57 protein-coding genes (2 of these 57 cut by a window edge) are annotated in these 56,702 nt (G+C 63.2%); 29 read left to right on the plus strand and 28 right to left on the minus strand.

What is annotated here, in order from left to right:
• The 5 genes from ACT89O_RS17810 to leuB form a co-directional block, all read left to right on the plus strand.
• A protein-coding gene (locus ACT89O_RS17810) for a LysR family transcriptional regulator (RefSeq protein WP_487260741.1) crosses the window boundary here: on the plus strand, positions 1-53 show its 3' end. Its footprint begins 904 nt before the window's first position; 53 of the gene's 957 nt are visible here — the last part of the coding sequence; its start codon lies off the left edge, out of view; the stop codon is at positions 51-53.
• A 22-nt stretch (positions 54-75) separates the two neighbouring features.
• Entirely contained in the window at positions 76-1,497 is a 1,422-nt protein-coding gene (gene leuC, locus ACT89O_RS17815) for a 3-isopropylmalate dehydratase large subunit (RefSeq protein WP_487260742.1), read from the plus strand.
• Positions 1,498-1,508: 11 nt separating this feature from the next.
• The gene (locus tag ACT89O_RS17820; RefSeq protein WP_055399399.1) at positions 1,509-1,640 is read left to right on the plus strand and encodes an entericidin A/B family lipoprotein; all 132 of its coding nucleotides are present in this window, start codon (positions 1,509-1,511) and stop codon (positions 1,638-1,640) included.
• Positions 1,641-1,650: 10 nt separating this feature from the next.
• Positions 1,651-2,301, plus strand: coding sequence for a 3-isopropylmalate dehydratase small subunit (leuD, locus tag ACT89O_RS17825; protein ID WP_487260743.1), 651 nt, complete (start codon positions 1,651-1,653; stop codon positions 2,299-2,301).
• A 90-nt stretch (positions 2,302-2,391) separates the two neighbouring features.
• Positions 2,392-3,465, plus strand: coding sequence for a 3-isopropylmalate dehydrogenase (leuB, locus tag ACT89O_RS17830; protein ID WP_487260744.1), 1,074 nt, complete (start codon positions 2,392-2,394; stop codon positions 3,463-3,465).
• 83 nt (positions 3,466-3,548) lie between these two features.
• On the opposite strand, the gene ACT89O_RS17835 is transcribed toward leuB, so the two are convergent.
• Complete coding sequence (locus tag ACT89O_RS17835; RefSeq protein ID WP_487260745.1) at positions 3,549-4,223, minus strand: dihydrodipicolinate reductase; 675 nt, start codon at positions 4,221-4,223, stop codon at positions 3,549-3,551.
• Positions 4,224-4,470: 247 nt separating this feature from the next.
• Between ACT89O_RS17835 and ACT89O_RS17840 the strand changes: the two genes are divergently transcribed.
• Entirely contained in the window at positions 4,471-4,689 is a 219-nt protein-coding gene (locus tag ACT89O_RS17840) for a hypothetical protein (RefSeq protein ID WP_487260746.1), read from the plus strand.
• A 322-nt stretch (positions 4,690-5,011) separates the two neighbouring features.
• Here the strand turns inward: ACT89O_RS17840 and ACT89O_RS17845 are convergent, their stop codons facing one another.
• Positions 5,012-5,563 carry a hypothetical protein gene (locus ACT89O_RS17845; protein ID WP_218300566.1) on the minus strand — a complete coding sequence of 184 codons (552 nt, stop codon included), beginning with the start codon at positions 5,561-5,563 and terminating at the stop codon, positions 5,012-5,014.
• A 339-nt stretch (positions 5,564-5,902) separates the two neighbouring features.
• Between ACT89O_RS17845 and asd the strand changes: the two genes are divergently transcribed.
• From asd to accD, 7 genes are all read left to right on the plus strand, one after another.
• On the plus strand, positions 5,903-7,033 hold the full coding sequence (gene asd, locus ACT89O_RS17850; RefSeq protein ID WP_487260747.1) for an aspartate-semialdehyde dehydrogenase: 1,131 nt from the start codon (positions 5,903-5,905) through the stop codon (positions 7,031-7,033).
• Positions 7,034-7,322: 289 nt separating this feature from the next.
• Entirely contained in the window at positions 7,323-9,974 is a 2,652-nt protein-coding gene (locus tag ACT89O_RS17855) for a motility hub landmark protein FimV (RefSeq protein WP_487260748.1), read from the plus strand.
• A 52-nt stretch (positions 9,975-10,026) separates the two neighbouring features.
• Complete coding sequence (gene truA, locus ACT89O_RS17860) at positions 10,027-10,845, plus strand: tRNA pseudouridine(38-40) synthase TruA (RefSeq protein ID WP_487262881.1); 819 nt, start codon at positions 10,027-10,029, stop codon at positions 10,843-10,845.
• The gene (locus tag ACT89O_RS17865) at positions 10,842-11,594 is read left to right on the plus strand and encodes a phosphoribosylanthranilate isomerase (RefSeq protein WP_487260749.1); all 753 of its coding nucleotides are present in this window, start codon (positions 10,842-10,844) and stop codon (positions 11,592-11,594) included. The genes truA and ACT89O_RS17865 overlap by 4 nt, the downstream gene beginning before the upstream one ends.
• Positions 11,572-12,855, plus strand: a complete 1,284-nt coding sequence (gene trpB / locus ACT89O_RS17870) for a tryptophan synthase subunit beta (protein WP_121505773.1) — start codon at positions 11,572-11,574, stop codon at positions 12,853-12,855. The genes ACT89O_RS17865 and trpB overlap by 23 nt, the downstream gene beginning before the upstream one ends.
• Complete coding sequence (gene trpA / locus ACT89O_RS17875; RefSeq protein ID WP_055399417.1) at positions 12,856-13,665, plus strand: tryptophan synthase subunit alpha; 810 nt, start codon at positions 12,856-12,858, stop codon at positions 13,663-13,665.
• A gap of 122 nt (positions 13,666-13,787) precedes the next feature.
• The gene (accD, locus tag ACT89O_RS17880; protein ID WP_121505771.1) at positions 13,788-14,660 is read left to right on the plus strand and encodes an acetyl-CoA carboxylase, carboxyltransferase subunit beta; all 873 of its coding nucleotides are present in this window, start codon (positions 13,788-13,790) and stop codon (positions 14,658-14,660) included.
• A 273-nt stretch (positions 14,661-14,933) separates the two neighbouring features.
• On the opposite strand, the gene ACT89O_RS17885 is transcribed toward accD, so the two are convergent.
• Positions 14,934-15,482, minus strand: coding sequence for a YggT family protein (locus ACT89O_RS17885; RefSeq protein WP_218300561.1), 549 nt, complete (start codon positions 15,480-15,482; stop codon positions 14,934-14,936).
• 79 nt (positions 15,483-15,561) lie between these two features.
• Between ACT89O_RS17885 and ACT89O_RS17890 the strand changes: the two genes are divergently transcribed.
• The 12 genes from ACT89O_RS17890 to ACT89O_RS17945 all read left to right on the plus strand — a co-directional run bounded on the left by ACT89O_RS17890 (position 15,562) and on the right by ACT89O_RS17945 (position 28,014).
• Positions 15,562-16,203, plus strand: coding sequence for an LON peptidase substrate-binding domain-containing protein (locus ACT89O_RS17890; RefSeq protein WP_487260750.1), 642 nt, complete (start codon positions 15,562-15,564; stop codon positions 16,201-16,203).
• A 40-nt stretch (positions 16,204-16,243) separates the two neighbouring features.
• On the plus strand, positions 16,244-18,157 hold the full coding sequence (locus tag ACT89O_RS17895; RefSeq protein ID WP_487260751.1) for a polysaccharide biosynthesis protein: 1,914 nt from the start codon (positions 16,244-16,246) through the stop codon (positions 18,155-18,157).
• Entirely contained in the window at positions 18,154-19,386 is a 1,233-nt protein-coding gene (locus ACT89O_RS17900; protein ID WP_008903935.1) for a lipopolysaccharide biosynthesis protein, read from the plus strand. The genes ACT89O_RS17895 and ACT89O_RS17900 overlap by 4 nt, the downstream gene beginning before the upstream one ends.
• Entirely contained in the window at positions 19,370-19,948 is a 579-nt protein-coding gene (locus ACT89O_RS17905; protein WP_487260752.1) for an acyltransferase, read from the plus strand. Before ACT89O_RS17900 ends, ACT89O_RS17905 begins: the two co-directional genes overlap by 17 nt.
• Position 19,949: 1 nt before the next feature.
• A complete protein-coding gene (locus ACT89O_RS17910; RefSeq protein ID WP_487260753.1) occupies positions 19,950-21,005 on the plus strand; it encodes a glycosyltransferase in 1,056 nt (351 codons plus the stop codon).
• Between the two features lie 5 nt (positions 21,006-21,010).
• Positions 21,011-22,042 carry a glycosyltransferase family 2 protein gene (locus ACT89O_RS17915; protein WP_487256228.1) on the plus strand — a complete coding sequence of 344 codons (1,032 nt, stop codon included), beginning with the start codon at positions 21,011-21,013 and terminating at the stop codon, positions 22,040-22,042.
• A complete protein-coding gene (locus ACT89O_RS17920) occupies positions 22,039-22,737 on the plus strand; it encodes a class I SAM-dependent methyltransferase (RefSeq protein ID WP_487260754.1) in 699 nt (232 codons plus the stop codon). Before ACT89O_RS17915 ends, ACT89O_RS17920 begins: the two co-directional genes overlap by 4 nt.
• Before the next feature lie 43 nt (positions 22,738-22,780).
• Positions 22,781-23,950 carry a DegT/DnrJ/EryC1/StrS family aminotransferase gene (locus ACT89O_RS17925; protein WP_487260755.1) on the plus strand — a complete coding sequence of 390 codons (1,170 nt, stop codon included), beginning with the start codon at positions 22,781-22,783 and terminating at the stop codon, positions 23,948-23,950.
• Between the two features lies 1 nt (position 23,951).
• Positions 23,952-24,563 carry a sugar transferase gene (locus ACT89O_RS17930; RefSeq protein ID WP_487260756.1) on the plus strand — a complete coding sequence of 204 codons (612 nt, stop codon included), beginning with the start codon at positions 23,952-23,954 and terminating at the stop codon, positions 24,561-24,563.
• A gap of 84 nt (positions 24,564-24,647) precedes the next feature.
• Positions 24,648-26,192, plus strand: coding sequence for a lysine--tRNA ligase (gene lysS, locus ACT89O_RS17935; RefSeq protein ID WP_487260757.1), 1,545 nt, complete (start codon positions 24,648-24,650; stop codon positions 26,190-26,192).
• Positions 26,193-26,260: 68 nt separating this feature from the next.
• Complete coding sequence (locus ACT89O_RS17940) at positions 26,261-27,295, plus strand: GGDEF domain-containing response regulator (protein ID WP_121505761.1); 1,035 nt, start codon at positions 26,261-26,263, stop codon at positions 27,293-27,295.
• Between the two features lie 62 nt (positions 27,296-27,357).
• On the plus strand, positions 27,358-28,014 hold the full coding sequence (locus ACT89O_RS17945) for a mechanosensitive ion channel family protein (RefSeq protein WP_487256361.1): 657 nt from the start codon (positions 27,358-27,360) through the stop codon (positions 28,012-28,014).
• A gap of 144 nt (positions 28,015-28,158) precedes the next feature.
• Here ACT89O_RS17945 and nagZ read toward each other — a convergent pair whose 3' ends face one another.
• The 21 genes from nagZ to ACT89O_RS18050 form a co-directional block, all read right to left on the minus strand.
• Positions 28,159-29,250, minus strand: coding sequence for a beta-N-acetylhexosaminidase (gene nagZ / locus ACT89O_RS17950; RefSeq protein ID WP_055399443.1), 1,092 nt, complete (start codon positions 29,248-29,250; stop codon positions 28,159-28,161).
• A gap of 73 nt (positions 29,251-29,323) precedes the next feature.
• Positions 29,324-29,719 carry a holo-ACP synthase gene (acpS, locus tag ACT89O_RS17955; RefSeq protein ID WP_121505760.1) on the minus strand — a complete coding sequence of 132 codons (396 nt, stop codon included), beginning with the start codon at positions 29,717-29,719 and terminating at the stop codon, positions 29,324-29,326.
• Between the two features lie 58 nt (positions 29,720-29,777).
• Positions 29,778-30,563: a pyridoxine 5'-phosphate synthase gene (locus tag ACT89O_RS17960; RefSeq protein ID WP_176886630.1), complete on the minus strand. Its 786-nt coding sequence runs from the start codon at positions 30,561-30,563 to the stop codon at positions 29,778-29,780.
• Positions 30,560-31,324 carry a DNA repair protein RecO gene (gene recO, locus ACT89O_RS17965; RefSeq protein WP_487260758.1) on the minus strand — a complete coding sequence of 255 codons (765 nt, stop codon included), beginning with the start codon at positions 31,322-31,324 and terminating at the stop codon, positions 30,560-30,562. The genes ACT89O_RS17960 and recO overlap by 4 nt, the downstream gene beginning before the upstream one ends.
• 90 nt (positions 31,325-31,414) lie before the next feature.
• Complete coding sequence (gene era, locus ACT89O_RS17970) at positions 31,415-32,419, minus strand: GTPase Era (RefSeq protein ID WP_487260759.1); 1,005 nt, start codon at positions 32,417-32,419, stop codon at positions 31,415-31,417.
• Positions 32,416-33,099: a ribonuclease III gene (rnc, locus tag ACT89O_RS17975; protein WP_176886633.1), complete on the minus strand. Its 684-nt coding sequence runs from the start codon at positions 33,097-33,099 to the stop codon at positions 32,416-32,418. The genes era and rnc overlap by 4 nt, the downstream gene beginning before the upstream one ends.
• A complete protein-coding gene (locus tag ACT89O_RS17980; RefSeq protein WP_176886634.1) occupies positions 33,099-33,467 on the minus strand; it encodes a DUF4845 domain-containing protein in 369 nt (122 codons plus the stop codon). Before ACT89O_RS17980 ends, rnc begins: the two co-directional genes overlap by 1 nt.
• Before the next feature lie 38 nt (positions 33,468-33,505).
• Positions 33,506-34,483 carry a signal peptidase I gene (gene lepB, locus ACT89O_RS17985; RefSeq protein ID WP_176886635.1) on the minus strand — a complete coding sequence of 326 codons (978 nt, stop codon included), beginning with the start codon at positions 34,481-34,483 and terminating at the stop codon, positions 33,506-33,508.
• A complete protein-coding gene (gene lepA, locus ACT89O_RS17990) occupies positions 34,483-36,291 on the minus strand; it encodes a translation elongation factor 4 (RefSeq protein WP_055399457.1) in 1,809 nt (602 codons plus the stop codon). Before lepA ends, lepB begins: the two co-directional genes overlap by 1 nt.
• Before the next feature lie 511 nt (positions 36,292-36,802).
• On the minus strand, positions 36,803-38,266 hold the full coding sequence (locus ACT89O_RS17995) for a DegQ family serine endoprotease (protein ID WP_487260760.1): 1,464 nt from the start codon (positions 38,264-38,266) through the stop codon (positions 36,803-36,805).
• A gap of 183 nt (positions 38,267-38,449) precedes the next feature.
• Positions 38,450-39,526 (minus strand): MucB/RseB C-terminal domain-containing protein, encoded by a 1,077-nt coding sequence (locus tag ACT89O_RS18000; protein ID WP_487262882.1) that lies wholly within the window; start codon positions 39,524-39,526, stop codon positions 38,450-38,452.
• A gap of 36 nt (positions 39,527-39,562) precedes the next feature.
• Positions 39,563-40,243, minus strand: coding sequence for a sigma-E factor negative regulatory protein (locus ACT89O_RS18005; RefSeq protein ID WP_487260761.1), 681 nt, complete (start codon positions 40,241-40,243; stop codon positions 39,563-39,565).
• A gap of 9 nt (positions 40,244-40,252) precedes the next feature.
• Entirely contained in the window at positions 40,253-40,879 is a 627-nt protein-coding gene (rpoE, locus tag ACT89O_RS18010; protein ID WP_055399464.1) for an RNA polymerase sigma factor RpoE, read from the minus strand.
• Between the two features lie 646 nt (positions 40,880-41,525).
• Entirely contained in the window at positions 41,526-42,770 is a 1,245-nt protein-coding gene (gene fabF, locus ACT89O_RS18015; RefSeq protein WP_487260762.1) for a beta-ketoacyl-ACP synthase II, read from the minus strand.
• Positions 42,771-42,817: 47 nt separating this feature from the next.
• Positions 42,818-43,057, minus strand: a complete 240-nt coding sequence (gene acpP / locus ACT89O_RS18020; RefSeq protein ID WP_003058049.1) for an acyl carrier protein — start codon at positions 43,055-43,057, stop codon at positions 42,818-42,820.
• A gap of 103 nt (positions 43,058-43,160) precedes the next feature.
• Entirely contained in the window at positions 43,161-43,907 is a 747-nt protein-coding gene (fabG, locus tag ACT89O_RS18025) for a 3-oxoacyl-ACP reductase FabG (RefSeq protein WP_121420771.1), read from the minus strand.
• A complete protein-coding gene (gene fabD / locus ACT89O_RS18030) occupies positions 43,904-44,854 on the minus strand; it encodes an ACP S-malonyltransferase (protein WP_487260763.1) in 951 nt (316 codons plus the stop codon). Before fabD ends, fabG begins: the two co-directional genes overlap by 4 nt.
• 60 nt (positions 44,855-44,914) lie before the next feature.
• Positions 44,915-45,892, minus strand: coding sequence for a beta-ketoacyl-ACP synthase III (locus tag ACT89O_RS18035; RefSeq protein ID WP_487260764.1), 978 nt, complete (start codon positions 45,890-45,892; stop codon positions 44,915-44,917).
• Complete coding sequence (plsX, locus tag ACT89O_RS18040) at positions 45,892-46,947, minus strand: phosphate acyltransferase PlsX (RefSeq protein WP_055399475.1); 1,056 nt, start codon at positions 46,945-46,947, stop codon at positions 45,892-45,894. The genes ACT89O_RS18035 and plsX overlap by 1 nt, the downstream gene beginning before the upstream one ends.
• Positions 46,948-47,055: 108 nt before the next feature.
• A complete protein-coding gene (gene rpmF, locus ACT89O_RS18045) occupies positions 47,056-47,238 on the minus strand; it encodes a 50S ribosomal protein L32 (RefSeq protein ID WP_005794249.1) in 183 nt (60 codons plus the stop codon).
• Between the two features lie 110 nt (positions 47,239-47,348).
• A complete protein-coding gene (locus ACT89O_RS18050; protein WP_121420774.1) occupies positions 47,349-47,897 on the minus strand; it encodes a YceD family protein in 549 nt (182 codons plus the stop codon).
• 25 nt (positions 47,898-47,922) lie between these two features.
• Between ACT89O_RS18050 and ACT89O_RS18055 the strand changes: the two genes are divergently transcribed.
• The 3 genes from ACT89O_RS18055 (at position 47,923) to ACT89O_RS18065 (ending at position 50,503) form a co-directional block, all read left to right on the plus strand.
• Entirely contained in the window at positions 47,923-48,522 is a 600-nt protein-coding gene (locus tag ACT89O_RS18055; protein ID WP_487260765.1) for a Maf family nucleotide pyrophosphatase, read from the plus strand.
• On the plus strand, positions 48,519-49,322 hold the full coding sequence (locus tag ACT89O_RS18060) for an SAM-dependent methyltransferase (protein WP_487260766.1): 804 nt from the start codon (positions 48,519-48,521) through the stop codon (positions 49,320-49,322). The genes ACT89O_RS18055 and ACT89O_RS18060 overlap by 4 nt, the downstream gene beginning before the upstream one ends.
• A gap of 80 nt (positions 49,323-49,402) precedes the next feature.
• On the plus strand, positions 49,403-50,503 hold the full coding sequence (locus ACT89O_RS18065) for a toxin-antitoxin system YwqK family antitoxin (protein ID WP_487260767.1): 1,101 nt from the start codon (positions 49,403-49,405) through the stop codon (positions 50,501-50,503).
• Between the two features lie 150 nt (positions 50,504-50,653).
• On the opposite strand, the gene ACT89O_RS18070 is transcribed toward ACT89O_RS18065, so the two are convergent.
• From ACT89O_RS18070 to ACT89O_RS18085, 4 genes are all read right to left on the minus strand, one after another.
• Positions 50,654-51,700, minus strand: a complete 1,047-nt coding sequence (locus ACT89O_RS18070) for a S49 family peptidase (RefSeq protein ID WP_176886645.1) — start codon at positions 51,698-51,700, stop codon at positions 50,654-50,656.
• Between the two features lie 92 nt (positions 51,701-51,792).
• Positions 51,793-52,170, minus strand: a complete 378-nt coding sequence (locus ACT89O_RS18075; RefSeq protein ID WP_055395307.1) for a Rieske (2Fe-2S) protein — start codon at positions 52,168-52,170, stop codon at positions 51,793-51,795.
• 27 nt (positions 52,171-52,197) lie between these two features.
• The gene (locus ACT89O_RS18080; protein ID WP_121505742.1) at positions 52,198-52,872 is read right to left on the minus strand and encodes an HAD family hydrolase; all 675 of its coding nucleotides are present in this window, start codon (positions 52,870-52,872) and stop codon (positions 52,198-52,200) included.
• 25 nt (positions 52,873-52,897) lie between these two features.
• On the minus strand, positions 52,898-53,899 hold the full coding sequence (locus tag ACT89O_RS18085) for an RluA family pseudouridine synthase (protein ID WP_121420781.1): 1,002 nt from the start codon (positions 53,897-53,899) through the stop codon (positions 52,898-52,900).
• Positions 53,900-54,499: 600 nt separating this feature from the next.
• Here ACT89O_RS18085 and ACT89O_RS18090 point away from each other — a divergent pair.
• A protein-coding gene (locus ACT89O_RS18090; protein WP_487260768.1) for an Rne/Rng family ribonuclease crosses the window boundary here: on the plus strand, positions 54,500-56,702 show its 5' portion. Its footprint extends 929 nt past the window's final position; 2,203 of the gene's 3,132 nt are visible here — the first part of the coding sequence; its start codon is at positions 54,500-54,502; its stop codon lies off the right edge, out of view.

Genomic DNA, 56,702 nt, shown 5'->3' on the forward strand with positions numbered 1-56,702 from the left:
AACACCTGTCACCCCGGCCAGACCCCGACACTAAAATCCAATCACCCACCTGAAAAGCAGAAAGAAAGCCACGCCATGGGACGCACCCTGTACGACAAGATCTGGGACGAGCATGTCGTCCACACCGAAGAGGACGGCACCTCCATCCTCTACATCGACCGCCATCTGGTGCACGAGGTGACCAGCCCCCAGGCGTTTGAAGGCCTGCGCGAGGCGGGCCGCAAGGTCTGGCGCATGAGTTCCATCGTGGCCACCGCCGACCACAACACGCCCACCACGGGCTGGGAAAACGGCTACGACGGCATCACCGACCCCATCAGCAAAGAGCAGATCACCACGCTGAACGACAACATGGCGCAGATCTCTCCCGCTGCGTTCTTCCCCTTCATGCACAAGCGCCAGGGCATCGTGCACGTCATCGGCCCTGAAAACGGTGCCACCCTGCCCGGCATGACGGTGGTGTGCGGCGACAGCCATACCAGCACGCACGGCGCGTTCGGCGCACTGGCCCACGGCATCGGCACCTCCGAGGTCGAGCACGTGATGGCCACACAGACGCTGCTGGCCAAGAAGGCCAAGAACATGCTGGTGCAGGTGGACGGCACGCTCGCCAAGGGCGTGACGCCCAAGGACGTGGTGCTGGCCATCATCGGCAAGATCGGCACGGCCGGCGGCACCGGCTACACCATCGAATTTGCAGGCTCCGTCTTCCGCGCGATGAGCATGGAAGGCCGCATGACCGTGTGCAACATGGCCATCGAAGGCGGCGCGCGCGCTGGCCTGGTGGCGGTGGACGACAAGACCATTGAATACGTCAGGGGCCGCCCCCTGTCGCCCACGGGCGTCGAATGGGACCAGGCCGTGGCGTACTGGAAGACGCTGCACTCCGATGCCGACGCGAAGTTCGACACCGTGGTGAAGCTCGACGCCTCCGACATCGTGCCGCAAGTCACCTGGGGCACCTCGCCCGAGATGGTGCTGGGCGTGGATGCCCGCGTGCCGGACCCCGACAAGGAAAAGGATGCCAACAAGCGCGGCGCCATCGAGCGCGCCTTGACCTACATGGGCCTGCAGCCCGGCAAGGCGATCAACGACATCACCATCGACAAGGTGTTCATCGGCAGTTGCACCAACAGCCGCATCGAAGACATGCGCGAAGCCGCCGCCTTGGTCAAGAACCTGGGCCGCAAGGTGGCCAGCAACGTGAAGCTGGCCATGGTGGTTCCCGGCTCGGGCCTCGTCAAAGAGCAGGCCGAGCGCGAAGGCCTGGACAAGATTTTTGTGGCCGCAGGCTTTGAGTGGCGCGAGCCCGGCTGCAGCATGTGCCTGGCCATGAACGCCGACCGCCTGGAGCCGGGCGAGCGCTGCGCATCCACCAGCAACCGCAACTTCGAAGGCCGCCAGGGCGCTGGTGGCCGCACCCATCTCGTCAGCCCCGCCATGGCAGCCGCCGCCGCCGTGCACGGTCATTTTGTGGACATTCGCCAATTCGCCTGAAGGAGCCCGCCATGAAGAAAATCGCCGCCATCCTCATCGCACTGTCTGCCGCCTTGCTGCTGGGCGGGTGCAACACCGTCAAGGGCGTAGGCCAGGACGTTCAACGGGCAGGGGGCGCACTCGAACGCGCCGCCAACAAGTAACAAGGCACCCATGCAGAAATTCACCTTACTCAAGGGCCTGGTGGCCCCGATGGACCGCGAGAACGTCGATACCGACGCGATCATCCCCAAGCAGTTTCTGAAGTCGATCAAGAAGACCGGCTTTGGCGTGAACCTGTTTGACGAATGGCGCTACCTGGACCACGGCGAGCCGGGCCAGGACCCGGCCCGCCGCAAGCCCAACCCCGACTTCGTGCTGAACCAGCCGCGCTATGCAGGCGCCTCCATCCTGCTGGCACGCAAGAACTTCGGCTGCGGCTCCAGCCGCGAACACGCGCCCTGGGCACTGGACCAGTTCGGCTTTCGCGCCGTGATCGCGCCGAGTTTTGCGGACATCTTCTTCAACAACTGCTTCAAGAACGGCCTGCTGCCTATCGTGCTGCCCGAGGCAACGGTGGCCCAGCTGTTCGATGAAGTGCACGCCTTCCCCGGCTACCAACTCACCATCGACCTGGAGCGCCAGGTCATCGTGCGTCCTCAGGGCGAAGAGATTCCGTTCGACGTGCAGGCCTTCCGCAAGTACTGCCTGCTCAACGGCTTCGACGACATCGGCCTGACCCTGCGCCAGTCCGACAAGATCAAGGCGTTTGAAGCGCAGCGCCTGGCGACCAAGCCCTGGCTTGCGCACACCATGGTGTCGTAAGACACCGCAGGCATCAAAAAATATCATTTAAATTAGCCTCTAGCGCTTTATCCATAAGCAGTAGCAGCTATCAAAATCAAAGCAAATTCAATGAAAATCGCAGTTCTGCCGGGTGACGGCATCGGTACCGAAATCGTCTCCGAAGCCGTGAAGGTTCTGGAAGCCCTGGACCTGAATTTCGAGATGGAATCTGCCCTGGTCGGCGGCGCCGCCTACGAGGTCCACGGCCACCCGCTGCCAGAATCCACCCTGAAGCTCGCCAAGGAAGCCGACGCCATCCTGTTCGGCGCTGTGGGCGACTGGAAGTACGACAAGCTCGACCGCCCCTTGCGCCCCGAGCAGGCCATCCTGGGCCTGCGCAAGAACCTGGGCCTGTTCGCCAACTTCCGCCCCGCCATCTGCTACGAGCAACTGGTGGGCGCATCGAGCCTCAAGCCCGAGCTGATCGCGGGCCTCGATATCCTCATCATCCGCGAGCTGACGGGCGACATCTACTTTGGCCAGCCGCGTGGTCGCCGCGTGGCCACCGATGGCCACTTCCCCGGTGCCGAGGAAGCCTTCGACACCATGCGCTACAGCCGCCCCGAGATCGAGCGCATCGCCCACGTCGCCTTCCAGGCCGCGCGCAAGCGCAACAAGAAGGTCACCAGCGTGGACAAGGCCAACGTGCTGGAAACCTTCCAGTTCTGGAAGGATGTGGTCACCGACGTGCACAAGGAATACCCCGACATCGAGCTGCAGCACATGTACGTGGACAACGCGGCCATGCAGCTGGTCAAGGCCCCCAAGGCGTTTGACGTGGTGGTGACCGGCAACATGTTCGGCGACATCCTGTCGGACGAAGCCTCCATGCTCACTGGCTCCATCGGCATGCTGCCCTCGGCCAGCCTGAACAGCAGCAACCAGGGCCTGTACGAACCCAGCCACGGCAGCGCCCCCGACATCGCCGGCAAGGGCGTGGCCAACCCATTGGCCACCATCCTGTCGGCCGCGATGATGCTGCGCTTCAGCCTGAATCAGGAAGCCGCCGCCCAGCGCATCGAAACCGCCGTGCAAAAGGTGCTGGCGCAGGGCCTGCGCACGCCCGATATCTACAGCGAAGGCACCACCAAGGTGGGTACGGCGCAGATGGGCGACGCGGTGGTGAAGGCGCTGACGGCCTGATCCCCCGCTCAGCGGTCACAAAAAAAAGCGCCGGACACTCCCGGCGCTTTTTTCTTGTGGATCCGTGGTACTGCCCGTACCGCCTACAGCCACCCGTTGTCGATGAATTCGATGATGGCGTAGCGCCGGTTCTCCAGCGGCCGCTCGCGCACGGCTGCCACGATGTGCGCAACGCCCTCTGCATACGGCGCATCGCCATAAACACGGGTTTCCAGCGTCACGCTGCAAGCCCCATCCTCTATCAGAACCTGGTGGTAGGCATGGCGGCCAAGATGTTCTGAGGGAATCTGCAGCACGCGCTGCTGAACCTCGGCATCGCGCACGGACCGGATATCACCGGGCACAAGACCCAGCGCCTGCGCCATGCTCACGGCCGTACCCGGCACCGACGACTTCTGAGCCTGGTGCGACTCGGTCAGCCCGATGCGATAGCCACGGAACAAATGCCCACTGCGCTCCAGCATGGCCATGAACTTGAGCATGAGAAGGTTGGTGTTGGGACACAGGACCACGGGAAAACCTACAGCCAGGTGTTCCAGCGCTGATCCCGTGGACAGCTCCACCAGCGCAGAGCACGTGGATTCACAGAACGCGCTCACCGCTTGCAGCTCCCGGCCCGAGCCTGCATGCACCACCACCGATTTTTCTGCAGGCAACCCCTCGGCGGCCCAGGGCACAACCTGGCCAGCGTCCCCAGAGGGCAGCGCCCCCAACAGCTCCCTGGCCAGTTTGCCAGACCCCACAACGATGACTTGCATTTTTCCACTCTCGATGAATCGCAGACAAAGCGATAGGCAGGACTGTAGTGCGGAGCAGACCATGGGCGGGGGCTCCACGCGAAGTCACTGGCATTTTTCCAATGTCTCGCGCAACGGTTCGTCCAAGGCTTGAGCGTGGCAGGGGCTTGTCGCGAATGAAACACAACCGAAAGACGTACTACCAGATGGCAATAGCACCAGACAGCGTGAACACCGAACGCAGGCGATAGCGGAGTTGGTGTGCGATATGCGTATTCGCCAACCCCGGCTGGGCACTCGCAAGCTGTGCCCCATGTTGCGCGAGCCGTTGGCGGGGCAGTGGAACGGGCTTGGGCTCGATGCGCTGTTTGACGTGCTGCGCGACGCAGGGATGCTAGTGCAGACGCGAGAGGTCTATCACAAGACCACTAATTACCACCACTGGTTTCGCCAGCATCTGAAACCTCTCAAGGCGCGCCATCAGTAAGTGCAGGTCACTACCATCGACCAGTAGTGGTGGCTGACGTCCTCTACCTTGTGACCGCCGAGAAGTTCGTCTACTTCAGCTTGGTCACGGATGCTTATTGCAGACCAATCCCGTGGCCCAAACCTAGAAAATGGTCTCGCGTGCGCGCCGAAGTGACAAACGCTTGGTGCGCGATTCGATCAGGGTCTACAACAACGAGGGACCCCGTTAATCGCTGAAAATGCAAACGCTCGATGCGGCGCATCGAGCATCCTTGATCGGCATCTGTCGGCTTGAATCGACATACCAGGTTTCAACCTCGCGCAGGACACCTAATACAACCCTACTTCGGTAATAACAGGGCCTTAAAGCGAGGATCAGTAACAGCCTTAGTAAGTGTTCCCTGCACGGCTGGCGCAAACGCGTCAGCAACGTTTTTGCAAGCACTCCAAGCATCCCAACTCGTGTCAAAACGATGGCTGTTTTCCACACGTAATGTCTGTCCATTGCTAGAAGTCAACGTCAAACCGATTTCCCAGCTCGCGGGGCTTACAGAACTAAACGTGAGCCTGTCGACCGTTCCACCAATGGAGACGGGCGCATTGCTTGCATACGCTTTTGCCAAAAATAGTTCCTCTTGAAGTGCTTCCTGAATAAACTGGGCAGCCGTTTTCCCCGAGCCAAACGAAACAGGACCATTCGCGCGACACCACGGACTCCCCTCTACGCCTGGAGCGGATACGAAATCAACAGTCTTCACTTTTGCACCAGCATCGCGAACATAATCTTCAATTGCCACAACGTTTTTTGTAGACGCCTTGTATTGCACTGGCGAGCTAGTGGTGGAACACCCAGCCACTAAAACAACCCCTACGAAACCAACTACAGCAGTCATTTGGCGTATCAATTCGAACCCCTTGAAATACTTAGAAACAGAAGGATATCACTGCTTCAGGACCGCATCGCTCTGAACAATAGTGAGAGTGAGCACACCGCGCTCTAAGGGGACAGGAGCGTTCGCACTGCTACAATGCCAACCCATGTTTGCCGCCCACACGTTCGCCCTGAACATTGCACCCGCCGCCACGGCCGGTGTGGCTGCGCGCGCAACCATCACCAAAACCACGACCATTAAGGGCTGACTCAGCCTGGTTCGTCGTGCGCCCTTCCTGGCCAGACGAGCCAGGCGAGCAGTCCGGTCTGGCACTGTTTCTTACTTAGAAAGGGCGTTGAAATGAGCAAGTTGGTAGGGTTGGTCGGCTGGCGCGGCATGGTCGGCTCGGTCCTGATGGACCGTATGGAACAAGAGAAGGACTTCGATCTGATCGAACCCATGTTCTTCTCCACCTCGAACGCAGGCGGCAAGGCCCCTGCCCAAACCAAGAACGAGACTGCACTGCAGGATGCGTTCAACATTGAGGCTCTCAAGCGCTGCGAAATCATCATCACCGCCCAGGGCGGTGACTACACCTCTGAAGTGTTCCCAAAGCTGCGCGCCGCCGGCTGGAACGGCCACTGGATCGATGCCGCCTCCACCCTGCGCATGGACAAGGACGCCGTGATCATTCTCGATCCGGTCAACATGCCCGTCATCAAGAACGCCCTGGCCAACGGCGGCAAGAACTGGATCGGCGGCAACTGCACCGTGAGCTGCATGCTGATGGGCGTGGGCGCTCTGTACAAGGCAGGTCTGGTGGAATGGATGAGCACCCAGACCTACCAGGCAGCATCAGGCGGCGGCGCGCAGCACATGCGCGAGCTGCTCACGCAGTACGGCACGCTGAACGCCGAAGTGCGCGCGCTGCTCGACGATCCCAAGAGCGCCATCCTGGAAATCGACCGCAAGGTCATCGCCAAGCAGCGCAGCCTGTCAGCCGCTGAAACTGCCAACTTCGGCGTACCGCTGGGCGGCTCGCTGATCCCCTGGATCGACAAGGACCTGGGCAACGGCATGTCCAAGGAAGAGTGGAAGGGCATGGCCGAGACCAACAAGATCCTGGGTATGGGCGAGGGCTTCAACGCCTCCGCCATTCCCGTCGATGGTTTCTGCGTGCGCGTGGGCGCCATGCGCTGCCACAGCCAGGCGCTGACGTTCAAACTCAAGAAGGATGTGCCCGTGGCCGACCTCGAAGCCATGATCGCCGCCGACAACCAGTGGGTCAAGGTGGTGCCCAACACCCGTGAAGCCACCATCCAGGACCTGACCCCCGTGGCGGTGACCGGCACCATGAACATCCCCGTGGGCCGCATCCGCAAGCTGGCCATGGGCCCTGAATATCTGGGCGCCTTCACCATTGGCGATCAGCTGCTCTGGGGCGCCGCCGAGCCCCTGCGCCGCATGCTGCGCATCTTGCTCGACGCCTAAGCCGGCAATCCCCAAAAAGCGCGCACGGCCCTCGCCGTGCGCGCTTTTTTACGCCCGGCACCTTGACACACTCAGTTACGCCACGTTGGCAATTGGCAACATTTGAATGCCCCAATCTGGTGCGTCTGAACCTCGCTCAAAGCTTCGGAGCCACCTCAGCTTGTCAGTGCAAAACATTGATGCTATGGTGCTTTTTACATATTTTCACGCGCCGGGGCGGGACCAGACCATGAGAAAAAAAGCACCGCTCGACCGAGCCGCACAAAAACCTAATCAGTTGTTGGCAAACATGCATCGTTGGAAATTTTCTGTCCTGGCGGCTGCGGCCGTAGCGTCGGCTGGCTTTTACGCTGGCGACGCCTCGGCCCTGGCGTTGGGCCGCATCACCGTGCAGTCTGCCTTGGGCGAGCCTTTGCGCGCCGAAATTGACCTGCCCCAGATCACCCCCGCCGAAGCCGACACCCTGCGCGCTACGACGGCTACCCCGGAAGTTTTCCGCGCCCAGGGCATGGAATACACGCCCGCGATCAACAACCTGCAAATCCAGCTGCAGCGTCGCCCAGACGGCACCGCCGTGCTGCGTCTGACGAGTGATCGCCCGGTGAACGACCCCTTCCTTGATCTGGTGCTGGACGCCAACTGGGGCTCGGGCCGCATTGTGCGCAGCTACACCATGCTGTTTGACCCGCCAGCACTGCGCCGCGCAGCACCGAATGTGACGGCGTCCCCTCAGATCTCGGCACCTGCTGCCCCATCGGCGCCCGCCGTGCGCGCACCGGTCGCCCCGCGCGCCACCGAATCCTCTGCCGCTGCTGCACCGCCAGCACCACGCCCGGCAGCAGCAGCCCCTCGTCCAACCCCCGCAGACGGCGTCAAGGTGCAGGCCGGCGACACCGCTGGCCGCCTGGCGAATGCCTACCGCCCCGCCAGCGTGTCTCTGGATCAGATGCTGGTTGCCATGATGCGTGCGAACCCGGACGCATTCATTCAAGGCAATGTCAATCGCCTCAAAGCTGGCGCGGTACTGCAGATGCCCGATGAAGTTGCGGCGCAGGCAACCCCAGCCCCTGAGGCACGCCAGATCCTGGCAGCCCAGGCCAAGGATTTCAACGAATTCCGCCGCAAGCTGGCAGGTGCCGCACCGACCACGGCAGTGGCCGCTGCAGAGCGCTCTGCGTCAGGCACGGTGCAGACCCGCGTGGAGGACAAGAAACCTGCCACGACCGCACCCGACAAGCTGACGCTGTCCAAAGGCTCCGTGAAGGGCCAGAAGGCCGCCGAGGACCAGCTCGCCAAGGACAAGCAAGCCAGCGAGGCCGCCACACGGATGGCCGAACTGTCCAAGAACATTACCGACCTGAACAAGCTGGGCGCAGCATCGGCCGCTGCTGGCAGTGCCGCGCCTGCTGGCGGTGCCAGCGCCCCCGCTGGCGTGGCCGTGCAGGCCCCTGCAGTCCCCGCCACGCCTACAGCACCCGCCGCGCCTGAAACACCTGCGTCGGCCCCCGTGCCCCCAGCCAGTGCCCCAGCGGATGTTGCCGTTCCTGCCGAGGCGGCCTCCGAACCCGCCTCTGCACCGGCTCCCGTCGCATCCGCACCCGCAGCCCCCGTACGGATGCCTGCGCCAGCACCAGCCCCTGTTGAAGAGCCGAGTTTCCTGTCCGGCCTCATGGACGATCCGATCCTGCCCTTGGCCGGTGGTGGCCTGCTGGCCCTATTGCTGGGTTATGGCGCTTACCGTGTGGTGCAGCGTCGCCGCCAGAACGCTGGCGTAGACAGCTCGTTCCTGGAAAGCCGCATCCAGCCTGATTCATTCTTCGGTGCCAGCGGCGGACAGCGCGTGGATACCGCCAACAGCGAAATGACGACCGGCTCGTCCATGGCCTACTCCCCGAGCCAGCTCGATGCTGGCGGCGATGTGGATCCCGTGGCGGAGGCAGACGTTTATTTGGCCTATGGCCGCGACCTGCAGGCCGAGGAAATCCTGAAGGAAGCGATTCGCCACAATCCGGCCCGCGTGTCGGTCCATGTGAAGCTCGGCGAAATTTACGCCAAGCGCCAGGATCGCAAGGCACTGGAAGCGGTGGCAGGGGATGTGTTCAAGCTGACGCAGGGCGAAGGCCCGGACTGGAACCGCATTGCCGAACTCGGCCGCGACCTGGACCCCGAAAACCGCTTGTACCAGCCTGGCGGCCGCCCCGGCATGGCCGAGGACGAATCTCCATCGCTGCCCCCAGGTGGCTTCCCGAGCACCTTCACGGGCGGTGCTGGCAATGCGGCGGCCACAGCGGCACTCCCCCCCGATCTCGACCTGGATCTCGATCTGGACCTGCCAGATGACGCACTGACCGACGCTCCCTCGGTGGCACCAGCACCCCCAGGCGGGTTTGCAGCGGCTGCCGCTGCAGCAGCGGCCGCAGGTGGCACCCGTCGCACTACGGACGCCGATGCCAGCGATGAACCACAAACACTGCGCCCGGAACTGGATTTGCCAGAGCTGCCCTCCGCAACCGCACCAGCCTGGGGAGGTCAAGATACAGCCCCCGGCCCGATGATGGCCCCTCCGCCCGTCGCCAACCTCGACTTCCCGAGCGCTGACGATCTGAGCATGGCGCCATCTGGCCCCATCCCGCTGGCAGGTGACGCCAAGGATTCCGGCCCCATGGAATTTGATCTGGGCGAACTGTCTCTGGATCTGAACGCACCGTCCAAGCCCATGGCAGCCCCTGCGGCCAAGGCACCCGCTCCGGCACCCGAGTTCGTCGATGATGGCTCGGCTGCGGCGCAGGATGATCCGCTGGCCACCAAGCTGGCATTGGCCGAAGAGTTCAACGCCATTGGCGACACCGACGGTGCTCGCACGCTGATCGAAGAAGTGGTGGCCGAATCCAGCGGCGCCCTCAAGACCCGCGCCCAGCGTATGCTGGCCGAACTGGGCTGATGCAGCCGGGTTCTCTCACGGCGCGCTTTCCCCACCCCCAGGCCGCCCCATGATGCGGGTGGCGCTGGGTGTCAGCTACAACGGACAGGCCTACAGCGGCTGGCAAAGCCAGCTGTCGGGCAACACGATTCAGGACAAACTCGAAGCGGCCCTGGGCCGCTTTGCCACGCACCCTGTCAGCACTTTGTGCGCAGGCCGTACCGACGCAGGTGTGCATGGATTGATGCAGGTGGTGCACTTTGACACGCCGCTGAACCGCCCGCCCTCCTCCTGGGTACGGGGTACCAACACCTTTCTTCCTGCCGATATTGCCGTGCAATGGGCGCAGCCCGTGCCGGACGGCTTCCATGCCCGCGCCAGCGCGATCGCGCGGCGCTATGCCTATGTGCTGCTGCAGTCCCCCGTGCGGCCGAGTGTGGACGCCGGTCGCGTGGGCTGGGTTTTCCATCCGCTGGACCACCAAGCGATGCGGCAAGCTGCGGACTACCTGCTGGGCGAGCACGACTTCACCTCGTTTCGTGCGTCGGCGTGCCAGGCCAAGTCCCCCGTCAAGACCCTGCAGCGCATCGGCATTACGCGCCGGGGTCTGGGAGAACCACACCCGGAGCTGGGCTGGAGCCCCTGCTACTGGCGCTTTGAGTTCGAAGCCAATGCGTTTTTGCACCACATGATCCGCAACATCATGGGCTGCCTGATTGCCGTGGGCCAGGGCAACCAGCCTCCTGAATGGGTGGCGCAGGTGCTCGCCGCCAAATCCCGCGATGCGGCAGCGCCCACGTTTTCGCCGGATGGGCTGTTTTTTCAAGGCCCGGTCTATGACGCCGCCTGGGGCTTGCCCCAGCGCACGGCTGCGTATGATTGGTTGCCATGAACGCACAAGACATCTCCAAGCTGCCGCATGCACGCACCCGCATCAAAATCTGCGGCCTGACCCGCGAGCAGGACGTGGATGCCGCAGTGGCGGCAGGCGCCGATGCAGTGGGTTTCGTGCTGTATGCCCCCAGCCCGCGTGCGGTAACACCCGAACGCGCAGCACAACTGGCCAGACGCCTGCCGCCCTTTGTCACACCAGTTTTGCTGTTCGTGAACGAGCCCGCTACCGGTGTGATAGCTACCAGCGCTTTGATAGCAGGCGCTACGATCCAGTTTCACGGTGATGAATCTCCCCAGGATTGCCTGGCCGCCACCCACCAAGGCGCACGCCCCTACCTGCGAGCCGCCCGAATTCCCCTGGGCGACGGTGCGGCCAGCTTTGACCTCGTAAAATACGCCCACGATTACTCTCACGCCCAGGCCATCCTGCTCGACGCCCATGTCGAAGGTTTTGGCGGCAGCGGCAAGGCATTCAATTGGTCACTCCTTCCACCAAGCGTCAGCTCTCACCTCGTTTTGTCTGGTGGACTCACGCCTGCAAACGTGACCGATGGCATTTTGCAAGTCCGCCCGCGGGGTCTCTCGCTGGCGGTTGATGTCAGTTCCGGCGTCGAAGCCGATGGCCCCGATGGAAAGCCCATCAAGGGCATCAAAGACGCACTGAAGATCCAACGCTTCGTTGCCGCCGTGCGGGCGGCCGATGCACAACTTGCAAAGAATCCCCATGAATTCCTATCAGCAACCTGATACTTCCGGTCATTTCGGCCCCTACGGCGGCAGCTTCGTCAGCGAAACCCTGACCCACGCCATCCAGGAACTGCGCGAGGCCTACGCGCGCTACCAAAACGACCCCGATTTTCTGGCCGAGTTTCACTACGAACTCAAGCACTTCGTCGGTCGCCCATCACCCATCTACCACGCAGCCCGTACCAGCCGCGAAATGGGTGGCGCGCAGATCTACCTCAAACGTGAGGACCTGAACCACACCGGCGCTCACAAGATCAACAACGTGATTGGCCAGGCCATGCTGGCCAAGCGCATGGGCAAGCCCCGCGTGATTGCAGAAACGGGCGCAGGTCAGCACGGCGTGGCCACGGCCACCATCTGCGCGCGCTATGGCCTGGAATGCGTGGTGTACATGGGTGCAGAGGACGTCAAGCGCCAAAGCCCCAACGTGTACCGCATGAAACTGCTGGGCGCCACGGTGGTGCCCGTGGAATCGGGCAGCAAGACGCTGAAAGATGCGCTCAACGAGGCCATGCGCGACTGGGTGGCGAATGTGGACAACACCTTCTACATCATCGGCACGGTGGCAGGCCCACACCCCTACCCCATGATGGTGCGTGACTTCCAGAGCGTGATCGGCAAGGAGTGCATCGACCAGATGCCCGCCATGTTGGCCGAGCAAAAAGTGCTGGGCGACCAGCCCGATGCCGTGATCGCCTGCGTGGGTGGCGGCAGCAACGCCATGGGCATCTTCCACCCCTACATCCCGTTCGAGAAAACGCGCCTCATTGGCGTGGAAGCCGCAGGCGAAGGGCTGGAGTCGGGCAAACACTCGGCATCGCTGCAAAAGGGCAGCGCGGGCGTGCTGCACGGCAACCGCACCTTCATCCTGCAGGATGACAACGGCCAGATCACCGAAACCCACAGTATCAGCGCAGGTCTGGACTATCCGGGCGTGGGCCCGGAGCACGCCTGGTTGCAGGAAATCGGGCGTGCCGAATACGTCGGCATTACCGACAAGGAAGCTCTGGAAGCCTTCCACTACCTGTGCCGCACCGAGGGCATCATCCCCGCGCTCGAATCCAGCCATGCCGTGGCCTACGCCATGAAACTGGCCAAAACCATGCGCCCTGACCAATCGATCCTGGTCAACCTCTCGGGCCGTGGTGACAAGGACATTGGCACCGTTGCCGACCTGAGTGGCGCCGATTTTTACTGCCGACCCAGCTGCCAGGGACAGTCCGTCAAGGGCGGCGAGCAATCCATCAAGGTGGTGAAGTAAATGAGCCGTATTGCATCCACCTTCTCTGCCCTGCAAGCGCAGGGCCGCAAGGCACTGATTCCCTATGTGACCGCTGGTTTCCCGTTCGCCGACATCACCCCTGCACTCATGCACGGCATGGTGGAGGCCGGTGCCGACGTGATTGAGCTGGGCGTGCCCTTTTCCGACCCCATGGCCGATGGCCCGGTGATTCAAAAGGCGGGCGAAAAAGCCCTCAGCCTGGGCATTGGCATGGTGCAGGTGCTCGACCATGTGCGCGAGTTCCGCAAGCGCAACAGCACCACACCCGTGGTGCTGATGGGCTATGCCAACCCCGTGGAGCGCTACGACCAAAAGCACGGTGCAGGTGCCTTTGTGCGCGATGCGGCGGCCGCTGGCGTGGACGGCGTGCTCATCGTGGACTACCCACCCGAAGAGTGCGAGACCTTTGCCGCCAGCCTGCGTGAGCACGGCATGGACCTGATCTTCCTGCTGGCCCCCACCAGCACCGATGAGCGCATGGCCCAGGTGGCGCGCGTGGCCAGCGGCTACGTGTACTACGTGTCGCTCAAGGGCGTGACCGGCTCGGGCGCGCTGGACACCTCGGCCGTGGAGCAAATGCTGCCTCGCATCCGCCAGCATGTGACGATCCCCGTGGGTGTGGGCTTTGGCATTCGCGACGCCGCCACCGCCCAGGCGATTGGCAAGGTGGCCGACGCCGTGGTCATTGGCAGCCGCATCATCCAGCTGATTGAAGACCAAGAGCACGCCAAGGTGGTGCCAATCACGATCGACTTCCTGCGCGGCATCCGCAAGGCAATGGACGCGTAGACGCATAATGCAGCCCGGCGCGCCGCCCTCATCGGGGCACGGCGCGCCACAGATTCCACCCGGCCTGCCCCCTGCGGCGCCCCAGCGCCCCGGCAGGCCGAGCCACTGAAGAGGAGAACACCATGTCCTGGCTCGAAAAACTTCTGCCCTCCAAGATCCAGCAAACCGACCCCACCGAGCGCCGCCAGGTGCCTGAAGGGCTGTGGATCAAGTGCCCGAGCTGCGAAACGGTGCTCTACAAGGCCGATCTGGAGCAAAACCAGAACGTTTGCCCCCATTGCAGCCACCACCACCGCATTGGCGCGCGCGCGCGGCTGAACGCTTTTCTGGACGCCGAAGGCCGCTATGAAATCGGCCAGGAAGTGCTGCCTGTGGATGCCCTCAAGTTCAAGGACAGCCGCAAATACCCCGAGCGCCTGAAGGAAGCCCTGGAAAACACGGGTGAAACCGATGCCCTCATCGTCATCGGTGGGGCGGTCAAGAGCATCAACGTGGTGGCAGCGTGCTTTGAGTTCGACTTCATGGGCGGCTCGATGGGCTCCGTGGTGGGCGAGCGTTTTGTGCGCGGCGTGGAAACCGCCATCGAGCAGAAGGTGCCCTTCATCTGCTTTACCGCCACCGGCGGCGCACGCATGCAGGAAGGCCTGCTGTCCCTGATGCAGATGGCCAAGACCAACGCAGCGCTGACTCGCCTGGCCAAGAAGGGCCTGCCCTACATCAGCGTGCTGACCGACCCGACCATGGGCGGCGTGAGCGCAGGTTTTGCGTTTGTGGGCGACATCGTGATTGCCGAGCCCAAGGCCCTGATCGGCTTTGCCGGACCGCGTGTGATCGAATCCACAGTGCGCGTGACCCTGCCCGAAGGCTTCCAGCGCGCCGAATTCCTGCAAACCAAGGGCGCCGTGGACTTCATCTGCGATCGCCGTGAACTGCGCAACACCGTGGCCAGCAGTCTGGCCATGCTGCAGCGTTTGCCTGCTGACGCAGTGATGTAACACCACCGGGTGGGTGCGTGCGCAAAGCCTCGTGCTGAGGTGATGCGCCCGCCAAAGCCGCGAAAACACTATTATTTTGATAGCTGCTAGCGCTTTATGGATAAGCGCTAGGGGTCGATTTCACTGATATTTTGGTATCAGATATCTATTGCCGCGCATCATGCGCAGCCGCCGAAACCGGCGCGGCCCCAACCAGGGACGGCAAGCAAGGGCCGCCCCGCAGCGAGGCCGTCGTCCCCCTGGGGGGAAGGCGCCAAAGGCGACTCAGGGGGGCTACTTCATTACGCTGGCCTGTAAATGGCCCAGCACAATCATCGCCACCTGCAGCAACACCAGCACGGCCAGCGGCGACAGGTCGATACCGCCCACCAGCGGGATGATGCGGCGAAACGGCCGCAGGATGGGCTCGCACAGCCGGGCAATCACATCGGCCAGGGGTGACCGCGCCTGCACCCACGACATCACGGCATAGACGATCAACAAGCCAATCAGCCCCGACACCGCCACCCGCGCGAGGCCAAACAATGCCAGCCACGGCAGCCAGGCCCATGCCGAGGCGGCGCCCAGCAGCAGGGTCAGCATAAAGTACTGCGCCAGCTGCAGCAACACGGCTGCCACCAGGCTCGACACATCCCAGCGCCCCACCGGCGGGATCACGCGGCGCAGCGGCATGATGAGCCAGTCCGTCAGCGCAAAAACCAGCCCGCCGACGGGGTTGGAAAACGGCACGCGCTGCCACTGCATATACAGCCGCAACAGGCATGCCCCGGTGAGCAGGCCACCAACAACGTCGAGCAGGAAAGAGGCGATCTGGTAGAGCATGGATGAGACAAAAATAAGGGGCCGCCGCGAAAGCAGGCTGCGCCATGGGATGATAGCGAGCCAAGGTATCCCCCCTTTCATGACACAACCCCTCACCCTGTCATCCTTGCCCCTTTTCCCTCTGGGCTCCGTGCTGTTCCCAGGTGGTCTGCTGGCCCTGCGCGTGTTCGAAGTGCGCTACCTGGACATGGTGCGCAAGTGCCATCAGGCGGGCGCCCCCTTTGGCGTGGTCGCCCTCACGCAAGGCCGCGAAGTGCGCCAGGCGGGCGCGCCTGAAGAACAGTTCAACGATGTGGGCACCCTGGCCGTCATCGAGCAGATCGACACCCCGCAGCCTGGCCTGATCACACTGCTGTGCCGTGGCAGCCAGCGCTTTCGCATCACCCAGCGCAGCCACCTGCCCCATGGCCTGTGGATCGCCGATGTGGGGCACATCGACCCGGATCTGACAGTGCCGATCCCGCAAGACCTGAGAAAGGCATCGACAGCCCTCGCCCAGGTGCTGCACACACTGAAGCAGCGTGACCCCGACACTCCGACTGCGATTGTCCCCACGGCAGCCCAGCTGGACGACTGCGGATGGGTGGCCAACCGCTGGTGCGAGCTTTTGCCCGTGCCCCTGGAACTCAAGCAGCGCCTGATGGAGCTGGACAACCCGCTGGTGCGGCTGGAACTGGTGGGCGATGTGCTGGAGCGGACCGGAATTGCCCCCACACAATGAGCCGCCGAATCGCTACTGCCCCCTCTTCTTCTCATAGCCCATGCTGAACCGCATCCTGGGCTGGTCGCGCGCAGCCAAGCGCATGGTGGTGGTGGCCATGGACATCTGTCTGGGTGTCATCGCGATGTGGCTGGCCTTCACGCTGAGGCTGGAGACGCCCCACTGGCCCTCAGGCATGCAGTGGCTTGCGTATGCGCTGGCGCCCGCCCTTGCGTTTCCGATTTTTGCCAAGCTGGGGTTGTACCGCGCCATCTTCCGCTACACGGGGATCACGGCGCTCATCACCACGGGCAAGGCCGTGGCCATCTACGGCGCGCTTTTGCTGGGCTGCCTGCTGGCGGCTCAGTGGGAGGGCGTACCCCGCAGCGTCGGCATCCTCCAGCCCCTGCTGTTCATGCTGCTGGTCGGTGCCAGCCGCGCACTGGGCTGGCTGGCGCTGGCGGGGCGCAGCAGCCATGCGCCGTACCGCCTGCTGATCTACGGCGCTGGCAGTGCGGGCGCACAGACGGCTGCAGGGCTGGGCAGCATGCGCCAGTACCTGCTCAAGGGGTTTGTGGACGACGATGCCAGCAAGATCGGGCGCAGCATCAACGGCGTACGTGTGCACGCCTCCAACGCGCTGCCCGAGGTGGTACGCCGCCTTGGCATCACCGACGTGCTGCTGGCGCTGCCCAGCACCACGCGCGAGCGACGGCGGCAGATCATCGAAAGCCTGCGCGAGTTGCCCGTGCGGATCCGCACGCTGCCAGGCCTGTCTGACCTGGCCAGCGGCCGGGTGACCGTCACGGACTTCCAGGACCTTGAAATCGAAGACCTGCTGGGCCGGGAGCCAGTGGCGCCGGACCCAGGTCTGCTGGGGCGCAATCTGGCGGGCACGGTGGTCCTGGTGACCGGAGCGGGCGGCAGCATTGGCAGCGAACTGTGCCGGCAGATCGTGCGCGAAGGGCCGCGCCAGTTGCTGCTGGTGGACCATAGCGAATACGCGCTGTACTCCATCCACCACGAATTGGCGGCGCTGGTGCACCAGGGCGAGCATGCATGTGCGCTGGTGCCCCTGCTCGCCAGCGTCACCCACAAGGCGCGCATGGCAGACATCTGCCGACAATACCGGCCCACATCCATCTACCATGCGGCCGCCTACAAGCACGTGCCCATGGTGGAGGCCAACGCGGGCGAAGGTATTTTGAACAACGTGTTTGGCACCTTGAACATGGTGCAGGTGGCGCTGGAGTGCGGTGCCAACCATTTCGTGCTGATTTCCACCGACAAGGCCGTGCGCCCGACCAACATCATGGGCGCCACCAAACGTGTGGCAGAGATGGTGCTGCAAGCAATTGCAGCGTCGCCCCGAGCGCCTTTCCCGCAGCTTGCCGACAGCTCACCCGCCTGGACTTGCCCCACCCGCCTGTCGATGGTGCGCTTTGGCAATGTACTGGGTTCCAGTGGCAGCGTGATACCGCTGTTTCGCAAGCAGATCGCGGCCGGTGGCCCCCTTACCGTGACGCACCCGAACGTCACGCGCTACTTCATGACCATTGCCGAAGCCGCCCAGCTGGTACTGCAGGCAGGGGCGATGGCCGAGGGCGGCGACGTGTTCCTGCTGGACATGGGCGAGCCGCTGCAGATCCTGGAGCTGGCTGAGCGCATGGTGGCCCTGTCGGGATTGACGGTGCGCGACGATCTGCACCCCGAAGGAGACATCGAAATCGTTTTCACCGGACTGCGCCCGGGTGAAAAACTGTTCGAGGAACTGCTGATTGGGGACAATCCCTTCCCCACCGACCACCCCCGCATCCTGCGGGCGCGTGAAGAATACCGCCCATGGGAGGAGCTGCAGACCTTGCTCCAGGCATTGCAGAAGGCAGCCCAAGCGGGCGACCCCATCGCCATGACCGCTCTGCTGCGACAGCTGGTGCCTGGCTACCACCCCGAAACGCAACCCGTACTGCCATGAAGTCGGGACTTGTACGGGCAACGCTGACCCTGCTCACGGGCAGCGTTGCAGCCCACGCCATCCCGCTGGTGCTGGGCCCCGCACTCACACGCCTCTACAGCCCTGAGGACTTCGGACAGTTTGCACTGCTGTGGGCGCTGGCCACCAACCTGGCGGTGGTGGGCTGTGCGCGCTATGAATTCGCACTCCCCCTCGAAAGCACCGAGCCGCGCGCCGCCCAGCTCATGGCGCTGTGCGCTCGCATCTTGCTCGCTGTCACCACGGCATCTGCTGCAGCCGCAGCCGTGCTTCTGCTGTGGCGCGGCATGCCGATGGTGTGGGCGCTGCCATTGGCGGTGTTCGCAGGCGGCGCTGTGCAATGGCTCACCCTGTGGGCAACTCGGTCCCAGCGCTTTGGTCTGCTGTCGGCGGCCAGGCTGCTGCAACAAGGCGGTGGCGCCATCCTGCAATTGCTGTTCGGATTCATGAAGACCGGCCCGCTGGGTCTGGTGCTGGGCGCCACATTGGCCAGCCTGGGCGCGGCATGGATGCTGGCCAGGCCTGCCCCTGCGGGTGGCTGGGTGGGTCTGTGGCGCCAGCCGTTGGCCACACTCCGGTCCATGGCCCAACAGCACCGGGACTTTCCGTTGCTCAACACACCCCACGCTTTCATGGGGGCGCTGCAGGACACCCTGACTCTGGTGCTGGTGGCGGCCTGGACCGGAGATGCCGCAGCGGGGTTCTGGGCGCTGGCGCTGCGCTACCTCAAGGCCCCTGCGACCCTCATCGGCGGGGCCTTGTCGCAAACCTTGTACCCCCGCCTTCTGAAGGCGCAGAGCCCCAACGAAGCGCGCACCCTGGTGCGCCAGGCCATGATGGGGCTGGCCGCCCTGGCCTGCCCGCTGGCGGCAGTGCTGCTTGCCTGGGGCCCGGACATCTTTTCCCTGGCCTTTGGCGACCAATGGGCGCAGACCGGGGAACTGGCCCGGGCCATTGCGCCGTACATCGCCGTGCATTTCATGGCATCGCCCCTCGCGGTGGTCACCATGGCCTGGGGCGCGCAGGCCTGGGCGCTGCGCCTGGCGTTGGTTGGACAATGCCTGTTTTTCGCGGGCCTGCTGCTGGGCCTCCATCTGGGCGGGCTGACCGGTGCCGGATGGGGGGTGTCAGCGAGCATGCTGGCCTACTTTGCCTACTATTTCTGGGCGTTGGCAAACTGGAAGGACATCCCCCATGAGAGCCGTGCTTAACCGCTGGCGCCGCCGCCTCTGGCAGGCGCTGTTCTACCGCATGGTGTTCGGGGAAAGCGACCACCTGGGCCGCAGCCTGCCCCACACCCGCATTGCCCCCAGCACCTGCATCGAAGGCGCCGAGGGGCTGCGGCTTTCCGACCACGTGTTCATAGGGCAATTCAACTTCATCGACGCCACGGCAGGCCTGCAGATTGGGCAAGGGGTGCAGATCACCAACTTCGTCAGCATCGTCACCCACAGCTCCCACCGCGCCATTCGCCTCCTGGGCAGCAGCTACGCAGTCCACGAGGGCCCCAAGCCTGGCTACATCAGCGCGCCCGTGGAGATCGGCGCCTACACCTTCATCGGCCCCCACAGCCTGATCGAAGCGGGTACACGCATCGGCAAGGGGGTGGTGGTGTGCGCCTACGCGCAGGTGCGCGGCGAAGTGCCCGACTTCGCCATCATGGCAGGGGCCCCCGCGCGCCAGATTGGCGATGTGCGCGAGCAGGATGAGCGCCTGCTGTTGCAGCATCCGGAACTGCGCCCACACTACGAATCCTGGACACGGGCAAGCTGACATGGCCACACACCTGTGCCTGCTGGGCGATGCCACCAGCCCCCATGTCCAGCGGTGGGCGCGGGAGATGCTCCAGCGTGGCTACCGCGTTTCGCTGATCACGGCCCGCCCCGCGTCCATCGATGGCGTCACGGTGCGGGCCATCCGGCCTGTGCACCGATCACTGGACTGGCTGTTCCGTGTACGGGAAACGAGGCGCCACGTGGCCGAGCTGGCCCCCGACCTCCTGCATGCCCATTACGTCACCTCCTACGGCTATCTGGCCGCACGTTGCGGCAAACATCCGCTGGTGATGACCGCCTGGGGCAGCGACCTGTTGGTGACCCCAGGCAAAAGCGCCTGGATGCGCTGGCTGACCGGCTGGATACTGCGCCAGGCTGACCTCATCACGGGCGACTCCGCCAGCCTGATGAGCGCAGTGGCCCAATTCCAACCCCACTGCATGACCGAGGAAATCCATTGGGGTGTGGAACTGCAGCGCTTCCACCCCGTTCCCTGGAGTCACAAGCAAGGCAGCCAGCTGGTGAGCCTGCGCGCGTGGGAAACCAACTACAACATCGACACCATCATCGAAGCGTTCGCCCTGCTGCAGGCGCGATTGCCGTGCGCCGATCTGCGCTTGCACCTGCTCGGCGGAGGCAGTCTGGAAGGTGCCCTGCGCAGCCAGGTGCACACGGCGCAGCTGGACAACAAGGTGCAGTTCCACGGCCGACTCGATGACGCTGGCATGACCCGGGTACTGGGCGAAAGCAAGATATCTGTGTCGGTGCCCAGCAGCGATGCAACATCGGTCGCCATGCTGGAGAGCATGGCGTGTGGCCTCGCCGTGGTGGCCAGCGAACTGCAGGCTAACCGGCACTGGATCGACGCTCAGTGGCTGGTTGCAGCCGGAGATGCCACAGCGCTCGCCGCCCGGCTCGAAGCCCTGCTTGCCGATGACGCCATCGCGGAACAAGCCGGGCTGCAAAATGCTGCCCGCATAGCGCAAGACGGCGACCGCGCGGTGCAAATGAACCGCATGCACGCGCTGTACCAGCAACTGCTCCCTACCCCTTGACCCCCATGCCCACAGGCCTTGACTTGGACAACCTGATCAGCGTGATCGTGCCATGCCGCAACGAGCGCCAGCACATCGACGCTTTCTGTGACTCCGCCCTTCGCCAGCAACTCCCGGTGGGCTGGCGCATGGAAGTGCTGATTGCAGACGGTGACAGCGATGACGGCACGCGCGAACACCTGATGCAGCGCTGTGCTGCAGACCCCAGGCTCGTGCTGGTGGACAACCCCGGCCGCATTGTGTCCACCGGGCTCAACGCCTGCATTGCCCGCGCACGGGGTGGCACCATTGCCCGCATGGACGTGCACAGCCAGTTTGCCCCCGACTACCTTGCGCAGTGCATTGAGGCGCTCGAACGCACCCGCGCCGACAACGTGGGCGGCCCATGGGTCGCCCACGGAACGGGCCCCACCGGGGCCGCCATAGCCGCCGCCTTCCAATGCCGTTGGGTGGTGGGTGGCGCACGGTCGCGCGATGTGCAATACGAAGGTGAGGTGGATACCGTCTACCTCGGATGCTGGCCCCGCAGCGTGTTTGACCGATTCGGGCTGTTTGACGAAACGCTGGTGCGCAACCAGGACGACGAGCACAACCTGCGCATGCGCCTGGGGGGTGCACGCATCTGGCAGAGCAGCCTCATCCATTCCACCTACCACCCGCGCAATTCGCTCAGGCACCTGTTCGCGCAACAACGGCAATATGGCTACTGGCGGCCTTTTGTGATGCGCAAACATGGGCAGCCGGGCTCCGTGCGACAACTGGTGCCTGCAGCTTTTGTGGCCGCAGCAGTGGGAGCCTCCGCTGCCTCGCCGTGGTCCGCCTGGCCCTTGGCTGCACTGGGCATCGCCTACGCAGGGTATCTTCTGGCGGCATCCGTGGCGGCAGCCCGGTCGGCCCGCAACGGGGGACTGCTGCCCCGCCTCCCGGGGACGATTGCAGCGTTTCATGTGGGCTACGGCCTGGGTACCTGGCGAGGACTGTGGGACATTGCGCGCTCGCGCGCCCCTTCGTCCGACTTTGCACGCATCACCCGATGACCGACAACGAACTCCAGGCCGTCAAGGCCCGCTACGCCCGGCGCGACACAGTGGCCGACGAAGCGCGCTACAGCCTGTATGCCAACGCTGCGGCGCTGCAGGCGCAGCAGGAGCGCCTGCGCGCCATGGCACGCATCTGGCAAGCCCACGGCTGGAGCAGCCTGGCCCAGCGGCCCATGCTGGAGGTTGGCTGCGGGAGTGCGGGCAATTTGCACGATCTGGTGCGGCTGGGCGCCACGCCCGCTTGCCTGACGGGCCTGGAGCTTCTTCCCGAACGTGCCGCCGCAGCGCGCGCCTCGCTGCCAGCAGGCGTGGCCATTGTGGAAGGGGATGCCGCCTTGGCCCCGGTGCAGCCTGCCAGCCAGGATGCCGTGCTGGCGTTCACACTCTTCAGCTCCTTGCTTGACGAGGGCTATCGCCGCCATCTGGCCGACGTGATCTGGCAATGGGTCGCGCCCGGCGGCGGTGTTCTCGTCTATGACTTTGTCGTCAACAACCCCGCCAACACCGATGTACAGGGCATTCCACTGCGCGAACTGAGCATCCTGTTTCCCGGGGCACAGATACACTCCCGCCGCGTTACGTTGGCACCTCCGCTGGCACGGCGCCTGCCCGCGCCAGCGATTGCGCCAGCATCCACACTGCTGTGGTTTCTGCGCACCCACCGCCTGACCTGGGCCGTGAAGCCACGCTGAGCGCGGCCTCGCTCTGGCCCTTTTAGCACTCACCACAACGCCCATGAACTCCCCCGCCGACCTACCCTTTCTCCCGTTCGCCCGCCCCGACATCGGGCCGGCAGAAATCGATGCCGTCAGCGCGGCCATGCGCTCGGGATGGGTCACGACCGGGCCCAAGACCAAAGAGTTTGAGCAGGCATTCACCGCCTTCCTGGGCGGCGGTGGTCTGCAGAGCATCGCCGTCAACTCCGCCACGGCGGGCCTGCACCTTGCGCTGGAGGCCCTGGGCATCGGCCCCGGCGATGAAGTGATCGCGCCCACACTGACCTTCACCGCCACCGTGGAGGTGGTGCGCTACCTGGGTGCGGACCCGGTACTGGTGGACGTGGACCCGGTGACCCTCAATATCGACCCGGCCAAGGTGCGCGCGGCCATCACACCCCGCACCAAAGCCATCATGCCCGTGCACTACGGGGGCCTGGCCTGCGACATGGACGCCATCTTGGCCATCGCCAAAGAACATGGCTTGAAGGTGGTGGAAGACGCAGCCCATGCCTTGCCCACCACCTGGCGCGGCACCCTGGTGGGGCAGTTGCAGTCCGATGTCACGGTGTTCAGCTTCTACGCCAACAAGACCATCACCACCGGCGAAGGCGGCATGGCCGTCACGCATGACCCGGCGCTTGCGCAACGCATGCGCACCATGCGCCTGCATGGCATGAGCCGGGATGCGTTTGACCGCTTCACCTCCAAAACCCCGGCCTGGTACTACGAGGTGGTCGCTCCGGGCTTCAAGTACAACATGACGGACGTTGCCGCCGCCATGGGCGTGGAGCAGCTGGCACGGCTGCCACAGTTTGTGCAGCGGCGCCAGGACTTGGCAACCCGCTACCACGATCAGCTGGCGCCGCTGCCCCTGACCTTGCCAGCCGATGCACCCCAAGGCGACACCCACGCATGGCACCTGTATGTCATCCGGCTGCGAGCGGACGCACCACTGGGGCGTGACGAGGTCATCCAAGCGCTGTCGGACCGGGGCATCGGCACCAGCGTGCACTATGTGCCGCTGCACCGGCACCCGTACTGGCGGGACCGCTATCAGCTCACGCCGGAGATGTTCCCCCAGGCCGATGCAGCCTACCAGGCCATGATCAGCATCCCCCTGTTCACCGCCATGGGTGACAGCGATCAGGACCGTGTGATTGCCGCGCTGCACGAGGTGCTGGGCTGACATGCCCAAGCGGCTGTTCGACCTGTTCTTGGCCGCCCTCGGGCTGCTGCTGCTCGCGCCCGCGCTGCTGGCCGTGGCACTGTGGGTGGTGTGGGATTCGCCCGGCCCGGCATTCTTTCGCCAACAGCGTGTGGGCCGCGCAGGCAGGTTGTTTCGCATCTACAAGTTCCGCACCATGCACCCGCGTGCAGAAGCTGCGGGCCCGGCGATTACCGTGGGGGCCGACACCCGCATCACCCGGGCGGGCCACTGGCTGCGGCGCACCAAGATCGATGAATTGCCGCAGCTTTTCAACGTGCTGCTGGGCCATATGAGCCTTGTCGGCCCCCGGCCCGAGGTGCCGCACTATGTGGCGCTTTACCCGGAATCTGTGCGAGACCTGGTGCTCAGCGTCCGGCCGGGCATCACGGACCGCGCCTCCATCGAATTTCGCGACGAAAGCACTTTGCTGGGACAGAGCAGCGATCCAGAGCGCACTTACGTGGAGCAGATTCTGCCCATCAAGCTGCGCTATGCCGCCGAGTACGCCCGCTCGCACACGCTTTGGAGCGACTTGAAGATCATCGTGAAGACGGCATCCGCGCTGTGGGGCGATCGCCCGTCCAGGGGATAAGGACCAGTCGGCACCCTGTAGCCGATAAAATCAGGGGTTTGGCTGAACCCAGCCCCATTTCACGCCCCCGCACCGACGGCACCTATGTCAGACCAAAACCACGCCCCCGCTCCCCAGGACGAAAACCAGCTCATCGCAGAGCGCCGCGAAAAGCTCCGCGCTCTGCGCGAAGTCCAGGCCACTGGCGGTGGGGTTGCCTTCCCCAATAACTTCAAGCCCAGCCACAAGGCTGCCCAGTTGCACCTGGAACACAGCACTGCCACGAACGAGTCCCTCGAAGCCACGCCAGTGAACGTCTCCGTTGCTGGCCGCATGATGCTCAAGCGCGTGATGGGCAAGGCCAGTTTTGCAACCGTGCAGGATGGATCGCTGGGCGACGTGGGCGGCCGCATTCAGCTCTATGTGACCCGTGACGCCGTGGGCGAAGACCTGTATGCCGCCTTCAAGCACTGGGACCTGGGCGATATCGTGGGCGCCGAAGGCACGCTGATGAAGACCAAGACGGGCGAGCTGTCGGTCAAGGTGACCAGCCTGCGCCTGCTCACCAAGAGCCTGCGCCCGCTGCCCGACAAATTCCACGGCATGGCTGACCAGGAGCAGAAATACCGCCAGCGCTACGTGGACCTGATCACCGACGAGCACGCCCGCAAGCGCTTCATGGCGCGCAGTAAGGCCGTGAGCGGGCTGCGCGAATTCATGGTGAGCCACGGCTTCCTTGAAGTCGAAACGCCCATGCTGCACCCCATCCCGGGCGGCGCCAATGCCAAGCCGTTCGTCACGCACCACAACGCGCTGGAGCAGGAGATGTACCTGCGCATCGCGCCCGAGCTCTACCTCAAGCGCCTGATCGTGGGCGGCTTCGAGCGTGTGTTCGAGATCAACCGCAGCTACCGCAACGAAGGCATCTCGGTGCGCCACAACCCCGAGTTCACCATGATGGAGTTCTACGCGGCGTACTGGAACTACCTGGACCTGATGGACTTCACCGAGACGCTGATCCGTGAAGTGGCACTGAAAGCCACGGGCTCGCTGCAGATGACCTACCAGGGCCGCGCGGTGGACCTGACCCAGCCCTTTGCCCGCCTGACGATCCGCGAAGCCATCTTCCAGCACACGGAAGCAGGCGCCCATGTGGACGATGCCGCATGGCTCATCAGCGCATTGAAGAAGCTGGGCATGACCGAAGAGAAGGACAAGCTCTCGGCCCGCACGCTGGCCAGCCTGCAGGTGCTGTACTTTGAAGAAACGGTGGAAGACAAGCTGTGGCAGCCCACCTTCATCATGGAGCACCCCACCGAGATCTCGCCCCTGGCGCGTGCCAACGACGCGCGCCCCGAGGTGACGGAGCGCTTTGAGCTGTACATCACCGGCCGAGAGTTCGGCAATGGTTTCAGCGAACTGAACGATGCCGAAGACCAGGCCGCCCGCTTTCACGCCCAGGTGGCCGCCAAAGACAGCGGCGATGACGAAGCCATGTTCTACGACCACGATTTCGTGCGCGCGCTGGAATACGGCATGCCCCCCACGGGGGGTTGCGGTATCGGCATTGACCGTTTCATGATGCTGCTGACTGACAGCCCCAGCATTCGCGACGTGATCCTGTTCCCCGCGCTTCGCCGCGAGTCCTGAGTCGCGCGTCCCCGATGCCCTCGGGGCATCCCGGACCCGCCCTTTGAAGGCCCCAAGGAGACACTACCGTGCCCTTCAGTTCCAGCAACGCCCCCTACCCGGCCAGCCAGCCCTTGCCCTCGGGCAACGCTTTTTCGGTGCTGGTGGTCGAAGACCAGGGATCCGTGCGCGCAGCGCTGGTGGCCGAGCTGCGGCGGGCTGGGGTGTCAGACATCTTTGAGGCGCCCGAGGGCATCGCAGCGCTGCACCTGTTCAAAACCCACCGCCCCGATCTGGTGCTGCTGGACATCCGGCTGCCCGGCCAAGACGGCTACTGGGTGGCCCAGCAGATGCGCGAGAGCGAGGCGGGCGACTGGACGCCCATCATCTTCCTCTCGGGCCTGGACAACGAACTCGATGTGTGGCGCGGTATTGAAGTGGGTGGTGACGACTACCTCGTCAAACCCGTCAAGCCCATCGTGCTGATGGCCAAACTGCGTGCCATGCGCCGGCTGCTGGACATGCGCCGCAGGCTCGTCTCCATGTCGGCCGAGTTGCATCTGGCCAACCAGCGGCTCAACGAAATGGTGGAGATCGATGCGCTCACCGGCCTGGTCAACCGCCGGGGGTTTGACCGCATTTTGCACAACGAAATCCTGGCTGCGCGCCGGGACGGCACGCCGCTCACGCTGATGCTGTGCGACCTGGACCACTTCAAGCTCTTCAACGACGCCAGCGGGCATGTGCAGGGCGATGCCTGCCTGAAGGAAGTCGGCCGCCTGTTGCGCGAGGTGTGCGTGCGCCCTCGTGACATCGCGTCACGCTACGGTGGTGAGGAATTCGCCCTCATCCTGCCCAATACGCCACGCTCGGGTGCCATGACCTTCGCGCGGGCCCTGGGACAGCTGCTCAAGGTGCGCGCCCTTCCACACGCAGATTCACCGCTGGGCAACATCCTCACGCTGTCAGGCGGCATCACCACCTGCGTGCCTGACGACAGCACCAACGCCGAAAGCATGATCATGCGTGCCGACCAGGCGCTTTATGCCGCCAAGGCCCAGGGCCGCAATCGCTTCTTCAGTTTTGAAATGCAGATGGACACCGTGGAGCAACTGCGCAATTGAGTTTCTTTTCTGCCCTCACGTTTGACGCCACCGAGCGCAACGCCCGCACCGCCGTTTCGCGCATGCAGCTGCTGAAAACCCGCCTTCCCGACTGGGTACAAGACTGGCTCGAAGTCATCATCCCCGGCACGCAGATCCTGCTGATCCTGTTTGTCGCCTGGCTGCTGCAACGGGTGCTGCGCCGCATAGTGCGCCGTGCCAGCGCGCACTACCAGGTGCCCGACGAACTGGTGGTGCCCATGAACGGGCTGATCCGCTGGCTCATCATTGCCAGTGCGGCGCTGCTGGTGCTGGAACGCATGGGGGTGTCGGCCACCGTGCTCTGGACCGCGTTCACCGGGTTTGCCACTGTCGGGGCCGTGGCCTTTTTCGCGGCGTGGAGTGTGCTCTCCAACCTGTTTTGCGCGCTGCTCATCTTCACCGTGCGGCCCTTCAAGATTGGCGACTACATCGAGGTGCTGGACACCGCCGAAAAGCCCGGGGCCAAAGGACGTGTGGTGGACATCAACCTGCTCTACACCACGCTCGAAGACCATGGCGCTGCGGCGGACCAGGTAGCCTGGCTGCAGATTCCCAATGCGCTGGTATTTCAACGCGTGGTGCGCAGGTTTCAGGGAGTGCCACCACCGCCTGCACTACCCGCCACCGCTGCAGAGGCCGCAGAAAGTGCACCGGCAGCCCCGCCTCCAGTCACGCCAGGGCCCTTCAACACGCCCTAGTCCACTGAAGCCGAGAAATCGGCTGTGCGTGAGGGTCTGGCAGGGTCGCACGCTAGGCGGCGGGCGCAGGCGGGTTGCACACCCGGCGAGCACGGCAACGACGAGGGCGCCGAACCAGACTCCAGGCCACGGGCTCTCACGGCGTCAGGGCAACAGGTCCAAGGCCTGCAGATAGGCGGGCTGGTACATCAACTCATCCCAGGCCTGGGGCAGGGTTTCGGGCAGCAGCGCCAGGCGGCGGGATTCGCTGTCCACACTCGGCTGCCAGCGGCCCTGGTTCTGGGCCTGTTCCAGGCCGTCGATGAGTTCATCCACGGCCTTGCCATCGCCCACGCTCTGGTTGCACAACAGCACCAGGTCGCAGCCTGCCTCCAGCGCTGCAACGGCTGCGTCGGTGTAGCTGACGACCTGGCCGTCCAGACGCCGAGCGCCTTCCATGCTGAGGTCGTCGCTGAAGATGGCGCCGTCAAAACGCATCTGCCGCCGCAGGATGTCCTGCAGCCAGCGCTGCGAGAAGCCTGCGGGGCGGCTATCGACCTTGGGGTAGATCACATGGGCGGGCATCACGCTGGTGAGCGTGCTGCTGAGCCAGGGGTATGGCGCGGCGTCGTCGGCCAGGATGGCCTTCAAGCTACGCTTGTCCACCGGCACCTCGGTGTGCGAGTCGGCTTTGACAAAGCCGTGCCCCGGGAAGTGTTTGCCGCAGTTGGCCATGCCGGCCTGCAGCAGACCGTGCATGAGGCTTTTGGCGAGCAGCGCCACCACACGCGGGTCGCGGTGAAAGGCACGGTCGCCGATCACACCGCTTTCACCCCAATCGAGATCGAGAACGGGGGTGAACGAGAAATCAACCCCACAGGCGCGCAACTCCGCACCCAGCACGTAGCCCGCCGCCGTGGCCGCATTGGTGGCGCGCAGCGCGCCGCTGCCAGGCACGGCCTTGGCGCCCTTGCCATCGTCCATCCACATCTCGCCGAGAGCGCGCATGGGCGGCAGGTGGGTGAAGCCATCGGTGCGAAAGCGCTGCACGCGGCCGCCCTCATGGTCCACGCAGATCAGCAGGTCGTCACGCACGGCCTTGATACTGCTGGTCAGCTGCAGCAGCTGCGCGCGGTTTTCCCAGTTGCGGGCAAACAGGATCACGCCGCCGGTCAGTGGGTGGGCCAGGCGGCGGCGGTCGGCGGCAGTCAGCTCTGTGCCTGCCACGTCGAGGATGAGGGGGGCGTGTTCGGTCATAGGGTGTCAAACATCAGGTTGCTATTACAAACATAGCTGCTAGCGCTTATCCATCAAGCGCCAGATGCCATTTTTAATCCAATTTCTCTACCACACAGAAGCTGGCGGCGTAGTCGGTCTCGTCCGTCACGCTCAGGTGCGCTTTCAGCCCTTTGGCGTCAAACCATTCCTTGAGTGCGCCGTGCAGCACGATCACGGGCTGGCCGCTCGCAAGCTTGGCCACTTCGCAGTGGCGCCAGGTCATGGGCATGCGCATACCCAGGCCGATGGCTTTGCTGAACGCTTCCTTGGCAGAGAACCGCGTGGCCAGGTAGCGCAGGCCGCGGTCGGGCCAACGGCCACTCCTCTCGCGCCAGGTGGCCAGTTCGCCGTCGGCCAGCACCTTCTGGGCAAAGCGCTCGCCGTGGCGTTCCAGGCTGGCCGCGATGCGGCGCACGTCGCAGATGTCGGTGCCAATGCCGTAGATCATGGTTTTTGAATGAAATTGGGCTCTAGCGCTTATCCATAAAGCGCTAGCAGCTATCAAATCAGGAGTTATCAGGTTGTGCGGCACAACCCGACTGGATGCAGCCCAGGTAGGCCAATACCGTGGCGGCGTAGCCCAGCTCCAGCGCGTCGGCAATGAGGGCGTGGCCGATCGAGACTTCGAGCACGCCGGGCACCTCGCGCACAAAGGCGGCGAGGTTGTCACGGTTGAGGTCGTGACCCGCGTTCACGCCCAGCCCCACATCCAGCGCGGCCTGAGCGGCGGCGGCGTAGCGCTTGAGCTCAACGTCTTGCTGCGGCGTGCCCCAGGCTGCGGCATAGGGCTCGGTGTACAGCTCCACCCGGTCAGCGCCCACCGCCTCGGCGGCGGCCATCTGCTCGGGCACGGGGTCCATGAACAGGCTCACGCGCACGCCCAATGCTTTGCACTCGGCGATCAGGGGCGCCAGGCGCTCGGCATCCTGCGGAAAGCTCCAGCCGTGGTCGCTGGTGAACTGGTCTTCGCTGTCGGGTACAAAGGTCGCCTGGTGCGGGCGAACCTTGCGGATGAAGTCCATCAGGTTCTGAGATGGATTGCCCTCGATGTTGTATTCGCGGTCGGGCCAGGCCTTCATCAGCGTGGCCAGCTCGAACACGTCCTGGCTGCGGATGTGCCGCTCGTCGGGCCGAGGATGCACGGTGATGCCCTGGGCCCCCGCCTGCAGGCACAGCTCGGCCGCCCGGGTGACGCTGGGAATGCCCAGATGGCGCGTGTTGCGCACCAGGGCGACCTTGTTGACATTGACCGAAAGGGCCGTGGCGTGGGGGGTGCGTGAGGTCTGGTTCATAGGGCCTGCAGATCGATCATGAGCTGGCGGGTGCGCAGCATGGGGCTGCCGCAATGGTATTGCAGCAGGGCGCGCAGCTGGGGTTTGAGTTCTGCAGCCACCGGCGCGCAGGCACGCAAGGTGGCGGTGTAGGTGGCGGCGTCGTCCAGCGCGCGTTGCAACGTCTGCCACTGGCCGCCGAGCAGGCCCGCGCGGTCGGCCGAAGAGGAAGCGCGCAGGCCGCCTTCGGGCACCAGCGTGTAGCGCGTCTTGGGTTGCAAGACCTCCAACGTCATGGTCTGGACATCCAGGCCAGGAAGCAAGCCAATCTCGCGCAGCAGCAATAGCTCAAAGCTGCGCAGCACAGGCTCTAACGCATCGCCGTGTTCGCTGGCCAACACCCGCACCACACCGGCATAGGCATCGAACAGGGCCGCATGTGGATCGGCGCGCGCCAGCAGGCGCAGCAGTAGCTCGTTGAGGTACATGCCCGACAGCAGGGCATCACCCGTGGGCATCACATGGCCGCCCACCCACTCCGCCCCCTTGAGGGTGTGGATGTCTGCGCTGCCATCCCCGGTGAGCGTGTAGGTCACCAGCAAGGGCTGGAGCGGCAGTAGCACCGGGCGGAAGTTGGAGCTGGGCTTCTTGGCCCCCTTGGCCACCAGCGCCACACGCCCTTGCTGACGGCAGAAAACCTCCAGGATCAGGCTGGACTCGCTCCAGTCGTAGCTGTGCAGCACGAAGGCGGGTTCATCGGAGATGCGCTTGGCGGCAGCCATTGGCTTCAGGCCCGCAGAAATGCATGCGGCTGGCAAGCGCCAGACAGCTTGTGCCGCCCGGACAAGACAGGGTCGCAGGCGGGCACGGAATTATTCGTAACCGAACGAGCGCACGCGCGCCTCGTCGTCGGCCCAGCCGGAGCGCACCTTGACCCACAGCTCCAGGAACACCTTGGCATCCATGAGCTTTTCCAGTTCCTGGCGGGCTTCGGTGCCAATACGCTTCAGGCGCTCGCCCTTGTCGCCGATCACCATCATCTTGTGGTTGTCACGCTCGACCACGATGGTGGCAGCGATCTTGACCAGCCGCTTGTGCTGCTTGCTGGCTTCTTCCTCAAACTTGTCGATCACCACGGTAGAGGTGTAAGGCAGTTCGTCGCCCGTGAAGCGGAACAGCTTCTCGCGCACGGTTTCGGACGCCAGAAACTTCTCGCTGCGGTCGGTCAGCTCGTCTTCGCCGTACCACCAGCCCTGCTCGGGCAGGTACTTGGCGCAGATGCCAAATAGGCGCTCGATGTCGCCCTTGTTCTTGGCCGACATCGGCACAAACTCGGCAAACGGGTGGCGCTCCTGCATGCTCTTGAGCCAGGGGGCCAGCTCGGCACGGCGGTGCACCATGTCGAGCTTGTTGGCCAGCAGCAGCGTGGGGATGCCGGGCTTGAACAGCGACAGCACCTTGGCATCGGCCAGCGTGAAGTTGCCAGCCTCGACCACAAAGAGGATCAGGTCCACATCGCCAATCGCGCCCATCACAGTCTTGTTCAGCGACTTGTTGAGTGCGGTGGCATGGCGCGTCTGGAAACCCGGTGTGTCCACGAAGATGAACTGTGTCTGCTCGCGCGTACGAATACCGGTGATGCGGTGCCGCGTGGTCTGCGCCTTGCGCGAGGTGATGCTGATCTTCTGCCCCACCAGCGCATTGAGCAATGTGGACTTTCCCACGTTGGGCTTGCCCACGATGGCGATCACACCACAACGCTGGCCGGGCACGGCGGCCGGGGAGCCTGCTGCCGCCAGCATGGCTTCGAGGTCATTTTGCGCTCCAACGCTTGCTGGATCGGCTTCATTCGCTACATCTTTGGTAGCATCATTCATAATTTCTTTGCTTTCAATGTGGCCAGCATGGCAGCAGCGGCTGCCTGCTCGCCCGCCCGGCGGGAGCCGCCGATGCCGCGTTCGGTGAGGCCCAGTTCAGGAATATCGCACTCGACGTCGAAGGTCTGGCGGTGCGCAGCGCCCACTGTGGCGACGACCTTGTACTGCGGCAGCTTCATTTTGCGGCCCTGGAGCAACTCCTGCAATGCAGTTTTAGCGTCCTTGGATGCAGCCTGCATCTGCGGGTTGATCTCTACACCCTGAAAAAGGCGGTGCACCAACGCTTCGGCACTCGCATACCCGGCATCCAGGTACACGGCGCCAATCAGCGCTTCCAGCGCGTCGGCCAGAATGGATGGACGTTGCTGTCCTCCCGATTTGGACTCGCCCTCACCCAATCGCAGCACGTCGGAGATCTTGAGGCCCAGCGCCAGCTGGTGCAGCGTGTCCTGCTTGACGAGGTTGGCACGCACGCGAGATAGATCGCCTTCCGGCAACGCCGACAACTGCCGATACAGCAGGCTCGCAACCGCCAGATTCAACACGGAATCACCCAGAAACTCCAGCCGCTCGTTGTGGTCGGCCGAAAAACTGCGGTGCGTGGTGGCGCGCTGAAGAAGGGATGGATCGGAAAAAACATGCTGCAGGCGCGCCTGCAACGCTTGAAGACCGGGAAGCACTACTTGGTCTGTCCTTCAAAGCGGTAGACAAGGAAGGCTGGGCCCGCTAACGCAATCTCACGGGAATACTTATAGGAAACCACGACCTTGTTGTCGCCCCGCTTGGCAACTTCCAGGTCCTTGCCTTGTATGGAGCTGATGTTGTCAATGGCCGCCGCACGGTCAAAGCTGGCTCGGACATCAGACACAGTGGAGGCCTCCTTGGCAGCCTTAGTTGCAGCCTTGTTGATCGCCTGATACTCCAGAAAAATGGGGACAGACTGTCCACCAATCGCAAATACAGCCACGGCGAATACCCCGACGAACACCAAACCAAAGAAAGACAAACCACGTTGCCGAAATGGGCTGGTAGAGCGTTTGATATGCATGTGTTTCCCCCTCAGTGTCCAAAAAAGCTGGTCATCCATCAATGGAACGACCCAATGCGCTTGAGATTACCGAAATTCATCCAGACAAAAAAGGCCTTCCCGACGATATTGCCCTCAGGAACAAAGCCCCAGTAGCGTGAATCGAGCGAGTTGTCCCGGTTGTCGCCCATCATGAAGTAGTGGCCCTCGGGCACCTTGCACACAACACCCTCAACACTGTAACGGCAGTTCTTGCGATAGGCAAAATTGCTGGCGCCTTGCACAAAGGCGGGCACATCCGGGTTGTTCAACAAACGGTGGGGCTGTGCGCCCAGTTGCTCTTCAAACTGTTTGAAGTAGCGCATCGAGTCTTCTTCGAAAAAGTCCGGCAGCGCCTTGGTGTCAATGGCCTGACCGTTGACCGTGAGGCGCTTGTTGATGTAGGCCACCTCGTCACCCGGCACACCCACCACCCGCTTGATGTAGTCAAGGCTCGGCTGGGGTGGATAGCGGAACACCAGAACATCTCCACGCGCAGGCTTGGTGCCCTCGGTGATCTTGGTATGGATCACCGGCAGGCGGACGCCGTAGGTGAACTTGTTCACCAGGATCAGGTCGCCCACCAGCAGGGTGGGAATCATCGAACCCGACGGGATTTTGAAGGGCTCGAAAAGAAACGACCTCAGAACAAACACGGCAACGATGACCGGGAAAAGCCCCGCTGTCCAGTCCAGCCACCAAGGCTGCATGAGCAGCCGCCCCTTGGCCTCCTGCACATCCACATCGACTTTCTGGATGCCCATGCGGTCCAGCTCCGCACGGCGTGCGGTCGCCGCATCTTCGACGGCCTGGGCGGCTCGGCGACGTTGGGGCAGAAAGTAGAAACGCTCGGCCAGCCAGTACGCGCCCGTGACCACCGTGGCCAGGAACAACAGCAAGGCGAAATTGCCTTCGATGGCACCAAAGTACCAGGCCCCGATATAGCCACCAAATGCGGCCAGCACCAGGGATGTGAAAATCTGCATGAACTGGAGCATCAGTCTTCCACCTGCAAAATGGCCAGGAATGCCTCTTGTGGCACTTCGACCGATCCGATCTGTTTCATGCGTTTCTTGCCTGCTTTCTGCTTCTCAAGGAGCTTGCGTTTGCGGCTGACATCGCCGCCGTAACATTTTGCCAGCACGTTCTTGCGCAGCGCCTTGATGGTCTCTCGCGCAATGATGTTGGCGCCAATGGCCGCCTGGATGGCCACGTCATACATCTGGCGGCTGATGATCTCGCGCATCTTGGCAACCACTGCGCGGCCGCGGTACTGCGATTGTGATCGGTGCACAATGATGGACAGTGCATCCACCTTTTCGCCGTTCAGAAGGATGTCCACCTTCACCACGTCGGACGCACGGTACTCCTTGAACTCGTAGTCCATGGAGGCATACCCACGCGACACCGACTTGAGCTTGTCGAAGAAGTCGAGCACGATTTCACCCAGCGGCATTTCATAGGTGAGCATCACCTGGCGGCCGTGGTACGCCATGTTCATCTGCACACCGCGCTTTTGGTTGGCGAGCGTCATCACCGGGCCGACATAGTCCTGGGGCATGTACAGATGCACCGTGACGATGGGCTCGCGGATTTCCTCCAGCCGCCCCTGATCGGGCATCTTGGAGGGGTTCTCGACCATGATCACTTCACCATCGGCCTTGACCACTTGATAGACCACGCTGGGTGCGGTCGTGATGAGATCCTGGTCAAACTCGCGCTCCAGGCGCTCCTGCACGATTTCCATATGCAGCAGGCCGAGAAACCCGCAACGAAAACCGAAGCCCAACGCTTGGCTCACTTCAGGCTCGTAGTGCAGCGAAGCATCGTTGAGCTTGAGTTTTTCAAGCGCATCACGCAGCGAGTCATATTCGCTCGCCTCGGTCGGGTACAGACCGGCAAACACCTGGGGCTGGATTTCCTTGAAGCCGGGGAGCGCCTCGGCGGCAGGGCCCGCATTGTTGGGCAACTTCTTTTCGAGGGTGATCGTGTCGCCCACCTTGGCAGCCTGCAGCTCCTTGATGCCAGCGATGATGTAGCCCACCTGCCCTGCGTCAAGCGAGTTGCGCGGCTCGTTGGCGGGCGTGAACACACCGAGGTTGTCCGCGTTGTACACCGCACCACTGGCCATCATCTTGATACGCTCGCCCTTGAGCAAACGGCCATCGACCACACGCACCAGCATCACCACGCCCACATAGCTGTCGAACCAGCTGTCGATGATCATCGCGCGAAGTGGTCCATCGGCATTGCCGCGCGGCGCGGGCACCTTGGCCACGATGGCTTCAAGGATCTCATCAATACCCATGCCGGTCTTGGCGGAGCAGGGAATCGCGTCGGTCGCGTCGATGCCAATCACATCTTCGATCTCGGCCTTCGCATTGTCGGGATCGGCATTGGGCAGATCCATCTTGTTGAGTACGGGCACCACCTCGACACCCAGATCCAATGCGGTGTAGCAGTTCGCAACGGTCTGAGCTTCAACGCCTTGCGAAGCATCCACCACCAGCAACGCGCCCTCGCATGCCGACAACGAGCGGCTCACTTCATACGAGAAGTCCACATGCCCCGGTGTGTCGATCAGATTGAGGTTGTAGACCTGCCCATCCTGCGCCTTGTATTGCAGCGCTGCGGTCTGCGCCTTGATGGTTATCCCACGCTCTTTTTCGATATCCATCGAGTCCAGAACCTGGGCCTCCATCTCACGGTCCGCAAGGCCTCCGCAGCGCTGGATCAAGCGATCTGCAAGCGTCGACTTGCCATGGTCGATGTGCGCAATGATGGAAAAATTTCTGATGTGGTTCATCAACGGAAAGCGTCAAGTGATTGAATTAAAACGGAGCACACAAGAAAAAAGGGCGCGTCGAATGGCGACGCGCCCTGAACCAACAATCATTGGCAACTGCGATAGTTGGAGCTTCATTGTAGGCAAAAAGCCCGCAGTAAAAAGCCCATCCGACTGCATCCAAGGGGAGTTGCCAGGGTGCAACAGGGATCTTATCAACAACTTATACACAGTCTGCACAACTACAACGCTGGACAACTTGTGGGTGAGCTGTGGATCGGCTGTGCATGACACCGTCACATCCCGCATCGTGAATCAACGTCCAGCTAATATATGAATTAGCGTTGAACAGGGGCCTCTATTCTATCGAAATCAGTTGATAGACCCTCATAAAGTTAGCCAAGGCTAACTTGCAACATCGAAAGAAGGAAAAGACAAAAAAACCAAAATGCCCACACCTCCGGCAAAGGCCTGCTGCAAACGTGGGGAAATGGGTCAACCCATCCCCCCATATCTGCCACAACGCCACTCGTCATCGTCCGGGACGGATCAAGGCATATTGGGCCCACTCGCCGCGCCGATACAGCACATTGATGGACTTGTTCTTGTCGGCCTTGGCGAGTACAGCCTCAAACTCCTTCACACCAGACACTTCCGTGTTGGCAATCGCGAGAATCACATCCCCTTCGCGCAGGCCGGCACGTGCTGCGGCCTCTGTGGCGGTCGCGACCAGCACACCGCCCTTGATCTTGAGCTCCTTTTTCTGGGCGTCCGAAAGTTCCGTGACCGCCAATCCCATTTGCTGTGCAGCAGCCGAAGCCTTGGGTTTCTCCTCACGCTCCGCCGTTTTGGCAGCTGGCTTGTCGGGCTCAATTTCGGCAATGGTGATGCCCAGGTCCCGCGAAGCGCCACGGCGGAACACGGTCATCGTGCTCTTGGTACCAGGCTTGGTATTGCCCACCAGTCGGGGCAGGTCCGCAACCTTCTCGATGGACTTGCCGTCAAAGCGGGTGATGATGTCACCAGCCTCCACGCCCGCCTTGTCTGCGGGTGACCCCGCCTCTACCCCGGTCACCAGCGCACCCTGGGCCTTGCCCAGGCCAATGGACTCCGCAACGTCCTTGGTGACCTGCCCGATCTGCACGCCGATACGGCCCCGTGTCACCCGACCGGATGCGCGCAACTGCTCACTCACGCGGATGGCTTCGTCCATCGGAATCGCGAACGAAATGCCCATGAATCCACCCGAGCGCGAATAGATCTGGCTGTTGATCCCCACCACCTCGCCACGCATGTTGATGAGCGGACCGCCCGAGTTGCCCGGGTTGATGGCCACATCGGTCTGGATGAACGGGAGATAGTCCCCCGTATCGCGCTGCTTGGCACTCACAATGCCCGCAGTCACCGTGTTCTCCAACCCGAAGGGCGATCCGATCGCCATCACCCATTCGCCCACCCGCAAACGCCCCACATCACCCACCTTGACGGCGGGCAAGCCCGTCGCCTCGATCTTGACCACCGCCACATCGGTTCGCTTGTCCGCACCAATGATCTTGGCTTTGAATTCGCGCTTGTCGGTCAGCGTGACGATCACCTCATCAGCGCCGTCCACGACATGCGCATTGGTCATCACAAACCCGTCCGCAGTCAGGATGAAGCCAGAACCCACGCCGCGCGGCTGCTCATCGTCTTGCGGCCGCTGAGGACGTTGCTGCCTGGGCACATTGGGAATCGGCACGCCAAAGCGGCGGAAGAACTCCATCATCTCCTCGTCCATGCCGTTTGCACTTGCACGGCTCGACGCTTTTTCTACCGTCCGAATATTGACCACCGAGGGCCCCACCTGGTCCACCAGGTCCGTAAAATCTGGCAACCCGCGAACCGCTGCAGCAGGTTGTGCCAAGGCCGCTTGGGGCAAACCCATGCCGCCAGCAACCCCTGCGAACATGCATGCAAATGCCAGGGAGCGCAGCGCATTTCCATCGAACTTCGACATCATCGACCTTTCGTGATTGGTAGCAAATACAGTCATCAAACTGTGTGTAACTGTGAAGAGTGTGCGGCCATTTGGTTCCCGCATCGCAAATGCACTTCGCATGCCCCTGCAAACGGCCCCGCCACAGCGCTGGCTCAGAGACAGCAGCCGCCAGCGTCACGCCCACTGGCCTCAGTGTCAGTGTCAGCGTGTGCGCTCCAATTGACCCGCAAACAGGCGAAGGGTCTGCAAAGGAACCTCCCCCACTACTGTGAGCCATACATCGGGCAAGACCCGTTGCGCAAGAAGTTGCGTGGCCCCCATACCCGAGACCTGGGGCTGGGAGGGGTGTCGCAGGGGATCAAAGGTCTCGATGAACAGCGATACCGATGCAAGACCATCGGAGTACAGGCACTGCAAGACACCCTGCGCACCGTCGTCAGCAGACACAGCGCGCCGATGGCAGCTCACCGGAACAAAGCCAGCAACCGGCTGACGAAGCACCCAGCCCTCGGCCGTGGCCGTGGTCTTGACCACAACCGGCGCCACCACCTTGTAACCAGCGGTCGCGTCCATCAGGCGTGAAAGCTGCTCCACGCGAACGGGGGCGTTCAATTCCAACTCCGAGAATGCAGCCTGCTCCAGAACGCGTCCGTTCGCGCCCAAGGTCTGCAGCTTCACGACCAGGCCGGTCTCCCGCTCGCTCCACAGCTTGTAGCCAAAACGCAGCGAGTCCACGGGTTTGAACCACACCACGTCGGCAACAAATCCTGCAACGCGCTCTTGGCCCACAGGGCGTGCGGCATAGAACTGGGATATGGAAGTGCCCTCAACCACCGGAACTCGTGGAAACAGCCCAGAGGCATCCCGTCGATCCGACCGCACCACACGCGACTGTGGCCAGAACGTACGTACCTCGTCGTTGCGCCGAAAAATGGTCCGGGGAGTGCCACTGAGAGCCTCCACGCGCTCCATCTGCTGCGCCCCTTCACAGGCGTGCCAGATGCGTGAACTGGCCATCGCTCCGGAAGCAGCCAGCACCACAAAGGTACCGGCATACGGGCGCGCGCAGGGCGCACTGTGCATGCGCTCGATCCACTGCAGAATACTGCGCTCCGCAGGCGCGGGAGCCGCCTCTGCTGCCGAAGAAACACCCCCCTCAGCCGACGAGACCCCTGCCGATACGGAGAGTCCTGTCACACACAGGGCAGCAACCACCCCGTGTTTGAACTGCTGCGGCAGTGCTTTCAACCAAACGCACAAAACTCCCGGGTAGCTCATCACACAATCTCACCACGCCAGCAAGCCACTCCCGGCTCAGCGGCTGGGCGTCTCAAAGGTGGCATTGCGCAAAAATCCTGCAGGCATCTGCAATGCGGATGTGCTGCCAAACTGCTTGTGTGCCGCCAGCAACTCATCCAGGCGGGGATCCCGAATCATCACCTGCGCGCCACCATCGGCATCAGCCACTGCGACAACAGGGGCACCGGAGCTGGGGCCATTCGCACCCGACTCGGGAGAGATGGCCAGCTGGGCTCCACCCGTGGCGCCGGGTGCACCATTGCCTTGCAACGTGGCCAAAGAGGTCCAACCAATCGCCGCAACTGCCGCCAAAGACGCAAAACCCGCGACCATTTTCCAGCGAAAGACCGACGCATTGGCAGCATCCGCCATTGCGGGGGCCACCACATCCACCTGCTGCACAGCAGCGGCCGCAGGACGTACAACAGGCCCTTCCTTGGCCAGTTCATCACGCAACCGCGCCATGAAATTCGGATTGGCAGGTTGCGCGAGGTCGGAAGAACGCAATACATCTCCCACCAAATGGTAGAGCTGCCAAGTGGCATGGCCTTCGGCTTGCGCCGCATAGGCCAGGGCGTCCGCCACCTCGTCCCCATGCAACTGACCATCCGCCAGTGCCGACAATTGCTCGCGCCTGCTTATCTCAGCCACCACAGCACCGCCCACCAATCCATCACTTCGTACAGCGTTGTTCATTTCATTACCTCACCACCGTTTGCCTGACTGGTTCTCAAGCAGAGGACGCACTTTTGCCGAAATGGCCTCTCGCGCCCGAAAAATCCGTGACCGCACCGTGCCGATGGGGCAATCCATGGCCGTCGCAATCTCTTCGTAACTCAGCCCTTCAATCTCGCGCAACGTTACCGCCTGGCGCAGATCGTCGGGCAACGCCTCCATAGCCGCATTCACGGCTTGCGCGATTTCTCGGGCAGCGAGTACGGTTTCGGGGGTTTCGTCGCTGGTTAGTTCGTGTCCGAGGCGGGAAGTTTCATCTTCGTCCTCGTTCCCCCGCAACGCGTTCTCAGAGATGACCGGATTGCGTTTCATGTCCATGAGCGCCTTCTTGGCGGTATTGACAGCAATCCGGTAGAGCCAAGTGTAGAACTGCGCATCCCCCCGGAACTGGTGCAGCGCGCGGTAGGCCCGGATGAACGTCTCCTGCGCTATGTCTTGAACGATGTCGGTGTCCCGCACCATCCGGCCAATGAGACGCTCGATACGGCGCTGGTACTTGATGACCAGTAACTCATAGGCACGCTGATCGCCCGCTACCGCGCGCTCCACCAGTTGGAGGTCGCTATCTTCGGAAGGGGAAGGCGGAATTACAGTCATGGATACTCAGGATTCACGCCCACGGCTGCTGGCCGGGGCGGTTTCGTCAGCGTTGTCAGCGCCCGGTCTGGCGCGCGAATATACCGCACGCCGCAGATCCAGCCAACGCTCGGGCTGCGCGGAACACGCCAGCCACAGCCAGGTGCGGCGGTGCCCCACCGGAATGACATGGAGCCACAGATGTGACTGCAAATCGAGAAGGACTTCAGGAGGCCCGGACAATGCCATCCAGGCCGCCCCGGAGTTCGGAGCCACCAGCGTCCAGGCCTGGCCATCCCAGTGAATACCACCAGAAAATTGACAGAACCAAAAATGGAATGCACTGGCGGCAGCCAGACACCAGAGACCACCCGCCATCGCTGCGGGCCATGGGGATGCAGCACCACCACTTCGAACGAACCAAGCAACCAGCCCCGCTGCGCTGATCAGCAACAATGCCCCCAGCAAGCCCCCGAACAGGCGGCTGCGCCGCAGGGGGTAAAACACCGAAGGTGGTCGCTGCGAAGTCACACCCACGAAACGCTACCAAGGCTGTGCCGCCTGCTTAGCACGGAACATAGGGCCGTGCTGAGCAACCAACGATTGCAGGACCGCAACAAGAACCACGACCTCGCCAAGTCGGGCGGCAGAGCACCTGACCCAATGATCAGACGCGCTTGAAAACCAGCGTCCCGTTGGTGCCACCAAAACCGAAGTTATTCTTGACTGCAACGTCGATCTTCATGTCACGCGCCGTGTTGGCGCAGTAGTCCAGATCGCACTCGGGGTCCTGATTCGCCAAATTGATGGTGGGTGGTACCTTTTGCTCATGCAAGGCCAGCACTGTAAAAATGCTTTCAATACCGCCCGCACCACCCAACAAATGACCGGTCATGGATTTGGTGGAGCTCACCACAGCCTTGTAAGCATGGTCGCCCAAGGCCGCCTTGATGGCATTCGTCTCATTAATATCACCCAGCGGCGTGGAGGTGCCATGGGCGTTGAGGTAGTCAACTTGATCGGCATTCATGCCGGCATTGCGCAGGGCGTTGAGCATGGCTCGGCGCGGACCATCCATACTGGGGGCCGTCATGTGGCCTGCATCGGCGCTCATGCCAAAACCACCCAGTTCCGCATAGATCTTGGCACCACGGGCTTTGGCATGCTCGTATTCCTCCAGCACCATGACCCCAGCGCCCTCACCCAAAACAAAACCATCACGGTCCCTGTCCCAGGGGCGGGAAGCGGTCTTGGGGTCATCGTTGCGGGTAGACAGGGCGCGCATGGCCGCAAAACCACCAATGCCCAGCGGCGACACCGTGGATTCAGTGCCACCCGCCACCACCACATCCGCATCACCGTATTCGATCATGCGGCCAGCCTCGCCAATGCAATGCAGGCCGGTTGTGCAGGCCGTCACGACCGCAAGGTTCGGCCCCTTGAAGCCAAAGCGCATGGACACATGGCCCGCCACCATATTGATGATGGACGCTGGCACAAAGAACGGCGTGATGCGCCGCGGACCGCGACTGACCAGTTCCGCGTGGGTATTCTCGATCAGTGGCAAGCCACCAATCCCCGAACCGATCACGCAGGCTATGCGTGTCGCAAACTCTTCACTGAGCGCTTCACCCGTGGGCAGACCGGCATCTTCAACCGCCTGTGCCGCAGCTGCAATGCCGAAATGGATGAAGCTGTCCATCGCGCGCGCATCCTTGGCGCTGATGTACGACTCCAGGTCAAGACCTTTGACCTCCCCTGCAATCTTGCAGGCAAAGTTCGAAGTGTCGAACTTGGTGATGAGGTCAATACCGGATTTTCCGGCAAGGAGATTGGCCCAGGATTCGGCCACCGTGTTGCCCACGGGGCTGACGCATCCCAGGCCGGTCACGACAACGCGACGACGGCTCATGCGTAAAAACCTTCTGTTGATCGCTTGAGTCAGGCGCAGTGCGCCGCTCAGGCCTTCTGGTGGGTGTTGGCGTAGTCGATGGCGTTTTGCACCGTCGTGATCTTCTCGGCGTCTTCGTCAGGGATCTCGATGCCGAATTCGTCTTCCAGTGCCATCACCAGTTCCACCGTGTCGAGCGAGTCGGCACCGAGGTCTGCCACGAAGGCCTTTTCATTGGTGACTTGGGACTCTTCCACACCGAGTTGTTCGGCAATGATTTTTTTGACGCGTGCTTCGATATCGCTCATGGTTTCCCTCTGGGGGTTGTGAATGAATCCGCGATTCTAGCCGCTTAAGGAGAAGCCCCTCAGCAGCCCGCCGTCCGGATGAACCGGCGTTAACTTGTCTCAATTACATGTACATGCCGCCATTGACATGCAACTCCTGCCCGGTCACGTACCCTGCTTCGCGCGAAGCAAGGTAGGCCACGGCATGTGCGATGTCTTGCGGCTTGCCCATATGCCCCAAAGGGATCTGGGCGTTGAGGGCTTTTTGCTGTTCTTCGGGCAGCACCGACGTCATATCCGTCTCGATAAATCCCGGCGCTACGCAATTGACCGTGATGCTGCGGCTGCCCAGTTCGCGGGCCAGTGCACGGGTCATTCCCGCCACTCCAGCCTTGGCTGCCGCGTAGTTGGCCTGACCGGGATTGCCCGATGCCCCCACCACACTGGTGATGCTGATGATGCGCCCGAATCGCTGTTTCATCATCGGGCGAATTGCCGCGCGGCTCACGCGGAAAACTGCCTTGAGATTGGTGTCCAGCACCGCATCCCAGTCATCGTCCTTCATGCGCATGGCCAGGGTGTCGCGGGTGATGCCCGCATTGTTGACCAACACATGCAAACCACCCTGCTGCTTGACGATGGAATCCATCAACGCCTCGATGGCAGCTCCGTCATTCACGTTCAGATTGGCGCCACGGCAGCCGGGGTAGGCCGCCAGGGCCTGGCTGATGCGCTCGGCGCCATCGTCAGTCGTGGCCGTGCCCACCACCTGGTAGCCACGTACCGCCAGCTCCAGCGCAATGGCCGCACCAATGCCGCGCGATGCGCCAGTGACCAACGCCACTTGCGCGGCCGATGAGGATTGCGTCATGCCAACAACTCCCGGGTTTCGGCCAGCGTGGCCATATCAAACAGTGTCGCACCCACCAGCTCAGGATCGATGCGCTTGGTCAGACCCGCCAGCACTTTGCCAGGGCCACTTTCAATAATATGGGTGACCCCCCGGGCCTTGAGGGCCAGCACACACTCCACCCAGCGCACGGGGCCAAAGGCCTGGCGGTAGAGCGCGTCTCGGATCGCCTCAGCGTCCTGCTGCACCGCGACATCCACATTGTTCAGAACCGGAATCTGGGGCGCAGCAAGCGCCACATCCGCCAGCGCCAAGCGCAGCTTCTCAGCGGCAGGCCTCATCAGGCTGGAGTGAAAAGGGGCAGACACCGGCAATGGCAGTGCGCGCTTGGCACCTGCCGCCTTGAGCATTTCGCAGGCCTTTTCGACGCCGGCCTTGGTGCCCGCAATGACCGTCTGGACGGGGTCGTTGAAATTGACAGCCTCAACCACTTCTGCCGCTCCAACACCGAACGAGGCCACTGCCTCGGCACATCCTGCGATGACCTTGGAAGCCTCCATCCCCAAGATGGCAGCCATGGCCCCAGTGCCGACCGGCACGGCCTCCTGCATGGCAGCTGCACGCAGGCGCACCAGCGGCGCCGCCTGGGCCAGCGTCAACACACCTGCGGCAACCAACGCCGAATACTCGCCCAGAGAATGCCCCGCAACAGCGACCGGGGCAGCACCACCTTCTGCACGCCAGACACGCCATGCAGCCACCCCAGCCACCAACATCACCGGCTGCGTGTTGGTGGTCAAGGCCAGCGCCTCCTTGGGACCTTCCTTGATCAGCAGGCCGATGTTTTCACCCAGGGCATCCGAGGCTTCCTGCACGGTCTGGGCCACCACCGGGTGATCACCCCATCCGTCGAGCATGCCCACCGATTGCGAGCCTTGTCCCGGAAAGACAAATGCAAAAGACTTCATGAAAAATCCAGAAATATGATTGAAATTGATGCCTAGCGCTTATCCAGCAAGCGCCACCAGCTATAACTTCAGGAGCACCGCACCCCAGGTAAAACCGCCGCCCACACCTTCGAGCAGCAGGGTCTCACCCTTTTTGACCTGACCCGCACGCACCGCATGGTCGAGCGCCAGGGGGATGGAGGCTGCCGAGGTGTTGCCATGCTGGTCCACAGTGACCACCACCTTGTCCATGGACAGCTTGAGCTTGCGGGCCGTGCCCTGCATGATGCGGATATTGGCCTGGTGGGGAATCAGCCAGTCAATATCGGCCTCGGTCAGCCCCGCCTTGGCCAGCACCGCATGCGCGGCCTTCTCCAGCACACCCACCGCCAGCTTGAAGACAGCCTGCCCATCCATCTTGAGGACAGGGTCCCCCAGGACCTTGCCGCCCGACACGTTGCCAGGAACACACAGGATACCGACATGCTTGCCATCGGCATGCAGGTCGCTGGACAGGATGCCCGGCGTTTCCGATGCCTCCAGCACCACGGCACCCGCACCATCACCAAACAACACGCAGGTCGTGCGGTCATTGAAATCCAGAATACGGCTGAAAACTTCTGCCCCAATGACCAGCGCGCGGTTGGCAGCGCCCGTCTGGATCATGGCATCCGCCACGGACAGGGCATAGACAAAACCGCTGCACACCGCCTGCACATCAAACGCAGGGCAACCATTGGCTCCCAGCTTGTTCTGCAATATGCAAGCGGCCGAGGGAAACACCATATCCGGGGTGGACGTGGCCACGATGATCAGGTCAATGTCGGTCGGCATAAGGCCCGCCGCCTGCAAGGCATTGCGCGCAGCCTCCAGACCCAGATCGCTGCAGGCAACATCAGGCGCCGCAAAGTGGCGCGCGCGGATACCGGTGCGCTCCACGATCCACTCATCTGAGGTTTCGATGCCGCGCTGGGCCAGTTCAGCCACCAGATCAGCGTTGGTCAGCCGGCGCGGGGGCAGGTAGCTGCCGGTGCCGGTAATGCGGGAGTAGCGTCTCATCAATGTGTCATCGTCGCCGCAACGCCAGGCTGGGGCTGGGCATCCGCAGGCACCAGAAGCGGCGCTGCGTGCGCAATCCGGGTCCGGACGCGGTCGAGCAGGTTGTTGCGGGCTGCATCATACGCCCGGTTCAAAGCCTGCTCGAACGCCATTGTGTCAGCCGACCCATGGCTCTTGAACACCAGCCCGCGCAGCCCCAGGAGAGCCGCGCCGTTGTAACGGCGGTAGTCCATGCGCTTCATGAGCGCTTTTAAGATCGGATACGCGGTGATCGCAGCGATTTTAGTGAAGATGTTGCGGGAGAACTCCGTTTTCAGGGCGCCAATGATCATTGATGCCACCCCTTCACTGGCCTTGAGGGCCACATTGCCAACAAATCCGTCGCATACCACGATGTCAACGGTGCCCTTGAAAATGTCATTGCCTTCAACATTTCCATAAAAATTCAAGTCACCGGAATTGGCTGCAGATCGCAGCAATTCACCGGCTTTTTTGATTACTTCACTACCTTTGATCGCCTCTTCACCGATATTGAGCAAACCGACGGTGGGCTCCCCGCCATCCCGAAGGACCGAAACCAAGGCAGAACCCATCACGGCAAACTGCAGCAAATGCTCGGCGGAACAATCCACATTCGCCCCAAGGTCCAGCACCGTGGTGGCACCACCTGCGGCGTTGGGCAATTGCGTCGCAATGGCGGGGCGGTCGATGCCGTCCAGCGTCTTGAGGAGATACCGGGCAATAGCCATCAGCGCGCCGGTATTGCCTGCCGAAACGGCCGCAGAGGCCGCTCCATCCTTGACCTGCTGAATCGCCACGCGCATGGAAGAATCTTTCTTCTTGCGCAGAGCCACCTCGACAGGATCATCCATGGCCACCACTTCGGTAGCAGGAATGATCGTGGCACGGTCGTGCGAAAAAGATTGCAAACTATCCACCAGGCCGACGAGCAGCAGGCGGGCATCAGGGTGTGTATCGAGAAACTGGCGGCACGCCGCGAGCGTGACGCGGGGGCCATGGTCGCCCCCCATGCAGTCAACAGCCAGTGTGATCATGGGCGACTTGTCCGGCCGGCCAGGAGGGCCGGAAAAATAAATACGACGGTCAAAACAAAGGCCCGCGCTACGGTTTCAGTAGCAACGGGCCTTTGGATGGGGCGAAGATCAGGCTTCAGACTTGTTCTTCAGCACCTGACGGCCACGGTAGAAACCGTTGGGGCTGATGTGGTGACGCAGGTGCGTTTCACCGGTGGTGGGTTCCACAGCAATGCCTGGCACATTCAGGGCATTGTGCGAGCGGTGCATGCCGCGCTTGGAGGGGGACTTTTTGTTTTGCTGAACGGCCATGATGGCTCCTGATCTGGAATAGGTTGGTAAAAACGCGATCAGCCCAAAAGACACGATGGGGTTCGCGTGAAGCCCACGATTATAACCCAAATGATTTTTGGGTCGTCCAATCAGCCCTTGTTGTCTTTGCGCAGTGCGGCCAACGCCGCAAAAGGATTGGGCTTTTCGTCGTTGGCTTCCTCAAAATCGTCGTCCGAAGAAGCCAGTGGTACTGCGGTGGGGCACTCGTCGTGTTTGGGCACCACGGGCAAGGCCATCAGCAACTCATCCTCAATCAGCTCGTGAAGGTCAAACTCGCGGCTCATGGCCAGCAGGTCTTCTTCGCTTTCGTCGTCCAGAGCCTCTGCGGTGGCCTCGTCGGCCACGAAGCGAAACTCACGATCCACCTCCAGCGGCACATCCACCGGCGTCATGCAACGCTGGCATTCCATGGGGAAGCTCGCAGTAACCTTGATATGCAGCCAGACCTGGCCCATGCCGCCCAGCGCCGTGCGCACTTCGCCCACAGCCTCCCAGTCCACCATCAGGTCCGGGTGCAGGCCCTTGGCCTCCTGGGCCAGGCGTTCGTACTTCAGCAGTGAATCGTGGCCCGCCAGCCGACCGCCCGCCTGTGCAAAGGCTTTCACGTCGAGGCGCTGGGGGGAGAATTCCTTGGTCATGGCGGCAGTGTAAGAGAATCGGCGCATGCATCAATCCCCCCCCCTGAAACGCCCTCTGGTATTGGGCTCCACATCGCGGTATCGGCGTGAATTGCTAGAGCGGTTGAACCTGCCTTTTGACGTCACGGCCCCGGAGGTGGATGAGACCCCCCTGCCCGGCGAAGCCCCTCGCTCACTGGCCTTGCGCCTGGCGCTGGCCAAGGCACGCGCCGTGGCGCAACTCCACCCCGATGCGGTGGTAATCGGCTCCGACCAGGTTGCCGACCTCGCTGGCGAGCCCCTGGGCAAGCCCGGCCACCACGAGCGTGCGGTGGCGCAACTGCGCCAGATGCGCAGCCAGACCGTGGTGTTCCAGACCGCCGTGGCCGTGGTGTGCGCCGCGACGGGTTTCGAGCAGATCGACCTGGCCCCGGTGGAGGTGAAATTCCGTGAGCTGTCTGACGCGGAAATCGAGCGCTACCTGCGCGCCGAGCAACCCTACGATTGCGCCGGCAGCGCCAAGAGCGAAGGCCTGGGCATTGCGCTGCTGGATGCCATCCACAGCGACGATCCCACAGCCCTCATCGGACTGCCCTTGATCCGCACCTGCCGCATGCTGCGCGCGGCAGGCTTGGTGCTGCCATGACAAATCCCCCCACCGAACCGCGCTCAGGCGCTCGCAAGGGCACGCTTTATCTCGTGCCCGCCCCCCTCGACTTTGGCTGCGACGCCCAGGTCCCGCTGCAAAATGCCCTGCCCTCGGCCACCCTTCAGACGGCTGCACGGCTGACCCAGTGGGTGTGCGAGAACGCCAAGAGTACACGCGCCTACCTCAAACGCATCGACGCACTGCACCCCCTGGCAGCCCCCCTGCAGCAGCAGCAGATCACCGAGCTTCCCCGCGAAGTCCACAAAAAAGGCGACCATGGCGACAAAGGATCAGCCCCGTTCGACGCACGCCCGCTGCTCGCAGCGGCACTGAATGGGCACGACATGGGGCTGATCAGCGAGGCGGGCATGCCTGCAGTGGCTGACCCGGGTTCGTCCGTGGTGCGCGCGGCACACGACCTTGATATCCCCGTTGTACCCCTGGTGGGCCCTGTGTCGCTGCTGCTGGCGCTGGCGGCCAGCGGATTGAACGGGCAAAACTTTGCGTTTGTCGGCTACCTGCCCCAGGACAGCCAGGAGCGCATCCAGCGTATCAAGGAGCTGGAAAGCCTGGCCCTCAAGACAGGACAGACCCAGCTTTTCATCGAAACTCCCTACCGCAACGCCGCACTCTGGCAGGCCCTGGTGCAAACGCTGCAGCCCCACACCCGCCTGGCGCTGGCCAGCGGGCTGACGCTGCCCGACGCACGCATCCGCAGCCAGCTCGTGCGGCAATGGCGCCAGCAACCCGCGCCCCCAGACAACCGCACCCCTGTCGTGTTTGCGATGGGCCGCTAAGCATGAACCGTCTATTCACTATATTTTTTATAGCTGTTAGCGCTTATGGTTCAAGCGCTGAGGCCATTATTCGTTGTGAATTGAATGGCAAACCCATCAATATTTCCAACGGTGCCGAAACCGCCGGCCAGTCCGGGCTGGTGCGCTGCCGCGAAGAAGACACCGGCCACCTCCAGCGCGAGCAGGAACTGCGCGACGGAAAGTTCGTGGGCCTGGAGCGCATGTTCGACCGCGAAGGCCGCCTGCAGCGCGAACGCACGGTCAACGAACGCGGCAACAGCCACGGCCGGGTGGCCGAGTTCTGGCCCAACGGCCAGGTGCGGCGCGAAGAAACCGCCGACAACGGCCGCACCCAGGGGGCCGTGAGGCGCTTTGACGCCACCGGCCGCGTGGAGCGCGTGTCGTTCCACGGCGGCGGGCAGGAGCTGTTCTATGTGGAAACCAACAGCAAGGGCCAGCCCACACGCCTGTTCTGCCCGCGCACCAGCGTGCTGCCCGAAGACCGCAAACTCTGCGGCTTCGACGGTGCCACTGACACCCTGCTCCATGCAGACAACGGCGCCAAAACCGCGCAGCTGCACTACGACCAGGGCCGCCTGCTGAACGCGACCGAATGGACCCGCGACGGCATCGTCGCCGCCCAGCAACTCGTGGTGGACGGTCGGCGTGTGCACCGCAGCTTCACCACCGAGGGCGGCAAAAGTGTGCTGCGCGAGGAACGGGTGTTCGCGCCGGACGAGCGCACACTGCGCGATACGCGGGGATCGCTGTTCAGCGCCAAGCGCTACGGCGCATCCGGCCAGCTGATCGAGCAGCGCAGTTTTGCCGATGGGCGGGAGGTGCAGGTCGAGCGCTGGTACCTCAACGGATTGGTGCGAGAGCGCAGCACCTGGACCGGCACCGGTGAGCAGGGGCGCGTGCAGCGCGAGATGTACCGTGACGATGGCAAGCTGGCGCGGCGCGAACAGCTCAATGCCGAGCAATGGCCCGTGGGCACGCAGCAGGCCTTTCACGACAACGGCCGGCTGGCGATTGAAGAACAGTATTCAGCCCCCGATGCCCGGGGACGCACGCGCCTTACGGCCCGCAAGCAGTGGGACGAGACGGGCAAGCTGGTGGCCGACGACACCATCCTGGAAGACGGCTCGCGCCAGCGCAAGGCGGGCGGGCTGGACAGCTAAAAACCACCCTCCTGCCAGCCCTCGGAGGCCGGCACGGCCGACTGCGTCACACCACGTACCGCCACGCAGGCCCAGACGCAAAAAAGCCCCGTGTGGAATCTCCACCCGGGGCTTTTTTTGTGCATGGCCCAAAGGCCGCGTCGGACGGTGTCAGCGCAGCTGAGGTCCAGCCACGGCCAGTGACTTCACGGCGCCCACACCAATCGCCGCGCCAAAGCGCTTGACCAGCCGTTCCGCCACGTTGTCGCGGCGGGTGTAGTCGATGATGTCTTCGGCCTTCACCACCTCGCGGGCCACATAGTCCAGGTTGCCCAGCTTGTCGGCCAGGCCCATTTCCACGGCCTGCTGGCCGGTCCAGAACAGGCCACTGAAGGTGTCGGGCGTGGTCTTGAGGCGGTCACCACGCCCGGCTTTCACCACGGCAATGAACTGCTGGTGGATCTGGTCGAGCATGGTCTGCGCGTAGGCACGCTGCTTTTCGGTCTGCGGGCTGAACGGGTCGAGGAAACCCTTGTTCTCGCCAGCGGTCAGCAGGCGGCGCTCCACGCCCAGCTTTTCCATGGTGCCGGTGAAGCCAAAGCCATCCATCAGCACGCCGATACTGCCCACGATGCTGGCTTTATCCACGTAGATGTCGTCGGCTGCTGCGGCAATGTAGTAAGCCGCCGAGGCGCAGGTTTCTTCAACCACGGCGTAGATCGGCTTGTTGTGCTTGGCCTTCAAACGAACAATTTCGTCATTGATGATACCGGCCTGCACCGGGCTGCCGCCGGGGGAGTTGATGAGCAGCACCAGGGCCTGCGAGCCTTCGTCCTCCAGTGCGCTGCGCATGGCGGCCACCACGAACTCGGCACTGGCCTCGGCGCCGCTGGCGATCTCGCCTTTGATGTCCACCACCGCCGTATGGGGCGTGCTCTTGCTGGCACTGGGGGATGCCTGGCGCAGGGCCGCAAAGGCAACTGCGGCAATCAGCACCAGCCATGCCAGGCGGAAGAAGATCTTCCAGCGGCGGGCGCTGCGTTGTTCTTGGAGGGCGGAGAAGGCCAGCTTTTCCAGCGTGGCGCGCTCCCAGCCGGGTTCACGCGATGAGTCGCTCACAGATGCTCCTGAATTTGTAGCTGCTTGCGCCCACAGGTCGGGCGCGGGATTACTTTTTGGGTCAAAACCCGAAGAGCCGGGCTGCTGGGGGTCTGTCATGTCGTACGTCCTGGGCACTGCAACACTGCTGCCCGCGCACCGCGCTGGCTGGCACCAGGCGACAGCACATAAGGGTAATTCATCTGGATTCTCTAGAACTCTACGGGTTGCAGGTTGTAGGCAGTATGCCAGTGCACCACACCATCGCTTTCGGACAAAGCAATTTTCACCAGCCCGCCGCGGCACGGGCCGCCCGCGCACTGGCCGGTGCTCGGCAGGTAGGCGGCCCCGTGGGTGGCACACAGCAGCCAGTGGCCCGTGTCGTCAAAAAAGCGGTCCGGCTGGTAGTCCATCTCCATGGCCACATGGGTGCAGCGGTTCAGGTAGGCATGCGGCAGGCCCTGGTAGCGGATCGCAAAGGCCCGGCAGGTCTGACCTGCGTACTGCACATCAAACGGAACCGCCAAGCCCCCATCGACGAGGTCGGCACTGTTGCACAGCGCAATGGGCTGATCGGGTGGTGTGGTCATGGGCTCGTCCCGCTCCAATACCCGGCGTCACGCGTTGTGCAGCAGCCAATCGTGCAGCTCGCGCACCGAATGCACGACCGCCAGCGGCTGGAGCGCGTGAAAGGCGTCGGGCTCATGCGCGCCATAGCTCACCCCCACGCTCGCACAGCGCGCGTTGACCGCCATCTGCAGGTCGTGGGTGGTGTCGCCAATCATCAGCAGGCGCTCCGGCGCAACATCAAATTCGGCCATCAGCTCCTGCAGCATCAGCGGGTGGGGCTTGCCAGCGGTCTGGTCGGCGGTGCGCGAGCCGTCGAACACGCCGCGCAAGTCCACCGAGTGCAGCGCATCGTCCAGCCCGCGCCGGCTTTTGCCCGTGGCCACGGCCAGCAGGTGGCCGCGTTCACGCAGGTCGTTCAGCAGGGGCAGTACGCCGTCGAACAGGCTCAGGTCGTCCTGGTGCTGGATGTAGTGGAAGCGGTAGCGGTTGCCCAGCTCGGTGTACTTTTCGGTTGGCACATCCGGCGCCGCATGGGCCAGGGCCTGCATCAGGCCCATGCCAATCACATAGGCCGCCTCTTTGTCGGTGGGCACGGTGCCACCCACGTCACGCACCGCCGCCTGGATGCAGCGCACGATGATGGCGGTGGAGTCGAACAGGGTGCCATCCCAGTCAAAGGCGATGAGGTCGAAGCGGCGCGGACGGAAGTTTTTGGCAGACATGGAGGGGGTTCTTCGCGCAGGATCGTCAGGCAGGGGACACAAAATCGGCCAGCTCGCGGGGCAGCTCGGCAATCAACTGCACACGCTCGCCCGAAGCGGGGTGATTGAACTGTAACCGCCATGCGTGCAGGAACATGCGCTTCATCGAGAGCTTCTGAAGGCGCTTGTTGAGGTCAAAGTCGCCGTATTTGTCGTCCCCGACGATGGCGTGGCCCTGGCTGGCCAGGTGCACACGAATCTGGTGGGTGCGACCGGTCTTGATGGTCACCTCCAGCAACGACATGGCGGGCAGGCCCTGCGCAGCGCGCGCGGGCACGGTGCTGCGCACCTTGACCAGTGTGATGGACCGCATGCCATCCGGGTCGTCGGCCGTGGTCACACGCACGCGGCGCTCGCCGTCAGCCTGCAGGTATTTGTGCAGGGGCAGGTCGATGACTTTTTTGTTGGCAGGCCAGGTGCCCGTGACCAGTGCCAGATAGGTCTTTCCCGTTTCTCGCTCGCGGAACTGGTCCTGCAGGTGGGTAAGCGCAGACCGCTTCTTGGCCACCAGCAGGATGCCCGAGGTGTCGCGGTCCAGCCGGTGCACCAGTTCCAGGAACTTGGAAGCCGGCCGTGCCTGGCGCAGCTGCTCGATCACGCCAAAGCTCACCCCGCTACCGCCATGCACCGCCACGCCAGCAGGTTTGTCGATGGCGATCAGGTGCTCGTCTTCGAGCAGGATGGGGAATTCGCGCGCGGGCGCCGGGCGCTCGGCCTTTTCGGCCACCTTGTCTGAAATTCGAACAGGAGGCAGGCGCACCACGTCCCCTGCTTCCACGCGGGTGTCGGCACTCACGCGGCCTTTGTTGATGCGCACCTCGCCGCTGCGGATGATGCGGTAGACATGCGTTTTAGGCACACCTTTCAAGTGGCGTATCAAAAAGTTATCGAGCCGCTGGCCTGCGGAGTCAGCATCCACTTCCACCAGGCGGGCTGCGGGAAGCCCCCCAGGGGCGGCGGGCGGTTTGGCCCCTATAATGTGTTTCACCTGCGCGTTGTTATGTAAGTGGTTGATTTGTCTGGAGTTTAGTCCACACAGCCCTTGCCCCTCGTGCAGGCAGGTCGATGCCAGCGGGCGTCGTGCGCGCAGATTGCAGGCCAGATGCCTGTGGTGGCCAGCACGCCGTGCGGCGGGCTGACAGATTGAAACACTGATACGGAATCCCCCAAGCTGGCAGATGTTCCCTACCCGGGCGCAGCCTGCCAGCGGATCAAAGCGAGCATGTGGTTGTTGATGGCATGGATGGTGACCCTGTGGCGGAGGCTGCGGCCTTTGGCTGCATGCTCAAAATCGCCCCCAGCGCACAGCCAGCAAGCGCAATCAGCTACTCTTTTGCTAGCAAAACTGCGTTCCTACCACTCGCCCCCATCCACGCGCCCCTGCCTCCCGATGCTGCGCTAGAGCGCGGCAGATCATTGGCATCCCCGGCAATTCCCTTCGTTTCGATGCGTCAGTCCAGGCATTCACAGCTCCTGTAGAGCTTGTTGTATTGGTTTGGAAACTGTGGGCGGCAGCCCGCGCAGCCCTCTCCGTGGGTCACGGTTGGCTGCTCCGCTGCTGTCCGCGAAACACTGAAGGAATCGCATCATGAAGCGGATGCTCATCAACGCCACGCAGCCCGAAGAACGGCGCCTGGCCATCGTCGACGGACAAAAACTCCTCGACTACGAAATCGAAATCGAAGGGCGCGAGCAGCGCAAGGGCAACATCTACAAAGCCGTCGTCACGCGCGTCGAGCCCTCGCTGGAAGCCTGTTTTGTGGACTACGGCGAAGACCGCCACGGCTTCCTGCCGTTCAAGGAAATCTCGCGCAGCTACTTCACCCCCGGTGTCTCGCCCAGCCAGGCGCGCATCAATGAAGTGATCAAGGAAGGCCAGGAACTGCTGGTCCAGGTTGAAAAGGAAGAACGTGGCAACAAGGGCGCGGCCCTGACCACCTTCGTCTCGCTGGCTGGCCGCTACGTGGTGCTGATGCCCAACAACCCCCGGGGCGGTGGCGTATCGCGCCGCATCGAGGGCGAAGACCGCGCCGAGCTCAAGGAGGCGATGGACCAGCTCGAATACCCGAACGGCATGTCCATCATCGCGCGCACCGCCGGCATTGGCCGCACCGCGCCCGAGCTGCAGTGGGATCTGAACTACCTGCTCAAGCTCTGGAATGCCATCGACGGCGCCGCCAAGGGTGGCAAGGGCGCCTTCCTGATCTACCAGGAATCGAGCCTGGTGATCCGCGCGATCCGCGACTACTTCAACAACGACATCGGTGACATCCTCATCGATACCGACGACATCTACGAACAGGCGCAGCAGTTCATGGCGCATGTCATGCCCGAGCATGCCGCCCGCGTGAAGCGCTACCGCGACGACGCCGCCCTGTTCAGCCGCTTCCAGATCGAGCACCAGATCGAATCGGCCTACGCCCGCACCGTGCAGCTGCCCTCGGGCGGCGCCATCGTGATCGACCACACCGAAGCGCTGGTGTCCGTGGACGTGAACTCGGCCCGCGCCATCAAGGGCGGCGACATCGAGGAAACCGCCACCCGCACCAACCTGGAAGCCGCCGACGAAGTGGCCCGCCAGATGCGCCTGCGCGACCTCGGCGGCCTGATCGTGATCGACTTCATCGACATGGAAGAGTCGAAGAACCGCCGCGAAGTCGAAAACCGCCTGCGCGACGCGCTGCGCCAGGACCGCGCCCGCGTGCAGTTCGGCACCATCAGCAAGTTCGGCCTCATGGAAATGAGCCGCCAGCGCCTCAAGCCCGCCTTGAGCGAAGGCTCGTCCATCCCCTGCCCCCGCTGCGGCGGCTCGGGCCACATCCGCGACACCGAATCGTCGGCCCTGCAGATCCTGCGGATCATTCAGGAAGAGTCCATGAAGGACAACACGGCCGCTGTGCACTGCCAGGTGCCGGTGGAAGTGGCCTCTTTCCTGCTGAACGAGAAGCGCACCGAGATCGCCAAGATCGAACTCAAGCAGCGCGTGGCCGTGCTGATGGTGCCCAACAAGACGCTGGAAACCCCCAACTACCGCCTGGAACGCTTGAAGCACGACGACCCGCGCCTGGACCACATCGAAGCCAGCTACAAGCTCGCCGAAGAAGTGGAAGACCCCACGGCCGTGACGCGCCGCTCGCAAGAGCCCACCAACAAGCAGACGCCGGTGATCAAGGGCGTGTTGCCCGACGCACCCGCCCCGGTGGCCGAGCCCCGTGCCGAAGGCGCCGCCCGCCCACCACGCGCCGGCCAGCGCCCCGCCGCTGCGACCGCGCCAGCACCCGCCCCCGTGGCAACCCCGGCCCCGGCTGCGGCCGCCCCCCAAGAGCAAGGCTTCTTTGGGTGGATCAAGAGCCTGTTCGGCGTTGGCACCACACCGGCAGCCCCTGCCCCCGTGGCCGCGCCCGCACCGGCAGCAGCCCCGGAGACCACCGCCCGTGGCGAACCCCGCCGCGATGGCCGCAACGGTGAAGGCCGTGGCCGCCGTGGTGGCCGCGATGGCAACCGGGACGGCCAGCGCGAAGGCGCACCCCGTGACGGCAACCGCGAAGGCAGCGGCGAAGGCCGGGGCCGCCGTGGCGAACGCTCGGCCGAAGGCCGCGCACCCCGCGACGCCGAGCGCCGCCCCGAAGGCGAGGCCCGCGAAGGCCAAGGCCGCGACGGTGGCCGCAATGGACGCGAAGGGCGCGAAGGAGGTGGCCGTGGCCGCCGGGACAACACCGAGCCGCGCAACCAGAACGCAGGCTTGAACGGTGACAACAACACCGCCGTGACCGCACAGGTGGAAGGCCCCA

It is taken from the genome of Acidovorax sp. NN32 (genome assembly GCF_057597245.1).

Bases quoted from the DNA above. Each gene is read 5' to 3' on its own strand.
- leuC (WP_487260742.1), top strand. From the start codon at position 76: ATGGGACGCACCCTGTACGACAAGATCTGGGACGAGCATGTCGTCCAC.
- ACT89O_RS17820 (WP_055399399.1), top strand. From the start codon at position 1,509: ATGAAGAAAATCGCCGCCATCCTCATCGCACTGTCTGCCGCCTTGCTG.
- leuD (WP_487260743.1), top strand. From the start codon at position 1,651: ATGCAGAAATTCACCTTACTCAAGGGCCTGGTGGCCCCGATGGACCGC.
- leuB (WP_487260744.1), top strand. From the start codon at position 2,392: ATGAAAATCGCAGTTCTGCCGGGTGACGGCATCGGTACCGAAATCGTC.
- ACT89O_RS17835 (WP_487260745.1), bottom strand. From the start codon at position 4,223: ATGCAAGTCATCGTTGTGGGGTCTGGCAAACTGGCCAGGGAGCTGTTG.
- ACT89O_RS17840 (WP_487260746.1), top strand. From the start codon at position 4,471: ATGCGTATTCGCCAACCCCGGCTGGGCACTCGCAAGCTGTGCCCCATG.
- ACT89O_RS17845 (WP_218300566.1), bottom strand. From the start codon at position 5,563: ATGACTGCTGTAGTTGGTTTCGTAGGGGTTGTTTTAGTGGCTGGGTGT.
- asd (WP_487260747.1), top strand. From the start codon at position 5,903: ATGAGCAAGTTGGTAGGGTTGGTCGGCTGGCGCGGCATGGTCGGCTCG.
- ACT89O_RS17855 (WP_487260748.1), top strand. From the start codon at position 7,323: ATGCATCGTTGGAAATTTTCTGTCCTGGCGGCTGCGGCCGTAGCGTCG.
- truA (WP_487262881.1), top strand. From the start codon at position 10,027: ATGCGGGTGGCGCTGGGTGTCAGCTACAACGGACAGGCCTACAGCGGC.
- ACT89O_RS17865 (WP_487260749.1), top strand. From the start codon at position 10,842: ATGAACGCACAAGACATCTCCAAGCTGCCGCATGCACGCACCCGCATC.
- trpB (WP_121505773.1), top strand. From the start codon at position 11,572: ATGAATTCCTATCAGCAACCTGATACTTCCGGTCATTTCGGCCCCTAC.
- trpA (WP_055399417.1), top strand. From the start codon at position 12,856: ATGAGCCGTATTGCATCCACCTTCTCTGCCCTGCAAGCGCAGGGCCGC.
- accD (WP_121505771.1), top strand. From the start codon at position 13,788: ATGTCCTGGCTCGAAAAACTTCTGCCCTCCAAGATCCAGCAAACCGAC.
- ACT89O_RS17885 (WP_218300561.1), bottom strand. From the start codon at position 15,482: ATGCTCTACCAGATCGCCTCTTTCCTGCTCGACGTTGTTGGTGGCCTG.
- ACT89O_RS17890 (WP_487260750.1), top strand. From the start codon at position 15,562: ATGACACAACCCCTCACCCTGTCATCCTTGCCCCTTTTCCCTCTGGGC.
- ACT89O_RS17895 (WP_487260751.1), top strand. From the start codon at position 16,244: ATGCTGAACCGCATCCTGGGCTGGTCGCGCGCAGCCAAGCGCATGGTG.
- ACT89O_RS17900 (WP_008903935.1), top strand. From the start codon at position 18,154: ATGAAGTCGGGACTTGTACGGGCAACGCTGACCCTGCTCACGGGCAGC.
- ACT89O_RS17905 (WP_487260752.1), top strand. From the start codon at position 19,370: ATGAGAGCCGTGCTTAACCGCTGGCGCCGCCGCCTCTGGCAGGCGCTG.
- ACT89O_RS17910 (WP_487260753.1), top strand. From the start codon at position 19,950: ATGGCCACACACCTGTGCCTGCTGGGCGATGCCACCAGCCCCCATGTC.
- ACT89O_RS17915 (WP_487256228.1), top strand. From the start codon at position 21,011: ATGCCCACAGGCCTTGACTTGGACAACCTGATCAGCGTGATCGTGCCA.
- ACT89O_RS17920 (WP_487260754.1), top strand. From the start codon at position 22,039: ATGACCGACAACGAACTCCAGGCCGTCAAGGCCCGCTACGCCCGGCGC.
- ACT89O_RS17925 (WP_487260755.1), top strand. From the start codon at position 22,781: ATGAACTCCCCCGCCGACCTACCCTTTCTCCCGTTCGCCCGCCCCGAC.
- ACT89O_RS17930 (WP_487260756.1), top strand. From the start codon at position 23,952: ATGCCCAAGCGGCTGTTCGACCTGTTCTTGGCCGCCCTCGGGCTGCTG.
- lysS (WP_487260757.1), top strand. From the start codon at position 24,648: ATGTCAGACCAAAACCACGCCCCCGCTCCCCAGGACGAAAACCAGCTC.
- ACT89O_RS17945 (WP_487256361.1), top strand. From the start codon at position 27,358: ATGCAGCTGCTGAAAACCCGCCTTCCCGACTGGGTACAAGACTGGCTC.
- nagZ (WP_055399443.1), bottom strand. From the start codon at position 29,250: ATGACCGAACACGCCCCCCTCATCCTCGACGTGGCAGGCACAGAGCTG.
- acpS (WP_121505760.1), bottom strand. From the start codon at position 29,719: ATGATCTACGGCATTGGCACCGACATCTGCGACGTGCGCCGCATCGCG.
- ACT89O_RS17960 (WP_176886630.1), bottom strand. From the start codon at position 30,563: ATGAACCAGACCTCACGCACCCCCCACGCCACGGCCCTTTCGGTCAAT.
- recO (WP_487260758.1), bottom strand. From the start codon at position 31,324: ATGGCTGCCGCCAAGCGCATCTCCGATGAACCCGCCTTCGTGCTGCAC.
- era (WP_487260759.1), bottom strand. From the start codon at position 32,419: ATGAATGATGCTACCAAAGATGTAGCGAATGAAGCCGATCCAGCAAGC.
- ACT89O_RS17980 (WP_176886634.1), bottom strand. From the start codon at position 33,467: ATGCATATCAAACGCTCTACCAGCCCATTTCGGCAACGTGGTTTGTCT.
- lepB (WP_176886635.1), bottom strand. From the start codon at position 34,483: ATGCTCCAGTTCATGCAGATTTTCACATCCCTGGTGCTGGCCGCATTT.
- lepA (WP_055399457.1), bottom strand. From the start codon at position 36,291: ATGAACCACATCAGAAATTTTTCCATCATTGCGCACATCGACCATGGC.
- ACT89O_RS17995 (WP_487260760.1), bottom strand. From the start codon at position 38,266: ATGTCGAAGTTCGATGGAAATGCGCTGCGCTCCCTGGCATTTGCATGC.
- ACT89O_RS18000 (WP_487262882.1), bottom strand. From the start codon at position 39,526: ATGAGCTACCCGGGAGTTTTGTGCGTTTGGTTGAAAGCACTGCCGCAG.
- ACT89O_RS18005 (WP_487260761.1), bottom strand. From the start codon at position 40,243: ATGAACAACGCTGTACGAAGTGATGGATTGGTGGGCGGTGCTGTGGTG.
- rpoE (WP_055399464.1), bottom strand. From the start codon at position 40,879: ATGACTGTAATTCCGCCTTCCCCTTCCGAAGATAGCGACCTCCAACTG.
- fabF (WP_487260762.1), bottom strand. From the start codon at position 42,770: ATGAGCCGTCGTCGCGTTGTCGTGACCGGCCTGGGATGCGTCAGCCCC.
- acpP (WP_003058049.1), bottom strand. From the start codon at position 43,057: ATGAGCGATATCGAAGCACGCGTCAAAAAAATCATTGCCGAACAACTC.
- fabG (WP_121420771.1), bottom strand. From the start codon at position 43,907: ATGACGCAATCCTCATCGGCCGCGCAAGTGGCGTTGGTCACTGGCGCA.
- fabD (WP_487260763.1), bottom strand. From the start codon at position 44,854: ATGAAGTCTTTTGCATTTGTCTTTCCGGGACAAGGCTCGCAATCGGTG.
- ACT89O_RS18035 (WP_487260764.1), bottom strand. From the start codon at position 45,892: ATGAGACGCTACTCCCGCATTACCGGCACCGGCAGCTACCTGCCCCCG.
- plsX (WP_055399475.1), bottom strand. From the start codon at position 46,947: ATGATCACACTGGCTGTTGACTGCATGGGGGGCGACCATGGCCCCCGC.
- rpmF (WP_005794249.1), bottom strand. From the start codon at position 47,238: ATGGCCGTTCAGCAAAACAAAAAGTCCCCCTCCAAGCGCGGCATGCAC.
- ACT89O_RS18050 (WP_121420774.1), bottom strand. From the start codon at position 47,897: ATGACCAAGGAATTCTCCCCCCAGCGCCTCGACGTGAAAGCCTTTGCA.
- ACT89O_RS18055 (WP_487260765.1), top strand. From the start codon at position 47,923: ATGCATCAATCCCCCCCCCTGAAACGCCCTCTGGTATTGGGCTCCACA.
- ACT89O_RS18060 (WP_487260766.1), top strand. From the start codon at position 48,519: ATGACAAATCCCCCCACCGAACCGCGCTCAGGCGCTCGCAAGGGCACG.
- ACT89O_RS18070 (WP_176886645.1), bottom strand. From the start codon at position 51,700: ATGACAGACCCCCAGCAGCCCGGCTCTTCGGGTTTTGACCCAAAAAGT.
- ACT89O_RS18075 (WP_055395307.1), bottom strand. From the start codon at position 52,170: ATGACCACACCACCCGATCAGCCCATTGCGCTGTGCAACAGTGCCGAC.
- ACT89O_RS18080 (WP_121505742.1), bottom strand. From the start codon at position 52,872: ATGTCTGCCAAAAACTTCCGTCCGCGCCGCTTCGACCTCATCGCCTTT.